The sequence below is a fragment of the Sinimarinibacterium flocculans genome, assembly GCF_003201205.1.
In the GTDB taxonomy this organism is placed as follows: Bacteria; Pseudomonadota; Gammaproteobacteria; order Nevskiales; family Nevskiaceae; genus Solimonas; species Solimonas flocculans.
Genome location: NZ_QICN01000008.1, coordinates 52,207 through 109,877, shown reverse-complemented (window position 1 = coordinate 109,877; position 57,671 = coordinate 52,207). Strand labels below are relative to the sequence as shown.

The following is a 57,671-nucleotide window of genomic DNA, read 5'->3' as shown; positions in this document are numbered from 1 at the left end:
AACGCTACCAGCCGGAGCATGTCCGCCGTTATCTCGGTGCTTTCCGGCCCCGCGAGATCTATCGCGCCGATTCCCTGCAGCAGGGATTGCGTGCCCTCAGCGCGCTCCCCGGACTCGAGGCCCGGGCCACGATACGACCCGGCGCGGCGCCGGGTGACAGCGACGTGCTGGTGAGCCTCGACGAACGCCCGATCGAGGGCGGCCTGACCCTCGACAACTTCGGCCGGGAAAGCGTCGGCGAGATCCGCCTGACTGCCTCGGCGACACTCAACAACCCGCTGCGGGTCGAGGATCAGCTGCAGCTCACCGGCCTCGTGTCCGAGGAGGCACTGACGCGCTACGGGTCCGTGCTGTACTCGGTACCTCTGAATTACCGCGGCACGCGCGTGCGCATCGGCTACAGCCACGCCGAGTTCGAAATCGACGGCTCGCCGGTGGGCGGTCGCAGCCGCAACGGCGAGCTCACCGTGGAACACCCGCTGCTGCTGGACGCCCGCCAGCGGCTGATGCTCTCGGTCGGTGCCACCCGCACGCTGTCCAATGCCGATTTCAGCGGCCTGATCTTCAACCAGACCTCGATCACACTGCTGCGCGCGGGGCTTGCCTACACTCGTACGCACGACAACGCCGCCGTGACGCAGGTAGGCAGCTCCGTGTCATCGAATTTCGACTCGCTGTCGATTGAAGACTTCGCCGACGGCGAAGTCGAGGGCAACCAGCGCCTGAAGTGGGATCTGGACGTGCAGCACCTGATGCCGCTCGCGCGCAGCCTGCAGCTCTATGTGCGGGCTGCGGGCACCTGGTCACCCGACCCGCTGGCTGACACCGAGAAGTTCTCGCTGGGCGGACCGGGCAGCGTGCGCGGCTTCCCGAGCGCCGAAGTGCGCGGTGACTACGGCTATTTCGGCAGCGTCAGCCTTCAGCACCTGAGTGCCGTGTCCGGCGTGGCCTTGCGCAGCCGGCTGTTCTTCGACGGCGGCGAGGCCTTCTCGGTCGACGCGCCAGATGCCGGCTCGCTGTCGAGTGCCGGACTCGGTTTCGACATCACGCGCAACCCCCTGTCGCTGCGCGTCGACTGGGCCTACCCGCTCGGCAGCCGCGAGGCCAGCGACGGCCGCGACTCCGGCCGCCTGTTCGGCTCGCTCGCCGCCAGCTTCTGAGGAGCCCGTCATGACCACGCCACGCCTGACGCCGATTGCCCTGGCCTTGCGCCGTGCCGCGCTGGCGAGCCTGCTGGCGCCGGCGGCCGCCAGCGGCGGACCGAGCGGCGCCGAGATCGTCCACGGCCAGGTCAACCTGACGAGCCCGGACCCGGGCGCGCTGGTCATCGACCAGCAGTCCGACGCCGCCATCATCAACTGGCAGAGCTTCTCGATCGGCGCCAACGAGTACGTCGTGTTCAATCAGCCGTCGGCGTCAGCGGCCGTGCTCAACCGCGTCATCGGTCAGCTGCCGTCGGAGATTCTAGGCGACCTGACGGCCAACGGGCGCGTGTTCCTGATCAACCCGCAGGGCATCCTGTTCGGCGCGGGGGCGCGCGTCGACGTCGGGGCGCTGATGACCAGCACGCAGGACATCAGCGACCGCGACTTTGCCGAGGGCCGCTACGTCTTCGCCGGCGACAGCACCGCCGGCATCCGCAACGAAGGCGAGATCCGCAGCGGCGACGGCGGCTTCGTCGTACTGTCGGCCGACCATATCCACAACAGCGGCACGATCGAGGCACCGGCGGGCGACGTCGTGCTCGCGGCCGGCAGTCGCCTGACGCTGCACACCGATGCCGAGGGCCTGGTGTCCTACACCGTCGATGCCGCGGCGGCGTCGGACGCAGCCGGCATCGAGAACCTCGGCGAGATCGTCGCGCGCGGCGGCGCCGTCGTGATGCATGCTCAGGTGGCGCGTGATCTGCTCGGCACCGTCGTCAACAACCGCGGCGTCGTCCGCGCCGACGCGGTCGAGGAACGCGGCGGCGAGATCTGGCTGGTAGCCAACGGCGGCAACCTCGAACAGCACGGCACGCTCGACGCCTCGAGCGCCGCATCCGACGGCGGCACGATCGGCCTGCGGTCGGATGCAAGCATCGAGATCGCAAGCGGATCACTCGCCGCGGCGCGCGGGCGCAATGGCGGCGAGGTCACCGCGGTTGCCGGCGATCGCCTGGTGTACGCGCAGGGCGCCGGCATCAGCGTCGCGGGCGACGGACCGGGCGGACTCGGCGGCTTCGCCGAGCTCTCGGGTCACGACGTGCTGATCCAGGACACGGTGGACCTCGGTCGCGGCGGTGCGCTGCTGATCGATCCCTACGACTTCGTCGTCAGCGAGGACTACGGCGGCGGCAATCTCACCTACAGCACGCTCGAGGCGATGCTGCAGAACGCCTTCGGCTCGACGATCACGATCCAGGGCGAGAACTCGGTCACCTTCGAAGACATCGCCGACAACGAGCTGAACGGCTTTGGCGCCAGTCCGGACTATGGCGGCAGCCTCCAGGTGATCGCCGGCTGCAATCCCGACTGCGTCGAGCCGGTTCCCGGCGAACCGAATGCGCCCGGCATCTACATCCTCGGTGCCGACGACGTCTTCAACATCGACGGCGACATCCGCCTGGACAACCGCACCAGCGGCGACGTCGACGTTGCGGCGACACTCAACGCCGGCGACAGCGGTACCGTGAGCGTGCTGTCGGGCGGCGACATCCGCGTGGGCGACGTGAGTGCGACGCAGATCGAGCTGATCGCGCACGACGGCGTCACCGCCGGACACCTGCAGGCCAGCGACACGGCGGAATTTGACGGCGACGCGCTCTACGCCAGCGTCTACGTGATGGCCAACAACGTGCCGGTCGACGAGTCGGCGCCGGACCCGGGCGCCTCGCGCGACATCACCATCGACCGCATCAGCGTCTCGACCGAGGCCGGCAGCTTCAACGGTGTGAGCGCCAACAGCCAGGCACGGATCGACAGCACGCCGACGGGCGGGCCCTACTCCGCGGACGGTCGCCGCAGTGGCGGCGCCGTGACCATCGTCAACGGCGTCACGGTCGAGGCGAATGCCCTGCCGGCCGTCGGCCTGCTCGAGGCCGGCGCATCCCCCGGCGGCAAGCTGAGCGGCACCGAGGACGCCATCGCCACCCTGCAGATCCAGGCCGACGGCGACGTCGAAGCCGCCGACGTGCGTGTCGTCGCCAGCGGTCTCGAGACCTACAGCGAGCTGGACGTCGGCACTTTCGCCGGGGGCGACATCCGGCTGCCCTCGATCACGATGGGGACAAACGCTGCGGTGACGCTGATGTCGACGGCGCTCACCGATGCCGGTACCGGACAGCCGCTACCGGGTTCGGCGGACGTCGAGATCGGCCTGCAGACCACCACGCTCGATTTCCTGCGCGTGGACGCCGGCGGCACCCTGAGCTTCGTCGATGGCGGCCTGCCGCTGTCGAGTGCCCCGTCCTTGACGGCACAGACCCTGCAGATCTACAGCGGCGCCGGCGATCTGGTCCTCTCCGACCTCACGAGCCTGGACGGCAGCATCGAGGTCGTTGCCTTTGGCGGACGCATCATCGGCGGCAACTTCAGCGCCACCCTGACCGGCGACTCAAGTCCCTACGGCGGCTGCTACTACTACTGCAACCAGGGCGTGCTGCTCTATGCCCGCGACGGCGTCCAGACGACTTCCGTCAACCTGCTGCTGCAGGCCGATGCGCCCGACCAGTTCCTGACCGCCGGGCTCGACGTCAACGGCAGCGCCTTCGCCTCCGGCTCGCCCATCGGCGCCGGTGGCGCCGTCGACCTCGGCGACGTGGACATCGTCTTCGCGGACAACGGCTTCTCGCCGGCCTACGTCGAACTCTATGCCTATCTGCAGAACTTGGCGGCATACGCCTACGACGCGGAGACCGGCAGCGACAGTTACAGCGGCGGCGGCGACATCCTGCTCTCCGGATACAGCACGCCGATGCTCGGCACGCTCGACATCGCCGCACAGGGCCAGGTCGGGCTGCCGGCTGCGACGCTGGCAGCCGACTACCTGTCGGTCAGCAGCGAGGTCGGAGACCTGAGCTTCTCGACCCTGGCCGCCACGCAGCAGCTCGACCTGTATGCCGGTGGCGGCGGCATCAGCATCGCCAACCTGCTGCCGGATCTCATGGGGCCGCTGGGCATCTATGCCGCCATGAGTCTCGACATTCCGCTGCAGGCCCTCATGGCCGGCAGCATCAAGATCTACAGCGGGCTTGGCGACCTGACGCTGCTCGACGTCACGGCGAGCAACGGCGCCGTGCTGCTGGAAGCACGCGGCGGCGCACTGAATGTGCAGAACGTCAGCGCCACCTGGACCTCCGACTACGGCGAGTACGAGAGTGCCGACAAGGGCAGCGAGTACTGCAACTTCTACTCCAGCGCCTGCATCGAGCTCTATGCCCGCGACGGCATCTCGGCGGGCGCGCTGACCTCCATCGCGATCGACACCGTCGGCATCGGCTATCTCAATGCAGGGGTCGCGGCCATCGGCAACGCCTACTACGACGCCAATGCCACCGGCGGCGACGTCACCATCGGCTCCATCGACGTGACGCTCGACGACGGCGGCTTCACCGGCAGCGGCGGCACCGCCAGTATCGAGATCGGCAACACCGCGAACTTCTTCGACGAGAGCGGAGAGCAGTTCTTCGCCGGTGGCGGCAACATCGCGGTCGGACCGGTGCGTGTCGGCGGAACCGGCCTGGGCTACCAGACCCTCCTGGCGCTCGCCGCGCAGAACGATATCCGCGGCGCCGGCGTCGGTCAGGGGCTGGACCTCGAGGTCAACGTCGACGCCGAGTCCGACCCGCCGTCGACGGCCTTGATCATCGACAGCTTCGAGGGTGATGTCCTGATCGACCGCGCACTGATCGGCCCGCCGGGGACCGATGCCACGACCATCGAGATCTTTGCCGGCGGCGCCGTCGTCGCCAATGCTGCCGATACGCAGATCCGCAGCGGCGCGATCGACGTCTTCGCCAACACCATCGACCTGTCCCGCGCGAACCTGGAGATCGGCAGCGGCAGCGCCATTCGGGGGCAGGACCCGGACTTCGTCGACGCGGCCAACAATTTCCCGGGTGATGCTCGCGCCAATCCGCTGCCCTCGCCGCTGCCCTCGATCGCCAACGCCAGCTTCGTCTCGCCGAATGCCGTACAACTCGGCAGCCTGACGATCGAGGGCGGATACCTGTTCATCCAGGCCCCTGCGGCATCGGCCGGCAGCATCGGCAGCCCGCTGCAGGCTTTCAACTTCCGCCCTTACGGCGACAGTGACCCGCTGTTGCTCGCGGCACTCGGCGGTGCCCTGACGACGGACGTGCTCACCTATCTTCTCGGCGGCACCGGTTTCGCCGGCACGATCGATCTGGCACCGGGACTCGACACGGTCGAGAAGGATCTGGGTTCGGCGAACTACGTGCTGCTCACCGGTGGCGACATCGCCAACCTCGACAACGTGAGCACGACCGGCGAAGTGATCGTGCTCGGCGGCAACGTCCTGGAGCCCACGCCGACACCTACGCCAACGCCAACGCCAACGCCAACGCCAACGCCAACGCCAACGCCAACGCCAACGCCAACGCCAACGGCGACCCCGACTCCGACGCCAACGGCCACACCGACGCCGTCGCCAACCGCGACACCGACCCCGGCGCCCACACCGACGCCGCTGCCGACCGCGACACCGACCCCGGCGCCCACGCCGACACCGCTGCCGACCGCAACCCCGACCCCGGCGCCCACGCCGACGCCGCTGCCGACCGCAACCCCGGCACCCACGCCGACGCCGCTGCCGACCGCGACACCAACCCCGGCGCCCACGCCGACGCCGCTGCCGACCGCGACACCGACCCCGGCTCCCACGCCGACACCGCTGCCGACCGCGACGCCGACCCCGGCTCCCACGCCGACGCCGCTGCCGACCGCAACGCCGACCCCGGCGCCTACACCGACACCGCTGCCGACAGCGACGCCGACCCCGGCTCCCACGCCGACACCGCTGCCGACGCCGTCGCAGGAGGAGGTCGACGAGATCGACACGGTCCTCAATCTCGCCACGCAACCGAAGGATCCACCGAAGAAGCCGGTGGACGAGAACGGCGAGACCGCCGATCGCATCGATATCCTGGAGACGTCGTATGAACTCGGCGAACTCTCCTGCAACCAGCTCTGAGGACCGCGCGATGGGACCGATCCTGCGTCGCGCAATGACCCTGGCACTGCTGGTGGCGGGACTCGCTCGCGCCGAGGCCGCGACGGTGCCGGCCGGCGAGGTCGCGCTGGTCACCGGCCAGGCCCAGGCCTCGAACCAGGCGACGCTGGACCTGCGGGCACTGGAAAAAGGCGACCCGGTCTACTCCGGCGACATCGTCTCCGCGGGGCCCAACACCTACGTCAATCTCAAGTTCACCGACGGCAGTTTCGTCCTGATTCGGCCGAATACACGCTTCGAGATCGAGGCCTACCGCGCCCCCGACGAACCTGCTGCGGCGGACGCGCCGAGCGCGACGACCGCCCCTGCGGCCAACGGCGAGGCGATTGCGGCGACGCCAGCGCCAGCCGGACGTGGGCAGGCCTTCTTCCGGCTGCTCAAGGGCGGCTTTCGTGCCGTCACCGGATTGATCGGACGCTCGGACCCGGCCGAGTACCGCATCAGCACGCCGGTCGCGACGATCGGCATCCGCGGCACCGACTATCTCGCCATCATCTGCGATGCGGCCTGCGCCAGCGACCCGGTCATTCTCGCCAGCCTGCTGCCCGGCTGCCCCGAGAACACCGCAACCCTGTGCGACATGCCGCTGCCCGAAGGCCTGTCGGCCCTCGGCGGTATCGTCGTCGGCGTCATCAGCGGTCGGGTCGTCACGGCCAACATCGACGGCCGCGAGGTCGAGGTCGGCCCCGGCCAGTTCCTGCTGACCCTGACCGACGGCACGCAGATCCTGCTGCCGCAACCCCCGGGCTTCCTCAAGCTCAATCCGATCCCCGACCCGACCGAACTCTGCGACGCCTGAGTCGCGACGGCGCGTCGACATGGCCTGCCTCGGCCTGAGCTGGGAACTCGGCGCCGCCAGCGGCTACGCCGCCGTGATGCGCCAGATCGTCCTCGCGGCGATGCGCCAGGGCCACCGCTGCGTCGCCATCGTCCGCGACCTGCACGCCAGCGCACCCCTGCTCGCGGATCTCCCGGCGCTGACCGTGGTGCAGGCGCCCGTCGCCACCGCCTCACGCATACCGCCGGTCCGCGTGCAGACCAGTTATGCCACGCTGCTGCACAACCGCGGGTTCGCCGATCCGCAATCCCTCGTCGCCCGACTGCAGGCCTGGCGCGCCCTGTTCCAGGCCTTCGGCATCGAGCGATTGCTGGCCCGGCACAGCCCCACGGCGGTGCTCGCCGCGCGCACCGCCGGCATCCCGGTGCTGCACTACGGCACCGGCTTCTCGATTCCGCCGGCGCGCACGCCATGGCCCGCGTTTCGCCCGGACATCGCCGAGGATGACCCCCGGCTCGCCGCGAACGAGCAGAGGGTCCTGGCGACGACCAACGCGGCGCTGCATCAGCTGGGCGCGCCGGCCTTGCCTGCGATGGCCGAGCTCTTCGCGCCGCTGCCGACCGCGCTGCTGACCTATCCCGAGCTCGACCCTTACCCGCGTCGCGAGCCGCTGCGTCGCCTCGGCCTGCCGCTCACAAGCTACGGCACGCCGCCGCGATGGCCTGCATCGCCGCGACGTCCACGCCTGTTCGCATCGCTGCCGGTGAACGACGGCACGCGCGGCTGGCTGGATATCCTGGCCCGGCTGCCGGTCTGTGCGCTGCTGCGATTCAGCGGCCCGGCCGTCAGCACCGGACCGCTGCCGCCGTCGCTCGCGGTCGCCGATGGGCCGGTCGACTTCGCGCAGGCCATCGCCGACTGCGACGCCGTGATCGGCTACGGCTCGCACAACCTCGTCTGCGAGGCGCTGCTGGCCGGCAAGCCGATGGCCTTGATCGCCCAGAACCCCGACCACCTGATGACCGGCGAACGCCTGCGCGCACTCGGCGCCGGCATCGTGCTGCCGGAGCGCCCGGCCGCTGACAGTGCGGACCGCCTGCTGGCGCTGCTCGAATCGTCCGGCCACGCCGACGCCGCCCGCGCCTTTGCCGCCCGTCACGCCGACGCTGCGCCGCGCGCGGGCATCGCCACGACGCTGCTCGATCTGGCGCTGGCGGCCGGCCGGGCCTGAGACCGCCTTGCCCGCTAGGAGTCTGGGCGGTAGGCACAGCGCAAGCGAGGCAAACCCATTTCGAGACAGGTTTCGCGTTGATGCGAGGCCAACAGCTGCGGACTATTGGCCGAGAGGCCGCGGAAGATGGCCGAAATGGCGAAGCCGGCGCCGCGCGCGTTTCTGCCGCCCCGGCTCCTAGGACAGATCGCAGGCGCGTCGCACCAGCGCCTGGCGCAACGGCGCGAGGGCGTTGACCGACTGCAGCCCGCGCTGCCGCAGCCAGCGCCAGCCGGGCAGCTGCAGGCGCCAGGCGCGATACAGGCCATCGGTGATCGCCATCATTTCGTGCGTCGCCGCCAGGCGCGCGCGCTGGTACCGGCCGAGCACACGCGCGCTGCCCGGATCGCGACGCGCCTCGCGCGCCGCCGTCAGGGTCTCGACCAGCACCCGGGCGTCGCCGAACCCGAGGTTCAGCCCCTGGCCGGCCAAAGGATGGACCACGTGCGCGGCATCCCCCGCGAGGGCGAAGCGTTCGCCGGCGTAGCGCTCTGCCTGCTGCAGTTGCAGCGGGAAACTGCGCCGCGGCGAACACGCCAGCACGCCACCCAGAACATGCTGCGACGCCGCGGCCAGCGTCGCGCAGAACGCCGTCTCGTCCATCGCCAGCAATGCGGCCGCCTCGGTCGTGGACCAGACCAGCGAGCTGCGTCCGTCGGCCAGCGGCAGCAGGGCCAGCGGGCCGGTGTCGAGGAAGCGCTGGTACGCCGCCTGCTGGTGTGGCCGCTCCGTGCTCACGTGACAGACCACCGCGGTCTGGTCGTAGTCGCTGCGCAACAGGTCCACGCCGAGCATCCCGCGCAGGGCCGATTGCGGGCCGTCGGCCGCAACCACCAGCCGCGCACGCAGACGACTGCCGTCGCCGAGTTCGAGCACCGCGGCGTCGGCATCGATGCGACATCCCGTCACCTCGGCAGGGACCTGCAACAGTGCCGGTGGCAGTGCCGCCAGCAGGGCCTGCACGAGCACGCCATGCTCGACGATGTGGCCGAGCAGCGGGCGCCGGGCGTCGGCGGCATCGAAGTGCAGGGACTGTGCCGGCTCGTTCTCCCAGACCTGCATGTGCGTGTAGGGACTCGCGCGCACGCCCGACACGGCCGGCCAGACACCGAGGACATCGAGCAGATCCACGCTGGCCGGCGAGAGCGCATAGACCCGGGCGTCATAGTCGCCTGGCAGCGGGCGCACGGGTTCGCGATCGAGCAGGCGGACGCGCAGGCCAGCGCGATGCAGGCCAACGGCAACGGCAGCGCCGGCAGGGCCGGCACCGACGATGGCAACGTCGCAGTCGACGGCGGGCGTCACGGTTCGCGCGCGGCCTGCGGGCTGTGGCCGGCGTATCCCAGGTTCTGCCACAGCACCGTCTCGTGGAGTCCCGGCACCAGATCGAGCGCCAGCAGCCCCAGATGGCGCAGGCCGCTCAGGCCCGGCACCCGGTTGGAGAACAGGCGTACCACGCCATCCGTGAAGCCGGCCATCCTCCTGCGATCGGCTTCGCGGCGCTGCCCGTAGGCGCGCAGCAGCGCGGCATCGCCGGGATCGTCGGCTGTGGCGAGCAGCTCCGTCAGCGTCGCGGCATCGCGCAGGCCGAGATTGAAGCCCTGGGCTGCCACCGGATGCAGCGCCTGCGCGGCGTTGCCGACAAACACGGTGCGCGCCGCGGTCAGGCTGCTGCCGACGACGCGCTGCAACGGATGCGCCTGTCGCCGGCCGAGCTGCTCGAAACGGCCCAGCCGTCCGCCGAACACCTCCTGCGCCTGCGACAGGAAGCGCGCGTCATCCGTTTGCATGCGATCGGCGACGAGCGGCGACGGTGTGGTCCAGATCAGCGAGCACAGCCGGTCCTCCTGCGCCCAGGGTTTGGGCAAGAGCGCGATCGGGCCCTCGGGGGTGAAGCGCTCGTAGGCGCAGCCGCGATGCGGGCGGCTGCAGCGGACGGCCGTGACGATCGCCGACTGGCGATAGTCGTGCGTTTGCGCACCGACGCCCATCCAGCCGCGGACCGGTGACTGCGCGCCGTCCGCGGCGACCAGCAGGCGTGCCGTCATGCGCCGGCCATCGGCGAGCGTCAGGCCGACGTGGTCGTCGCCGGGGCTCGCGCCGGTCAGGCGCATCGGCGCGACCACCTGCACCGGCGCCTGCGCGGCGCGCTGCCAGAGCACCTCGCCCAGCTGCCGCACCGGCAGGTTGTAGCCCAGCGCATCGAGCCCGGACTCTGCCGCCGAGAAGCGCGCCACACCGAAGCGCCCACGCTCGGAAACGTGCGTGGACAGGATCGGCGCCGCCTGCAGCGCAAGCTGCGGCCAGACACCGAGACCCTGCAGCACCCGCACGCTCGCATGGTTGATCGCGATGCAGCGTTCGTCCCACTGCGGCGGCCTGGCGTCCAGTGGCGCCGGTTCGATGAGCGCGACGCGCAGACGCGAACCCGCCAGGCCCAATGCGACGCTGGCGCCGACCAGGCCACCGCCAACGATCGCGACATCGACCATCGCGGTGTCAGCCACGCGCACTCCGGTCCAGCCCGCCGCCAGATCGTCGTGACACGTTTCTAGGCCCTGCCCGCCATCAGCGCCTCGATCTCGCGCACCGTTCGCGGCACACCGTCGGTGAGCACGCGCGGACCGTCCGCGGTGACGACGACATCGTCCTCGATGCGCACGCCGATGCCCCAGTACTTCTGCGGCACGCCGCGCGTTCCGGGTGGGATGTACAGCCCGGGCTCGACAGTCATGACCATGCCGGGCTCGAAGGGCCTCGGCTTGCCGTCCAGTCGGTAGCGTCCGACGTCATGCACGTCCATGCCCAGCCAGTGCCCGGTGCCGTGCATGTAGAACTGCCGGTGCCGGCCCTCGCGAATCAGGTCTGCCGGCTTGCCCTTGAGCAGTCCCAGTTCGACCATGCCCTCGGTCAGGACCCTCGTGGCGACCTCGTGCGGACGCGACGATGGCGTACCCGGCTTGAGCGTGCGGATCGCCTGGCGATTGGCCTCGAGCACGACCTCGTAGACGGCCTGCTGGGCGGCGCTGAACCGGCCGTTGACCGGGAAGGTGCGCGTGATGTCCGCCGTGTAGCCGCGCAGCTCGCCGCCGGCATCGATCAGCAGCAGATCGCCGTCGCGCAGCTCGGCATCGTTCTCGGTGTAGTGCAGGATGCAGGCGTTCTCGCCGCCGCCGACGATGCTGCCGTAGCCCGGCTCCATGTCGTGACGCGCGAGATGGTGATGCAGCTCGGCGCCGACCTGCCATTCATAGAGCCCGGGACGCGCGGTCCGCATCGCGATGCAGTGCGCCTCGGCACTGATCGCGCAGGCGCTCGCCATGACATCGAGTTCGGCCGCCGACTTGTGCAGCCGCATCTCGTGAAGCGTGGTCTCGAGCGCGGTCACGGCCACCGGCGCCGCGGCACCGCGGCGCGAAACCTCGCGGATCTCGCGCACGCAGGCATTGATCCGCGTATCGAGCTGCGGATGCTCGCCCAGGGTGTAGTGCAGGTGGGTGCGGCCGCCGAGCAGCGCCGGCAGCTGCGCCTCGAACTCCTCGATCGGATAGGCCTCGTGCGCGCCATGGTCGCGCACGGCGCCCTCGGGGCCGGCACGGCGCCCGTCCCAGATTTCGCGCTCCGGGTCGCGGCTGCGTACGAACAGCAGGTACTCGGCCTTGCGTCCGCCGTCCTTGCGTCCCGGTGCCAGCACGGCGATGGCGTCCGGCTCGGGAAAGCCGGTGAGGTAGGCGAAGTCGCTGTCCTGGCGGAAGCGGTAGTGCGTGTCGCGCGACCGCACGACCTCGTGCGCCGCCGGCACGATGGCGATGCCGTCGTTGCCGATCAGCCGCATCAGCTGCGTGCGCCGCGCGACGAATTCCTTCTGGGCGAATCCGGTCATGTCAATCAGTGCAGGTGTTGCGAGTCGGTGGGGTCGAGCGTCGGCCGCGGATGCATCTCCATGAAGACCAGCTGCGCGCCGACGCGCACGTACTCGACCAGTTCGGCGTAGGCGCCTTCCTCAATGTTCGCATCGGCCTCGTCGCCGACTGCGGCACGGGTCAACTCGGTGAGATCGCCGACGATCTCGCGCGCCTCTTCCGAGCACCGCTCCAGATCCAGCCGCCGGCTCGCGAGCCCGAACAGGAACCCGCTGCACCAGGATGCGAGCGCCGTGGCACGCGGGACCAGCGCCACCGAGTCGTCGGGCAGCAGCGGCTGGAAGCTCATCGCCTCGTCGGTCAGCGCCGCGAGCGTGTCGGCGCGCAGGCGCTCCAGCGCCGGGCGGACGCTCGCCGGCAGCGCACGATCGGACTCGACCAGATGCAGCAGGTCGATCTTCTCGGGTTCCAGCACGCACAAGGCGCCGCACAGGGCGCCGTGGTACTCGGCCGCTGCCTCGGGTTCGCCGAGTGCGGCCAGCGTGTCGCTGAGGGCGTCGTAATCCATCGGGGTGCTCATCGGCGGATTATAAGTCCGCGACTGCCCGCGACCGACCGCCCCGGAAACGACGAGGGGGCCTGACCGGCCCCCTCGTGCGTGCTGCGCGCCGCCCGCTCAGGGGCTGGGCGTCCGCGGCAGGCCGCAATCCGGGCTGGCGCCGTGGTCGCAGCCGTCGATGTCGACGTAGTTCTGCGTGCTGTACTCGGCGTCGTCCGGCTTGGTCAGCGCGCCGCCGTTGCCGGTGAGCTGCTGCAGATAGTCGACGAAGCCCTGCGCGTACTCGGTCTGCGTGTCCTCGACCCGCCCTTCGTCGAACGCGAGCTTGAAGGTCTGGTAACCGTCGCCGCCGCTGGCCGCGAGGAAGTCGTTGGTGACGACCGTGTAGTCGGCATCGAGGTCGATCGGCTGCCAGGTCTCGCCGAGGCGACGGTTGATCTCCACGCTGGAGATGCGGCTGCCGGCCGCCTTCGACATGTCCACTTCGTAGCGCAGGCCGGACGCGTACGGATAGGCCCCGTCGGAGCCGCCGGCCTCGATCACGTTGGACAGGCCCTCTTCGAGCGAATCGACGATCTCCTGGCCGCTCAGCGTCAGCACTACCAGCGTGTTCGAGAACGGCAGCAGCGTGTACACGTCGGCGATGGTGACGTCGCCGGCGGGAACGTTGATGCGAACGCCGCCACCGTTCTGGAAGCCGATGTCCGCCGTCGGCGTCACCGACATGAAGGCCTCGGCGACCACGTTGGAGATGTCCGAGCCCTTCTCGTAGGTATCAGCCGGCGTGCACAGCGGCTGGCCGCGCGTGTCGCCCGGGAAGCGGGCCAGGCAGAGGTTCTCGGCGGCGGAGCCGATGACCTGCTGCGTCAGCACGTCCACCTGCGCACCGAAGCCGGCGAGAAGCTCGCGGGCAAACGGATCCTCGTCGACCAGCACGACTTCGCGGAAGGCGTCGAGCGCCTGCCCGATCAGGAAGCCGTCGGCATCGGCGACCGTCAGCGTGCGCGTCTGCTCGTCACCGTCCACCGCGGTGTCGGGATCGAACTCGTAGTTGAAGCGCGTGCCGGTCGGCAGATAGGGCACGCCGGCGCAGGACGTCACGACGCCGTCCTCGTCGAACTCGACATTGAGCTCGCCGAGCACATGCGCATACTCCCAGGCCTGCACGATGCAGACGTCGTCGCCGTCGGCGTTCTGCACGATGGTCGGATAGTCGCCCTCGGGCGCGAAGCCGAGCTGCTCCAGCCCCTCGCCACCGAGCAGGGTGTGCGAGTCGCCGCCGACGATGACGTCGACGCCGGTCAGCGCCTCGGCCAGCGCGATGTCCGCCAGGTAGCCCTGGTGCGTGACCAGGATGATCTTGTCGATGCCCTCGGCCGTGAGGAGATCGATGTTGGCCTGCGCGGTCTCGAGTTCGTCGAGCAGCACCGTGCCCGGGTCCGGGCGCGAGGACACCTGGGTCTTCTGCGCGATGTCGATGCCAATCAGGCCGACCTTCTGCCCGCCGACGTCCCTGATCACGTAGGGCTTGATGTAGTCCCTGGCGGCGAGCGGCGAGTTCTCGCCCGGCACGACGTTGGCGCCGAGTACGTCGGTTTCGCAGATCCCCGAGGCGAGTTCATCGAGGAAGAACGCGAGCCCGGCATCGCCGCTGTCGAACTCGTGGTTGCCGAGTTCGAACACGTCGAAGCAGACCAGGTTCATGAGCTGCGCGTCCGCCGTGCCTTCGTACAGCGTGTAGAACAGCGTGCCGGTGATCGCATCGCCGGCGTGGATCTTCAGGACGTTGTCGCGGTTGGCCTCGAGCCGGCCGAACAGCTCGACCAGCCGCGGCATGCCGCCGTACGACACCTCCACCTCGGTGATCGGATCACCGTCGCCGTTGGCCGCCTGACCGAGCTCCAGGGCACTGACGTCGAAGTCGAAGCTTTCCTCGAGCAGGTGCGAGTGGTGGTCGTTGATGTGCAGGATCGTCAGCTTCAGCGGCGTCGCGGGCGCCTCGCCGGCCGGACCTTCCGGGCCCTGCGGACCGGCGGGTCCCGGCGCACCGGCGGCGCCGTCGTCACCGTCGCAGCCGGCGAGCATCAGCGGAAGACAGACCAGGCCGGCAGCCAGCCAGCGGAACGGGTTGGACATCGCAGACACTCCGTGAGGACAGTCGGGAATTGCGACCGGACCTTATGGCGTGGCTGTTTCAGCGGCATGAAACGGGAGCGGCGCCTCTATAATCCGCCGATGAGCAGCACCGATTTCGTCTCCGTCCTCCGCAGTTGCGCGCCCTACGTCCACGCGCACAACGGGCGCGTGTTCGTGATCGCCTTCGGCGGCGAGGCCGCGGAACACCCGGGCTTCGACCAGCTCATCTACGACATCGCGCTGCTGCAGAGCCTGGGGACCAAGCTGGTGCTGGTACACGGCGTGCGCCCGCAGATCGACCAGCGTCTGCGCTCGCAGGGTCTCGAACCCCGCTTCGTGAACCGCCTGCGCGTCACCGACCGCCCCGCGCTGGACTGCGTCAAGTCCGCTGCCGGCAGCCTGCGCATGGACATCGAAGCGCGGCTGTCGACCTCGCTCGCATCGACGCCGATGGGCGGCGCGCGCATCCGCGTCGCCGCCGGCAACTGGATCACCGCGCGCCCGGTCGGCGTGCGCGACGGCGTGGACTTCCTGTTCACCGGCGAAGTCCGGCGCGTCGACGTCGACAGCATCCGCCAGGTGCTCGACCAGGAACGCATCGCCCTGCTCTCGCCCGTCGGCTACTCCCCCACCGGGGAGATCTTCAACGTGCGTGCCGAGGACGTGGCGACCGCAACGGCGACTGCGCTGGGCGCCGACAAGCTGGTGTTCGTGACGCCGAGCAGCCCGGACCGCTGGCGCAGTGCCGACAGCACCGGCGATGCCGGCCAGCTGTCGGCTCCCGAGGCCGAGCAACTGCTTGCCGACAGCACGCTCGACGGCGTCGACCGCGTCTACCTGGCTGCGGCGCTCGCGGCCACCCGCGGTGGCGTCAAGCGCGTGCACCTGGTCGGCCAGGACGCCGACGGTGCGCTGCTGCGCGAGCTGTACACGCGCGACGGCGTCGGCCTGATGATCTATTCCGACGCCGACTACGAGGCCACGCGCGACGCGACGATCGAGGATGTCGGCGGCGTGCTCGCGCTGATCGAGCCGTTGGAACAGCAGGGCGTGCTGGTGCCGCGTTCGCGCGAGCAGCTCGAACTCGACATCCAGCACTTCAACGTCATCGTCCGCGACGGCATGGCGATCGCGTGCTGCGCGCTGTTCCCGTTCCCCCAGAACCAGATGGGCGAGCTGGCCTGTGTCGCTGTACACCCCGACTACCAGAGGGCCGGCCGCGCCGGTGCACTGCTCAAGCGTGTCGAGGCCGAGGCGCGGGCGCTCGGCCTCAGACAGTTGTTCAGCCTGACGACGCACACGCCGCACTGGTTCATCGAGCACGGCTTCCGCAAAGGCAGCATCGACGAGCTGCCGATGCAGAAGCAGCGCCTCTACAACTACCAGCGCAACTCGCTGGTGCTGGTGAAGGATCTGTGAACAACGCAGATTGGGCGGCGCGCTCGCGCGCACACGTCTGGCATCCGTGCACGCAGATGAAGGACCACGACGGCGGCGATGCAGCGCCGCTGCCGCTGGTGCCGATCCGCTCGGCCGAAGGCGCCTGGCTCGAGGACTTCGAAGGCCGGCGCTACCTCGACGCGGTCGGCTCGTGGTGGACCAACATCTTCGGCCACCGCCACCCGTACATCGTCGAGCAGCTCAAGCAGCAGCTCGACACGCTCGACCACGTGATGCTCGCCGGCTTCACCCACGCGCCGGTCGTCGAGCTGTCGGAGCGCCTGGTGAAGCTGGCGCCGCCGGGACTCAGCCGCTGCACCTACGCCGACAACGGCTCGTCGGCGGTCGAGGTCGCGCTGAAGATGTCGTTCCACTACTGGCGCAACACCGGCAAGCCGGGCAAGACCCGCTTCATCGCGCTGGAGAATGGCTATCACGGCGAAACGCTCGGCGCGCTCGCGGTCGGCGGGCCGTCGATGTACCGCGATACCTACGCGCCGCTGCTGCTGTCGCCCATCCACGTTCCCTCGCCGGACTGCTACGAACGTGGCCCCGGCGAGAGCTGGGAGGACTATACGCGCCGCCAGTTCCAGCACATGGAGCTGGCGCTCGAACGACATGCGCACGAGGTCTGCGCGGTCATCGTCGAGCCGCTGGTGCAATGCGCCGGCGGCATGCGCATGTATCACCCGATCTACCTGAGCCTGCTGCGTGAGGCCTGCGACCGTCACGGCGTGCACCTGATCGCGGACGAGATCGCCGTCGGCTTCGGTCGCACCGGAACGATGTTCGCGTGCGAGCTGGCTCCGCCGCTCCAGTACGGGACGGGAGCGAAGCGAGGCATCACACCGGATTTCCTGTGCCTGTCGAAAGGCCTGACCGCGGGCACGCTGCCGCTGGCGGTGACGCTGACGCGCGAAACGATCTTCGAGGCCTTCTACGACGACTATGCCGCCGGCAAGGCCTTCCTGCATTCGCATTCCTACACCGGCAATCCGATCGGTTGCCGCGCCGCGCTGGCGACGCTGGACCTGTTCGAACGCGAGCAGCCGCTGGCCTCGAACCGCCTGCTGTCCAATCTGATGTGGACGCAGACCGCCGAGCTGCGTGCACACCCGCACGTCGCCGAGGTGCGCCAGCAGGGCATGATCCTGGCAATCGAGCTGGCGAAGAACGTGCACCGCAAGACGCCGTATCCGGCAGCGGAACGTCGCGGTCTGCGCGCCTACCGCCATGCACTCGGAGCGACGAAGGACCGCGGCGTGCTGCTGCGCCCGCTCGGCAACGTGCTTTATTTCATGCCGCCCTACGTGATCGCCCCCCGGGAGATCGAATGGCTCGCGCAGGTGACGCTCGAGGCCGTGCGTGCCGCCACCGCGGACTGAGGCAGCGGCCGTGACCCGCATCCATCTGCCGCCGCCGCTGGCCGAAGGTCTGGAACTGGCGCTGCCGGAGCCGGCGTTCCGCCATCTCGTCCAGGTCCTGCGTCAGCGGCCCGGCGACGACTTCGTCGCCTTCGACGGCTGCGGCGGCGAGTACCCGGCCACGCTGGTCGAGGTCGACAGGCGACAGGCCACCGCCCGCCTCGCCGCCCACGATCCCGTCGACCGCGAATCGCCGCTGGACCTGCGCCTGGCCCAGTGCGTGTCCAAGGGCGAGCGCATGGACTACACCCTGCAGAAGGCCGTGGAACTGGGCGTCACCCGGGTCACGCCGCTGATCTCCGAACGCAGTGTCGTGCGGCTCGATGCCGAGCGCTGGAACAGGAAGCTCGATCACTGGCTCGGCGTGATGATCTCGGCCTGCGAGCAGAGCGGGCGGACGCGGATTCCCGCACTCGATCCGGCGGTGCCACTGGCGACGTGGCTCGCCGCCGGCCTCGATGGCGACGGCGTGGTGCTCGATCCGCTCGCCGCGTCCGGCCTCGCCGGCCTGCAGACGCCTGCCGGACCGCTGACCGTGCTCGCCGGGCCGGAGGGCGGACTCAGCGAACGGGAGATCCGGGCTGCGCGCGATGCGGGCTTCGCCGGTCTGCGACTCGGCCCGCGCGTGCTGCGCACCGAAACCGCCGCGGTGGCGCTGCTCGCGGCCTTGCAGGGGCGCTGGGGCGACTGGCGCTGAGCTTTCGCCGCAGCGGCCGGCCCGGCGCCAGGCCAACCGCCGATCCGACCGGAACGGCCGCTCATGCCGGCCAGTCCCCAGTGGCGTCAGGGTCAGTGGGTTTGCACTGCAACATACGGTACAGTATGGGCCGTTTTGAACGGCGCCCCTAGTGACGCCGGTCCTTTCCCGATCCTCCGGAGACCTTTGATGCCTCAGTACACTCCGCCGCTGCGCGACATGCAGTTCGTCCTGCACGAGATGCTCAACGTCGAGGGCGCGCTCAAGAAACTGCCCCCGCACGCCGACATCGACGCCGCGACCATCGACTCGGTGCTCGAGGAAGGCGGCAAGTTCTGCGCCGAGGTGCTGTACCCGCTCAACCGCGTCGGCGACCGCGAAGGCTGCACCTACCACGGCGACGGCGTCGTCACCACGCCGACGGGCTTCAAGGAGGCCTACCAGCAGTTCGTCGAGGCCGGCTGGGGCGGTCTGGGCATGGATCCGGACTATGGCGGCCAGGGCCTGCCTCACGTCGTGCACAGCGCGTTCATGGAGATGATGAACTCCGCGAACCAGGCGTGGACGATGTATCCGGGTCTGTCGCATGGCGCCTACAACGCGCTGCATGCCTTCGGCACCGACGAACAGAAGAACCTGTACCTGCCCAAGCTCGTCTCCGGCGAGTGGACCGGCACGATGTGCCTCACCGAGCCGCATGCCGGCACGGACCTGGGCATCCTCAAGACCAAGGCCGAGCCCAACGCCGACGGCAGCTACAGCATCACCGGCACCAAGATCTTCATCTCGGCCGGCGAGCACGACATGGCGCAGAACATCGTGCACCTGGTGCTCGCGCGCCTGCCGGACGCGCCCGGCGGCACCAAGGGCATCTCGCTGTTCATCGTGCCCAAGTTCATCCCCGAGGCCGACGGCTCGCTGGGCGAGCGCAACACGTTCAAGTGCGGCGCCATCGAACACAAGATGGGCATCCACGGCAACGCCACCTGCGTGATGAACTTCGACGGCGCCACCGGCTGGATGGTCGGCGCGCCGAACAAGGGCCTGATGGCGATGTTCGTGATGATGAACAGCGCGCGCCTGGGCGTGGGCATGCAGTCGCTGGGCCTCGCCGAAGTCGCCTACCAGAACTCGCTCGCCTACGCGAAGGAGCGCCTGCAGTCGCGCTCGCTGACCGGTCCCAAGCTCAAGGACAAGCCGGCCGACCCGATCATCGTCCACCCGGACGTGCGTCGCATGCTGCTCACGCAGAAGGCCTATGTCGAAGCCGCCCGCGCCTTCACCTACTGGGCGGGACTGGCGATCGATGTCGAGCACAAGCATCCGGACGAGAAGGTGCGCAAGGACAACGCCGATCTGGTCGCCCTGCTCACGCCGGTGGTCAAGGGCTTCATCACCGACAACGGCTACGAGAGCACCACGCTGGCCATGCAGGTGCTCGGCGGCCACGGCTACATCTCCGAGTGGGGCCTGGAGCAGCATGTGCGCGATGCGCGCATCAACATGATCTACGAGGGCACCAACACCATCCAGGCGCTCGACCTGCTCGGCCGCAAGGTGCTCGGTGACATGGGCGCCAGACTGATGAAGTTCGGCAAGGCGATGCAGGCCGCGCTCGCGCCCTTCGGCGAGATGTCGGAGATGCAGGAGTTCCTGGCGCCGTTCAACGCGCTGCAGAGCGAGGTGCAGAAGCTGACGATGGAGATCGGCCAGCGCGCGATGAAGAATCCGGACGAGGTCGGCGCCGCCGCGGTGCCGTACCTGCGCCTGATCGGCCACCTGGTGTTCTCGTTCGCGTGGTGCTACGCCGCCGGCGTCGCGCTGCGCAAGCAGGACTCGGGCGATGCGTTCTACAAGACCAAGCTGGTCACCGCGCGCTTCTACTTCGCCAAGCTGTATCCGGAGACCGCGGCGCTGATCGCCCAGGCCCGCGCCGGCAGCCAGTCGCTGATGGAGCTCGAAGCCGCCAGCTTCTGATCGCGGCGGACCCACCGGGCAGCCCGGCGATGCGCCGCATCGCCGGGCTTTTTATACTCGCGCCCCCATGAACCTTCCCGCCCCGATCTGGCGTCGCTGCATCGCGGCGGTCTACGACGGCCTGCTGCTCGTCGGCCTGTGGATGGTGGCGCTGGTCATCGACACCGTGGTGCGCGACCTCTTCGCGCTGGACCGCAACTGGGCGGCGCTGCGCGCCTACCTGTTTCTTGTCGGTCTGTGCTTCTTCAGCTGGTCATGGACGCACGGCGGACAGACGCTGGGCATGCGCACCTGGCGGCTGCGCGTGCAGCGCAGCAACGGTCTGCCGCTGCGCTGGCTCGATGCGGCCCTGCGCTACGCGCTGATGCTGCTGTGCTGGGGCATCGTCCTGACCCCGGCCCTGCTGCAACTGCCGCAACTGGCCGGCCGGGCGAACGCCGCCACCATCGCGGCCGGCGCACTGCTGGCCGTCGCGGCAGGCCTGCTGTCGACGGCGCTCGACACCCGGCGACGCGCGCCGCAGGACCGGCTGAGCCGGACCGAGCTCGTCGTGCTGCCGGCGGAAAGCAGGCGCTGAACGCTCAGGAGGCCTGCGGTCGGACGACCAGGGCTTCCAGGTTCGCCTTGAGTTCGCCGGCATTGAAGGCGCGCGTGTCCTCGCTGCGCTTCTCGCCCTTGAACATCACCACGTCTGCCTGTGCGGCATACCGCGTCTCGCTCTGCGTCGTCGACACGCCGGCACCGGCGTACGGATAGAAATAGTAGTAGCCGAAGCCCGGAAAGCCGCTGAACGTCTGCTGGTAGCGCACGTCTGCGTCGGTATCCTTGGCCGCCAGCACGAAGTAGTCATAGCCCTGCGCCAGCGTCAGCTCCGCTGCACGGTAGAGCAGGTAGTTCTCGACGATCTCGCGCGGCGTCGCGCTGTTGCCAGAGAAGCTCACGCGAAAGCGGTTGGATTCGAGCTTCTGTTCGGCATAGCCGAAACCGCGTTCGCGCGGCTGATACGGCGTGGCGGTGACGCAGGCGGCGAGCGCCGCACCGAGCGACAGGATGACGGCGTTCCGGATCAAGGGCTTGTTCATGACGCGACACCTCGACAATTGTTCGTGACGGGCTGAGCGGGCAGCGCTCCTGTATTACGAGACCGCGGCACGGGCGGTTGCGTTCACCGGGCCCGCCGCAATCGCAGCATCGCCAGCGCCGCCAGCGCCAGCGTCGGCGCCCCGGCGGCGAGCAGCGGCTGCCAGCCATAGAGCTGGCCCAAGCTCGCGGCGACCTCGTTGACCACGTAGAACGCGAGGCCGACGAGGATGCCGACCAGCAGCCGCTGCCCGGCACCGCCGCTGCGTTGCAGACCCAGCACGAACGGCACGGCGAACAGCATCATCGCCATCACCGTGAACGGCGCCACCAGCTTGCGCCACAGCGACAGCTCGTACTGGCGTGCGTCGAGCCCGTTCTCGCTCATGTAGTCGATCAGGCGCATCAGGCCGGGCGTCGTCAGGCTGCCGGCCTCGAGCACGAACAGGCGCAGCACCTCGGGCGACAGGCGGCCGTCCCAGTCGAGTTCGTCGTGGCGCTCGGCGATCACGCGCTCGTCCTCGAAGCGCGTCAGCCTGACGCCGCGCAGACGCCAGCCGCCGTCGCGGTACTCGGCCGTCTCGGCGTTGAGCACGCGCTCGATGTCCAGCGCTTCGCCGAGCGTGTAGATGTCGACGTTGGCCAGGCGGTTCTCGTCGCGCAGCGCGCGCACGTGCACCACGTGCCGCCCGTCGCGCAGCCAGACCGGTTGCTCGGTCACGCCGCCGGCAGCATCGTGCTGCGCCTGGGACTTGTACGCGCGCGCCGCCATCGTCCCCGCCGGGGCCAGCCAGTCGCCGATCACCAGCGCCAGCACGCCGAGAATGGCACCGGCCGCGAGCGTCCAGCCGCCAAGCCGGCCCAGCGTGACACCGGCGGCGCGCATCGCGGTGATCTCGTTCTGCGCCGCCAGCGCCCCCAGCCCCATCAGCGTGCCGAGCAGCGCGATGATGGGCATCAGCACGTAGAGCCCGGACGGCAGCATCATCAGCGTGTACCAGAGCAGCTGCAGCATGCCGAAGCTGCCCTCGCCGGCCTCGTCGATCTCCGCGACGAAGCTGATGAAGGTGTAGATCGCCACCAGGGCCAGTCCGACGATGGCGGTGAAGCCGAGGACGGTGCCGATCAGATAGCGCCCGAGACGGCTCACGCGCGCCACCGCAGCAGGTTCTGGCGCTTGGCGACGAGCAGCAGGGCCCAGACGAGCATGAGCGCGTGCACCCACCACAGGCCTACCGCGTCGCTGATGCGTCCCTTCGCGATCCAGGCCTGCCCCATGCCGATCAGCTGCGAATACAGCAGATAGGCCGCGATGCCGACGACGATCTTGCCGTAGCGTCCCTGCCGCGGGGCGATGTGCGCGAGCGGCACGGCGAGCAGGGTCAGGATCAGCACCGAGATCGGTGCCGCCACCCGCCAGGCCAGTTCGGCGCGGTCGTGAGGATCGTTCGAGCCGAGCAGCTGCGCCGTCGGCATCAGCTTGCGCTTGGCGCTGATGTAAATGAACTCCGGCGGCGAGACGCGCGTGCTGAACTCGCCGAAGCGCATCACGTCGTAGTCGGCGCGACCGGGTTCGCCGCGGTAGCGGAAGCCGTTGTCCAGGGTCACGGTACGCTCGCCGCTGATCGGATCGGTACGCTGCGCACCGCTGCGCGCCGTCACGAAGCTCACGCCGCCGTCATCCTCCTCCACCTGCGCAATCACGGTGCCGAGCTGGCTGCCGTCGGTGCTCATCTGCTCGGTGTAGAAGACCGCGCGCCCGCTCATCACCGACTTGAAGCGCCCCTCCTCGAACGGATTGAACTGGATCAGGCGCGCCGCATTCTTGACCAGGTAGTCCGCCGTGCGTCCCGCCCAGGGACCGACCTGGAAGGCCAGCGCCGCGGTGAGCAGCGCCAGCATGCCGCCGAGCAGCACGAACGGCCGGTACAGCGCCGCCAGGCCGACGCCACAGCCCATCATGGCCGACACTTCGCTGTCCCGGTACAGCCGCCCCAGCGACAGCATGATGGCCAGCAGCAGCGACACCGGGATGAGGATCACCAGGTACTGCAGGCTCGACAGCGCCGCGACCTGGAACAGCAGCTCGCGCGGCAGCTCGCCGGCGGCGGCCTGGGCGAGGAAGCGCGCGAAACGCGTGGACAGCATGATCGCAAGCAGCACGAAGGTCACGGCGAACCACGACACCCCGGCCTCGCGCAGCAGGTAGCGGTCGAGAATCGTGGTCTTCACGGCATCGCGATCGGGGACATGCGCGGATTATGCCTGCCATGTACGCAGACGGCCGGACGCGGGCGCGGTTCCGGGCGGGAAATTCTTTGCGACGAAGCCGTCGGCTTCTATAAACTGCAGGATTACGGTGCATCGGTCCCGATGCCGGCGGCGGAGACCCCCAAATCCCCGACAACTGGGATCGTCCGGCTTGAAATCAGACACGCGAGGTTGGCTCGGTCGCCCCCGCAGCGTGCAGAGAGGAAGCAATGGAATATTTCGTCAAGAGCGGTAATCCGGAGAAGCAGCGCGTAGCCTGCCTCATCGTCGGCATTTTCGACCGCCGCAGCCCCTCGCCCGCAGCCGACACGATCGACAAAGCCAGCGGCGGCGCGATCTCCGGCGTCATGCGCCGCGGCGACATGGACGGCAAGCTCGGCACGACGCTGATCCTCCACAACGTCAGCGGCACCTTTGCCGACCGCGTCATGCTGGTCGGCCTGGGCCGCGAGCGCAGCTTCGACGAGGCCGCCTTCCGCAAGGCGGTCACGGCGTCCTCCAGGGCGCTGCGCGCAACGGGGGCGATCGACGCCGCGTCCTACCTCACGCATCTGCCGGTGCGCAATCGCGACTTCCAGTGGAACGTCACCCAGGCGGTGCTGACGACCGAGGATCTGTTCTACCGCTTCGACGAATGCCGCGGGGCGAAGGCGCGGGCGGACATTCCCTCGCCGAGGCTGGAGCGCTACACCTTCGACGTGCCACGACGCTCCGACCTGCCGGGCGGCGAGCGCGGACTCGCCGAGGCCAGCGCAATCGCCACGGGCGTGCGCCTGGCCAAGGATCTCGGCAACCTGCCCGGCAACATCTGCACGCCGACCTACCTCGCCGAGCAGGCCCGCAAGATGGCAGGCGGCAGCGGCATCAAGACCCGCATCCTCGAGCAGGAAGACATGGAGCGCCTGGGCATGGGCGCGCTGCTGTCGGTCGCCCGCGGCTCGCGCCAGCCGCCGAAGCTGATCGTGATGGAGTACCTGAAGGGCCCCAAGGGCGACAAGCCGATCGTGCTGGTCGGCAAGGGACTGACCTTCGACGCCGGCGGCATCTCGATCAAGCCTGCAGCGGCCATGGACGAGATGAAATTCGACATGTGCGGCGGTGCCGGCGTCTTCGGCACGATGGCCGCGCTCGCCGAGCTCAAGCTGCCGCTCAACGTGGTCGGCATCGTACCGGCGTCGGAGAACCTGCCCGACGGTGCCGCCAACAAGCCCGGCGACATCGTCACCAGCATGGCCGGCATCACCATCGAGGTGCTCAATACCGACGCCGAGGGGCGTCTGATCCTCTGCGACGCGCTCACCTACGCCGAGCAGACCTACGAACCGGCGATCTGCATCGACATGGCGACGCTGACCGGCGCCTGCGTGGTCGCGCTCGGCAGCCACGCCAGCGGCCTGTTCAGCAACACCTCGTCGCTGGGTCGCGCCCTGCTGACCGCCGGCGAGCAGATCGGCGACCGCGCGTGGGAACTGCCGATGTGGCCGGAGTACGACGAGCAGATCCGCAGCGAGTTCGCCGACATCGCCAACATCGCCACCAAGGGTGCACGCGAGGCCGGCGCGACGATCGGTGCGGTGTTCCTGCAGCGCTTCGCCAGGAAGATGAAGTGGGCCCACCTCGACATCGCCGGCACCGCATGGGTCGGCAAGAAGGCCAGCGGGCGCCCGGTGCCGATGCTCGTGCAGTACCTGCTCAACGTCGCCGCCCGCCGCGGCGAGCCCTAGCGTCCACGCACGACGGCCGCCCATCGAGGCGGCCGTTGTTCATGCGGGCGTCAGCTTCGCCCGCAGAGTTCACCACCGATTCAGAACGCCGCCCCTCTAATGGTCCGCAGGCCGGAGCCCCATCCGGATCATCCGCAACCATGGAGGGAGCGACATGCTGTACTACGCAGTGGTGTTTCTGGTGATCGCACTGATCGCCGGCGTCCTCGGGTTCACCGGCATCGCCGGAACGGCCGCGAGCATCGCCAAGATCCTGTTCTTCGTGTTCCTGGTCCTGTTCGTGATCTCGCTGCTGCTCGGCAGACGGGCGCCGTCGCCATAGCGCGCAGCGCACTCCCCGACAGTCCATCAACGGAGATCGAACCATGACGCGAAACAAACCCCCGTTTCACAAGCTCGCCGCGGCAGCCGCTGCCGGCACCCTGCTGGCCGCCGCGCTCGGTGCCTGCAAGGACCGTCCCGACGCCCGCATGAGCGACGCGGACATTGACGACATGCCGCGACAGAGCGAGAACCTGGCCGCCGCACTCGACGACACCGGCATCACCGCCCAGGTGAAGGGCCGGCTCGAAAGCGATGCCCGCACCCAGGCGGCGGATATCGCGGTCGAGACCAACAACGGCGTGGTCACCCTCGAGGGCACCGCACCGAGTACTGCGGCCCGCGATGCCGCCGAGGAACTCGCCCGCATGGTCCCGGAGGTGCGCGGCGTCGACAATCGCATCGACGCACCGCATCCGGCCGACGGCATGGCCGACAGCGCCGAAGCGGCGGCGCGCGAGGCGGGGGAATCGATCGACGACGCCTGGATCACGACGAAGGTGAAGTCCGCGCTGCTCGCCGATCCGCAGACCCAGGGTCTGAAGATCGACGTCGACACGGAGCAGGGCGTGGTCTCGCTCAGCGGCGAGATCGACAGCGCCACCGAGCACCGGCAGGCCGTCGACGTCGCCCGTGGCATCGAGGGCGTGCGCAAGGTCGACGACACGGCGCTGGTCGTCGCGCGCCGCTAGTCGGCAGCAGTGAAGCGGCGACCCATGGCCGCGGCGCCCGGAACGGCGCCGCGGCCATTTTTTCTGGCGGCCTGTCATACACTGCCGGCGCCCTGTATTCCGTTTCCACCGATGACGCGCATCGACTTCTACATCCTGCCGGAAAGCGCCGGCCCCGCCGACAGTCCCGTGATCACCGCCTGCAGGCTGTGCGAAAAGGCCGTCGGCGCCGGACTGCGGATCTATGCCCACGTCGACGACCGCACCACCGCGGAGGGCTTCGACGGGGCCCTGTGGAGCTTCCGCCAGGGCGGTTTCATCGCCCACGAGCGCTACGACGGCCAGGCGATCGAAGCCCCGCTGCCGCCCGTGCTGATCGGCAGCGCCGAACCTCCGGACACGCACCATGATGTCCTGGTCAACCTGGGCACCGAAGTGCCGGACTTCTTCAGCCGCTTCGAACGGGTGCTGGAGATCGTGGCCGGTGACGCCGCCCAGCGCGCGGCATCGCGCACGCACTACAAGTTCTACCGCGACCGCGGCTACGAGCTGAACACCTTCGAGCAGAGCGCCGACGGCGGCTGGACCCGGCGCAGTACCCAATAGCCTCGCAGCGGCACCCACGGGCCTGTACCGCGGCCCAGCCGGTACAATTCGCCTCTTTTTCACCTCTGCGTGTCGGCACCGGCCGGCGCGCCGGACTTTTCGATCGCGCATGGACAAGACTTTCGACCCCAAGAGCATCGAGGCGCGCTGGTGCGCGGCCTGGGAGCAGAACGGCTGGTACACGCCGGAAACGGTCGCCTCCGTCCGCGGACTGGATCGCGAACAGGCCCCGCCGTACAGCATTGCCATTCCGCCGCCGAACGTCACCGGCACCCTGCACATGGGGCATGCGTTCCAGCATGCCGTGATGGACGCGCTGACGCGCTATCACCGCATGCGCGGCTGCGACACGCTGTGGCTGCCCGGCACCGACCACGCCGGCATCGCCACGCAGATGGTGGTCGAGCGCCAGCTCGCCGCGCAGGGCATCAAGCGCACCGACCTCGGCCGTGAGCAGTTCCTGGAGAAGGTCTGGGAGTGGAAGGAGTACTCGGGCAGCACCATCACCAACCAGATGCGCCGCATGGGCAACTCGGTGGACTGGACGCGCGAGCGCTTCACGATGGACGACGGGCTGTCGCGCGCGGTCACCGAGGAGTTCGTGCGTCTGTTCGAGCAGAAGCTGATCTACCGCGGCAAGCGCCTGGTCAACTGGGACCCCGTGCTGCTGACCGCGATCTCCGATCTCGAAGTCGAGAGCAAGGAGGAGAACGGCAAGCTCTGGCACTTCCGCTACCCCCTGGTCGACGGAAAGCTGACCGACGGCTCCGGCTACCTGGTCGTGGCGACGACCCGTCCGGAAACCATGCTCGGCGACACCGCGGTGGCGGTACACCCGGAGGACGAGCGCTACCGGCACCTGATCGGCAAGACCGTGACCCTACCGCTGTGCGACCGCGAGATTCCGGTGATCGGCGACGACTACGTCGAACGCGAGTTCGGCACCGGCGTGGTCAAGATCACGCCGGCCCACGACTTCAACGACTATGCGGTCGGCCAGCGACACGGCCTGCCGCTGATCAACGTGTTCACGCCGACCGCCCATATCAACGACGAGGCACCGGCGCCCTATCGCGGCCTCGATCGCTTCGATGCGCGCACGCGCGTCGTCGAGGACCTCGACAAGCTCGGCCTGGTCGAGAAAATCCAGGATCACAAGCTGATGGTGCCGCGCGGCGACCGCAGCGGTGTCGTGCTCGAACCCTTCCTCACCGACCAGTGGTTCGTCGACATGAAGGGCCTGGCCGAGCGCTCGCTGCAGTCGGTGCGCGACGGCCGCACGCGCTTCGTGCCCGAGAACTGGATCAACACCTACGAACAGTGGCTCGGCAACATCCAGGACTGGTGCATCTCGCGCAACCTGTGGTGGGGCCACCGCATCCCTGCCTGGTACGACGACGCCGGCCACTACTACGTCGGGCGCAGCGAGGCCGAGGTGCGAGAGAAGCACGGGCTCACCGCCGACACCGCCCTGCGTCAGGACGAGGACAGCTTCGACACCTGGTTCTCGTCGGCGCTGTGGCCGTTCTCGACGTTGGGCTGGCCGGAAGCGACCGACGATCTCAAGCGCTGGTACCCGACCAGCGTGCTCGTCACCGGCTTCGACATTATCTTCTTCTGGGTCGCGCGCATGTCGATGATGGGCCTGCACTTCATGGACGAGGTGCCGTTCCGCGAGGTCTACATCACCGGCCTCGTGCGCGATGCCGAAGGCAACAAGATGTCCAAGTCCAAGGGCAACATCCTCGACCCGCTGGACCTAGTCGACGGCATCGGCCTCGAAGACCTCGTCGCCAAGCGTACCACCGGCCTGATGCAGCCGCAGATGGCGGCGAAGATCGAGGCCGCGACGCGGCGCCAGTTCCCCGATGGCATCGAGCCGGTGGGCGTCGATGCCCTGCGCTTCACCTTCCTCGCGCTCGCCTCCACCGGGCGCGACATCCGCTTCGATGCCTCGCGCGCTTCGGGCTATCGCAACTTCTGCAACAAGATCTGGAACGCCGCACGCTTCGTGCTGATGCAGTGCGAGGGCAAGGACTGCGGGCAGCACGGCGAACCGGTTGAGTTGTCGGTTGCCGATCGCTGGATCATTTCGACCTTGCAGAAAGTCGAGGCCGAGGCGGCCGAGCACTTCCGCACCTACCGCTTCGACCTGCTGGCGCAAAGCCTCTACCAGTTCATCTGGAACGAGTACTGCGACTGGTATCTCGAGCTGAGCAAACCCGCGCTGCAGCAGGGCGGCGAAGCCGCCCAGCGCGGCACGCGGCGCACGCTGGTGCGCGTGCTGGAGGCGGCCATGCGCCTGCTGCATCCGCTGATGCCGTTCATCACCGAGGAGGTCTGGCAGCGCATCGCCCCGCTGGCCGGCCGCAAGGGCCCCAGCGTCATGCTGCAGGACTATCCGCAGTCGCAGGCCGGGAAGATCGATGAAGCCGCCGAGGCCGACATCGACTGGCTCAAGCGCTTCATCCTCGGCGTGCGCCAGATCCGCGGCGAGATGGACATCGCACCCGGCAAGCCGCTGCCGCTGCTGCTGCAGAACGCCGATGGGCAGGATCTGGAGCGCCTGAAGCGTCTGGGCGCGAGCATCGAATTCCTCGCTCGTGTCGAGCCGCCGCGTGTGCTCGCCGACGGCGAAACCGCGCCGCAATCCGCCAGCGCCCTGCTCGGTGCGATGACGCTGCTGGTGCCAATGGCCGGGCTGATCGACAAGGACGCGGAACTCGCGCGCCTGTCCCGGCAGATCGCCAAGCTCGAGGGGGATCTCGCCAAGACCCAGGCACGGGTCGCCAACCCGAATTTCGGCAAGGCACCGGAACACGTGCAACAGCAGGCGCGCGACCTCGCCGCGCGGCAGGCGCAGGATCTCGCCGCACTGCACGCACAGCACGACCGCATCCAGAGCCTCTAGCCCGCCGCCGACTGCGCGGGCGACGCTGGTCGCACCGTCGCGCCTCTGCGACACTCGCCCCGGGGACCTCCCCGGGGGAGACAACAATGAGACGGGCTGTGATCGGCGCCGCCGTACTGCTGGCCAGCGCAGCGGCGCAGGCGATTCCGGAAGGGCCGGACTATCCGTCGGCCGAATGGACCGAACGCGAGCTGGCGAACTACGCGAGAACCTTGGAGGCACCGGCCGAGCAGGCCACCAACCCGGCGTTCCTGTTGCGATGGCAGACACAGGGTCTCGCCAACCTCGCCGAGTGGAACCAGCGGGCACTGGACGATCCGAGCTGGCTGCTGCTGCCGGCACTCGATACACCGCTGACGCCGCTGTGTGCGACCTGGGGCGAGCAATGCACCGGCGATCCGTTCCGCTACCCTGGTGTCGACGGCCCCGACGGGGCGCCGTTCTACGACAGCGAAGCCGAGGTCGTTCCGGTCGTGTTCTACGACCGCGCCTGCGCACGCCTGTCGGGCCGCGTCTGGGCGCCGCGGGACACGCGCAACGGCTTGCCGGCGGTGATCATCGAGAACGGTTCGATCCAGGCACCGGAAACCCTGTACTGGTGGGCCGCGCAGGCGCTGCTGCGCGCCGGCTACGTCGTCATGACCTTCGATCCGCGCGGCCAGGGGCGCTCGGACCAGCAGACGCCGGGCGGCGACCAGGGCAGCAACCTGAACTCGACGGTGTTCTGGGACGGCCTGGTCGACGCGATCGACTTCTTCCGTTCGGGCGGCGCGCGCCCGTATCCGCACAATCTGGCCTGCGCCGGCACGTATCCGACCGACGTCACGGCGTTCAACCCGCATGCCGGGCGCATCGACCCGGCGCGGCTCGGGCTGGCCGGCCACTCGCTGGGCGCCACCGGTGTCAGCGTCGTGCAGAGCTACGGCGCCGACGGCGCGCAGCCGTGGCCGGGGCTGCTCGACGCCGACAATCCGGTCGACGTCATCGTCGCCTGGGACAGCCTGTCGTCGCCGCGTCCCGCCGACGGCGAACGGCCGGCGGTCGTGCCGCGTGTGCCGGCGATGGGGCACACCAGCGAGTACGGCATCGGCGGACTCGCGTTCACCTCACCTCCCGATCCGGAATCGCACAAGAACGCCTTTGCCGCCTGGCGGGACGCCGACGTGCCGGTGTTCCAGCTGACGATCCAGGGCAGCACGCATTTCGAGTGGTCGCTGATTCCGAGCTTTCCGTCGACGTCCTGGTGCGCGGACACGGCCGGCAACCGCTGCAGCGGCGGCTGGGGTCAGCCGCTGGCCGAGCACTACACCGTGGCCTGGTTCGATCGCTGGCTCAAGCAGCCGGGCGAACCCGGATACGACGACGCCGACGCGCGCCTGCTCGCGGATGCCGACTGGGTCGAGCGCTTCAGCTTCTACTCCCGCTCGGCACGCGCCTTCGCCGATCGCAGCGGCGGCCGGCACTCCTGCGAAGACATCCGCGCGGGATGCGACGGTGCGGACGCCGGTGCTTCCGGTGGCGGGGCCGGTTCGGGCGGGTTCGTGCTTGCCGCGCTGGCGCTGCTGCGCCGCCGCGCGCTGCGCTGAGGCGTCGCGTCAGTTCGTCGCGCCGCGCGCGCGCACAATGCGCAGGTCGGGCCGACCGCTGCCCGTCGGCGCCGCGGGACGGGCCGCCGGCCCGCGCTCGACACGCTCAAGGCAGTCGTTGAGCGTCTGGCTGATCAGGGTCTGGTTGCGGATCATCTCGATCCGTGGCCAGGTCGCGCGCTCGCCCTCGAGCATGAAGCGCTTGATCGCCTCCATGGACGGATTGGCGGTGACGTTGGCGTACCGCCACAGGCTCACGTCCGGCAGGATGTTGATGTTGCCGCGATAGTCCTGATCGAGGATCGAGGAGCCCAGATCCAGCGTGCGACGGACGCCTCCGACCGGCAGGCGATGCCGCACGAGATCGATCACGCTCTTGGCCTGACCGCGCACGCTCGAGTAGGCGAAGTCGCGCGCACCGTGCAGCACGTTGCCGTCGCCCGGTTCGCGCCGCGACACGAACGGCAGCACGTGCGGGTTGGTCTGGCTGACGATGAAGTGATTGACGTTGTGCAGGCGACGCATGCGCAGGATCGGCAGATCGGACTTGAGCGACCCGTCGTTCCAGCGCAGCAGCGGCATGTAGGGCACGCGTTGTGCGCGCTCGTCCTGCGTCATCAGCATCACCGGCGGAAACAGCACCGGCACCGCGCACGAGGCGAGCACCGCTTCCTGCAGGTACAGATACGGGAACGTCAGGTAGTTCAGCAGCCGCGGCGGCTGGTTCGAGCCGGCCGGCGACACGGTGATGTTGATGACGCGTCCCGAGCGCTGGTACGCCTCTTCGAAGGTCCAGTCACGGACGTTCGCGGCGATCGCCTTGCGCAGCTGGTTCTGGTCCATCAGTGCGCGATTTCGCAGCACGTCGCGCCACGGCAGGATGCGCCAGAAGTGATAGTACGCGGCCTCCGGATCGAGCAGCTCCTCGACTTCGTGCGGTTCGCGCGTGCCGACGGTCGCGCAGACCACCGAGCCGGCACTGGAGCCGGACATGATCGACGGCACCAGCCCTTCTCGGTACAGCGCCTTGACGACGCCGACATGGAACAGGCCCAGCGTCGCGCCACCCGACAGCATCAGGGCCGAAGTGCCGTAGCTGTGCGCGACCTCGCCGAAGAACTTGAGCTTTGCCGCGTGATCGAATGCCGGCGAATCGAGGTCGGCGAGATACTTCAGCGTCTCGGAGATCTCGGCGACGTACTCGCCGATCAGGCGCTTGGTGCCGACCAGCGTGTGTTCGTACAGCCTCGGATTGCCGGTATTGCCCAGGTTCCAGTGCAGCCCCTGCCGCAGGTGATGCACCAGCTTGGCAATCTGCCCTTCCTCGCGGAACTGGCGTACCTGCCGCAGGCGTGCACGGATCAGACGCCAGTCGAAGTCCGCGCTGGTGTCGTCGTCGCGCCAGTCGTCGCGACCGTCGAGACGGTCCAGCTCCTCGGCCGCGCCGCGCCAGGATGCGTAGTCGGTTGCGTTCTGCAGATCTCGGGTGAGCTGTCGCTTGTTGCGATTCACCGGCGTCTCGGAAGAATTGAATAACTGGTATGGTGCGGTCGCATCGCCGCTGCCGCAACCACCCGCCGGGTAGGTCGGCGACTGCCGGTCCGGTGCAATGCCGCCGCTCGTCAGACGCCGCAGCTACCGGCGCGCCGCGCGATCGGCCGGGTGGTCGGACTTTTTCCGAAGCGCTTCAATACACTGCCGCTGATTCGATGGGTTCCGGGGGACTCGACTCATGACCGCGCCGCTGCATCAGGCTCTGCAGAAGCTCGACACGATCATTCTCGGCAAGCCGGCGCAGCTTCGGCTGGCGATGACCTGCCTGCTGGCACGCGGCCACCTGCTGATCGAGGATATCCCGGGCGTCGGCAAGACCACGCTGGCACTCGCGCTGGCGAGGGTTCTCGGGCTCGACTTCCAGCGTGTGCAGTTCACGTCGGACCTGCTGCCGGCCGACATCCTCGGCGTCTCCGTCTACGAATCGCGCGAAGCGACGTTTCGCTTCCATCCGGGGCCGATCTTCTCCCAGCTCGTGCTCGCCGACGAGGTGAACCGCGCAAGTCCGAAGACGCAGTCGGCCCTGCTCGAGGCGATGGAGGAGCGCCAGGTCACCGTCGAGGGGACGACGCGACGCCTGCCCGAACCGTTCTTCGTGATCGCGACACAGAACCCCGCGCAGCAGATCGGGACCTTCCCGCTGCCGGAGTCGCAGCTCGACCGCTTCCTGATGCGCGTGTCGCTCGGCTATCCGCCACCGGAAGCCGAACGCGCGCTGCTGCAGGAGCGCGAGCGCCGCGACCTGCTCGCCGAAACACCGTCGGTATTGGCGCCCGCCGAACTGCTCGCGCTGCAGCAGCAGGTGCAGCAGGTGCGCACCGCACCGGCGCTGATCGATTATCTGATGGCCCTGATCCAGCGCACGCGCGAGCTTCCCGGCCTGCGTCAGGGCCTGTCACCGCGCGCCGGTCTTGCGCTGCGGCGCGCCGCCCAGGCCTGGGCGCTGATCGAGGGGCGCGGCGGCGTGATTCCCGAGGACGTGCAGGCCGTGTTCGTCGCCGTCGTCAATCACCGCCTCGTCGCCGCCGCCGAACGCGAGGGCGCGGCGATCAGCGCCGAAGAGGTGCTCGCGGAGGTCGCGATTCCGTAGTCGCGCACGGTGCCGACATGCGCTTCTGGCTCATCTTCAAGATTCTGCTGCACCCGCTGCGCTGGGCACAGGACCGCATCGACGCCTGGGTGATGGCGCGGGTCAAGCGACAGCCGGGACCGATCGCGATCACGCGCAACCGCGTCTACATCCTGCCGACGCGGTTCGGCTACTTCTTCGCCCTGATGCTGCTGGTGATGCTGCTCGGCGCGATGAACTACTCGAACAGCATGGCGTTCCTGCTGACCTTCCTGCTCGCCGGGATCGCGCTGGTGTGCATGCACCACACGCACGCCAATCTCGTCAGCGTGCAACTGCGCGCCGGCAACTGCGAGCCGGTGTTTGCCGGCGAGACGGCGCACTTCGAACTGCGCATCGACAATCCGTCGCCGACGCCGCGCTATTCGCTGGCCGCGAGCTGGCCCAAGCTCGAGGAACACGCCGTGCCGGGCGACGTGGCCGCACGCGGTTCGGGCCTGTTCATGCTGTCGCTGCCCGCCGGGCACCGCGGCTGGCTGGAAGGCCGCGTGTTCAGCGTCTCGACCGAGTATCCGCTGGGCCTGTTCCACGCCTGGACCTGGGCCGAACTCGACATGCGCTGCCTCGTGTTTCCGAAGCCGGCGGCGCACGGCGGCGAGCCGCCGGCGGCAGGCGGCCACGGCGGCCTGGCCAGCAGTGATCGCAGCGGTCAGGATGAGTTCGCCGGCCTGCGCAGCTATCGCCGCGGCGACACGCCGCGTTCGATTCACTGGAAAAGCCTGCCGAAGCTGCAGCACCCGATGGTCAAGCAATTCGCGGAAACGCTGGAGCAGGACCTGTGGCTCGACTGGTCGGCGCTCGCGGCACTGGAGGTCGAGGCCCGCCTGTCGCAGCTCACGCGTTGGGTGCTCGACGCAGAAGCGGCTCGACGCAATTACGGCCTGCGGCTGCCCGGGACGCTGATTCCACCCGGCCGCGGCGACGCCCACCGCTTCGCCTGCCTCAAGGCACTGGCGCTGTACGACGCCGACGCGGGATGAACGAGTACCTGCCGCTGGTGTCGCTGTGGCGCCTGCTCGCCGTGCTCGCGCTCGTGATCTCGCCGCATGTGCTGCGCCTGCCCGTCTGGGAGACGGCACTGATCGCCGCGGTGATCGGCTGGCGCGCCCTCGCTGCCTACAAGCAATGGCGCCTGCCGCCGGTCTGGCTGAAGCTGGGCCTCACGGCGCTGGCCTTCATCGGCGTGCTGTGGTCCTACCAGGGACGCATCTCCGGACAGAACGCGGGCACCGCGCTGCTGTGCGTCATGGCCGCGCTCAAGCTGCTCGAGTTCCGCGACCGCCGGGACGTGATGGTCGTCGTATTTCTCATGTACTTCATGCTGATGACGCACTTCCTGTTCTCGCAGGAACTGTGGACCGTCGCCTATCTGATTGTCTGTGTCGTCGCCACGACAGCCGTGCTGGTCGAATGCCAGCACCGCGGCGCGCTGGCCCCGCGCTTCACCCTGCGCAAGGGCGGTGCCATCGCCTTGCAGGCGCTGCCGTTGATGCTGCTGCTGTTCATCCTGTTTCCACGCATCCCCGGTCCCTTGTGGGGACTGCCCGCCGACGCTGGCGCCGCACGCAGCGGCCTGTCCGACCGCATGGCGCCCGGCGACATCTCCAGCCTGATCGAATCCGACGAGACCGCGTTTCGCGTCACCTTCGACGGCGCGGTGCCGCCGCCGGCCGCGCGCTACTGGCGCGGCCCGGTCTTCGACAACTTCGATGGCCGCGCCTGGGAGGAAGGGTTCGCGACGCTGGTTCCGGGCTACGGACCGGAGGTCGATCTGCGTGGTCGTCCGGTGCGCTACGAGATCACGCTCGAACCGAACCGCGCGCGCTGGCTGTTCGCACTGGACATGCCCGACGAATCGTCGATCCCGGAGGATGCGATCCTCGGGCGCGAAGGCCAGCTGCTCGCACGCAAGCTCGTACGCGAGCGCCGGCGCTACACGCTGACCTCGTTCACCGACTACCGGATGGCGCAGACGCCCCAGCATCCGCGCCGCTACCTGCGCCTTCCCGACGGCTTCAATCCGCGCACGCTCGACTTCGCGCAGCGGCTGCGCGACCAGTACCCGCAGGATCTCGACTACGCCCGTGCGATCCTGCGCATATTCCGCGAGCAGCCCTACGTGTATACGCTGCAGCCGCCAGCGCTCGGCCGGCACAGCGTCGACGAGTTCCTGTTCGATACCCGGCGCGGCTTCTGCGAGCACTACTCGAGCGCCTTCGCCGTGCTGATGCGTGCCGCCGGTGTGCCGTCGCGCGTCGTCACCGGCTATCAGGGCGGTCAGCTCAACGAATTCGGCGGCTACTACGTCGTACGCCAGTCCGATGCCCACGCCTGGGTGGAGATCTGGGTCGCCCCGGACGGCTGGATCCGCATCGACCCGACGGCCGCCGTCGCACCCGAGCGCATCGAACAGAGTATCGAGGCCGCCCTGAGCGAACTCGAAGGCCTTCCCGGTCACCTGTCGGCCCGCACGCGGCTGCGTTACTACCTCGAGGCGCGCTGGGACCTGATCAACGCCCAGTGGAACGGACTGGTGCTGGCCTACGGTCCCGAGCTGCAGCAGCAGTTCCTCAGCCGGTTCGGGCTCGATGACATGAGGCGGATGATTCTGACGCTGACGATCGCCATCACGGGAACACTGGCGCTCCTCGGCCTGATGCTGCTGCGCAAGGCCGCACCCGCACGCACCGAGGACGCGGCCCTGCGCGAGTGGCACCGGCTCGCCCGCAAGCTGACACGCGCCGGCCTGCCGCCACGACCCGCCGAAGGACCTCAGGACTACGTGGAGCGCGTTGCCGCGGCGCGGCCGTCGTGGGCGGCGGCGTTACGACATATCGCCGGCCTGTACCTGCACAGCCGCTATCAGCTGGATCCCGAGACCGCACCGCTGCGCGAACTGGCGCATGCGGTACGCAGCTTCCGCACGAGCTGAGGCCGCGGCCTCAGAGCTGCGCGCGGATTGCCCAGAGGTCCGGAAACAGGGGCCGGAACAGGGTGCTGCGCAGGTAACCGGCCCCAGTCGACCCGCCGGTGCCCGGCAGCGTGCCGATCGTGCGCTCGACCATCTTCACATGCCGGTAGCGCCACTCCTGCAGCCCTTCGTCGAGGTCCACCAGCCGCTCGCACAGCTGTGCCGCCAGTCCGCCCTGCCGGTAGATGCCGACCAGCATCGACTGCACGGCGCCGTCCCCGTCGTATGCGGCGGTGACGTCGCGCCGCAGCACATGCTCCGGCACGGCGTGCCCTTGCGCGGACAGGCTGCGCAGCACGTGGTCGAACAGCGGCGGGGCATCCCAGGCCTGCTGCAGCAAGGCCCGGCCGGCCGAGCCGGCGGGATGCTGCGCCAGTACCTCGCCGCGCTTGTGGCCGAGACGGAATTCGAGTGCGCGGAACTGGGCCGACTGGAACCCGCTCGCCGCCTCCAGCCGCGTGCGGAAGGCGCTGAACGACAGCGGGGTCATCGTCTCGAGAATGTCGACCTGCGACACCAGCGTCTTCAGGATCGTCAGCATGCGTCGCAAGGACGACAGGGCACGATCGAGCGCCGATGCACCCAACGCCTGCTCCAGGGCATCGAGTTCGTGCAGCAGCTGCTTGAACCAGAGTTCGTAGACCTGGTGGATCACGATGAACAGCATCTCGTCGTGCTCCGGGCCGTCCGAGCGCGGCGACTGCAGCGCGAGCAGTTCGTCGATGCGCAGGTAGTGGCTGTATGTCAGCGGTTTGGACGCCATGGCGGCTAGCGCTTGAAGGTTGCCGCGCATTACAGCACGGCAGCCTCCCCGTCCGTTTCGGGAGCACGCACGCGCCCCAGCAGCCAGCCGCCGGCGACGAAGAACAGCAGCAGCGTGAGGATCGCCAGGCGCGGACTGCCGCTCAGCTGTGCGGTGACGCCGACGACGGCCGGACCGAGCACGGCTGCGAACTTGCCGAGCATGTTGTAGAAGCCGAAAAACTCGCCCGCGCGGTCCGCCGGAATCAGCCGCGCATAGTAGGAACGCGACAGCGACTGGATGCCGCCCTGCACGCAGCCGATCGCGGCGGCCATCAGATAGAACTGCATGACGGTCTGCAGGAAGTACGCCCACAGCGTCACGCCGGCGTAGACGCCGAGCGCCACGAAGATTGCGTGCTTGGTGCCGATCCGGTCGCCGAGCCAGCCGAAGAACAGCGCTGCCGGAAAGCCGATGAACTGCACCATCAGCAGCGCGGCGATCAGATTGCCCGACTCGAAGCCAAGCTTCATGCCGAAATCGACCGCCATGACGATGATGGTGTCGACGCCGTCGATGTACAGCCAGTAGGCGATCAGGAACATCCACACCGCACGGTGCCGGCGGATCTGCCGCAGCGTCGACAGCAGTTCCCGCCAACCGCTCTGCCCCGCGCGCGGCGATCCCTCGGGCACGTTGCGGAACAGCGGCACGGAGAAGACCAGCCACCAGACCGCCACCATCAGGAAGGCGACACGGGTCGCGAACGCGGCATCGGGCAGCCCGAACCACGCCGGCTTGAGCGCCATTGCGACGTTGACGGCGAACAGCAGGCCGCCGCCGAGATAACCGAGGCCGTAGCCCAGCGCGGAGACGCGGTCCATCTCGCGCGGCGATGCGACATGCACGAGCAGCGAGTCGTAGAACGAGACGCTGCCGAAGAAGCCAATGCGCCCGACGATCGACAGGCCGATGGCCCAGCCCCACTGCCCCTGAGCGACGAGGTACAGCGCTGCGGTCGACAGCACGCCCATCGCCGTGAACGCGCCGAGGAAACGCTTCTTCGCGGCGCGGCGATCGGCGATGGCCCCCAGCCACGGCACCAGCAGCATGACGACGATGCTCGCGACCGTCGCCGTCAGACCCTGATACAGCGTCTGCGTCTGCGGCGCGACATCCGCCGCCCAGTACTCGTTGAAGAAGATCGGGAAGAAGCCGGCGAGCACGGTGGTCGCGAAGGCGGAGTTGCCCCAGTCGTACAGCGCCCAGGACCACCGGCGTTTACGCGCACTCACCTACAGCTCGAGTCCGAGCACGAGCGCGTCCTCGCGACCGTCATGCGCAGGGTAGTAGCCGCGGCGCTCGCCGAGCGGACGGAAGCCGAAGCCGGTATAGAGCGCCTGCCCGGCCGCGTTGGACTTGCGCACCTCGAGCAGCACGAGACCGACGGCGGCCGCACGCGCGACCATCGCCAGATGCTTGAGCAGGAACTGCGCAAGGCCGCGTCGACGCTGCGACGGCGCGACGCAGAGGTTGAGGATGTGCGCCTCGCCGGCGGCCATGCTCATCATGGCGTAGGCCAGCACTGCGTCCTCGGGATCGGTCACCACCCAGGCGCTGTAACCGACGCGCAGGCAGTCACTGAAGATGCCGTCGGTCCACGGGAAGTCGTAGGCGGTGCGCTCGATCGACATCACCTGCGGCAGGTGCTCGGCGCGCATCGGGTGCAGCCGCCACGACGGTTCGAGCTGCGCGCTCAAGCCGGCTCCGCGAGATGCCGGTGGATGCGCTTGAGGTCTTCCCAGCTCTTGGCCTTCTCGCGCGGACTGCGCAGCAGGTAGGCCGGGTGGTAGGTCACGAACACCGGCGTCTGCGTCGGGCCATAGCGATGCAGGGGGCCGCGCAAGCGCGACAGCGGCGCGTCGGTCGCCAGCAGGCGCTGCGCGGCGACGCGGCCCAGCGCGACGATCAGCTTCGGCTTCACCAGTTCGATCTGGCGGTCGAGATAGGGCCGGCAGGCTTCGACCTCGTCAGCTTCCGGGTCGCGATTGCCCGGCGGACGGCACTTGACGACGTTGGCGATGAACACCGCCTGCTCGGGCGCGGCCTGTTTGCGCGAGCGGCCGATGGCCTTGAGCATCTCGTCGAGCAGCTTGCCGGCGCGACCGACGAAGGGTTCGCCCTGGGCGTCCTCGTCGGCGCCCGGCCCCTCGCCGACCACCATCAGCGGCGAAGTCTCGCTGCCGACGCCGAACACCGTCTGCGTGCGCGTCGCGCACAGCTTGCAGGCCTGGCAGTCCTTGACCGTCGCGCGCAGTCCGGACCAGTCCGCAGGCACCTCGCGCGGGGCCGCGGCAGCCGGTGCGGCCGCGATCATTGCCGTCGGGGTGGCAGCGGCCGGCGGCGGGACAGCGGGTCGGGGTTTGCGTGGCATCGGTTCGCGAATCGCGGCTGGCGGTTCCGGTTCTTCGACGGATGGCGCCGCCGTCACCCCGCCCGTCCCGCGCAAGGCCCATGTCTCGATGCCCAGCAGGTGCAGGTAGCGTTGGCGGCGCGCCGTGTCCATGGCGCGATTGTATCCGCTGCCCGCCGGGTGGCGGACAGCGGATCTGCGACCGACAGCGTCAGGCGGCGCGACGCTGCTCGCGCTGCTGCGCCAGCGCGCGGTTGGCGCCGGACAGGATCGCCTTGAGCGAGGCCGTGACGATGTTGGCATCGCGACCGACGCCGAACAGCGGCTTGCCGTCACCGACCTTCATCTCGATGTAGGTCACCGCGGCAGCACCGGCGCCGGCGCCGATCGAATGCTCGTGATAGTCGAGCACCGCAATCGGCTCGCCGACGACCTGCGACAGCGCCGTGATGAAGGCGTCGATCGGGCCGTTGCCCTTGCCCTTGAGCTTCTGCGCACGCCCGTCGACGCTGATCTCGGTCGCCAGCTCCACCTCGTCGCGTGTCGAGTCCTCGACCAGATGGTGCGAAACGTAGCCGTAGGGCGCGACCGCCTCGAGATACTCGCGCGTGAAGATGCCGCCGATATCCTCGGCCGTCATCTCCTTGCCGCTCTCGTCCATCGCCGCCTGCACCACCTGGCTGAACTCGATCTGCAGGCGCCGCGGCAGACTCAGGCCGTACTCGGCCTCGAGCAGGTAGGTGATGCCGCCCTTGCCCGACTGCGAGTTCACGCGGATCACCGCCTCGTAGCTGCGGCCCAGGTCCTTCGGGTCGATCGGCAGGTATGGCATCTCCCAGATGTCGCCATCCTTGCGCGCGCCGAAGGCTTTCTTGATCGCGTCCTGGTGCGAGCCCGAGAACGAGGTGAAGACCAGGTCGCCGACGTAGGGATGGCGCGGATGCACCGGCAGCTGGTTGCAGAACTCCACCGTGCGGCGCACCGCATCGATATCGGAGAAATCCAGGCCCGGATGCACGCCCTGCGTGTACATGTTCAGCGCCAGGTTGACGACATCGACGTTGCCGGTGCGTTCACCATTGCCGAACAGGCAGCCTTCGATGCGGTCGGCGCCGGCCATCAGCGCGAACTCGCCGGCGGCAGTGCCGGTACCGCGATCGTTGTGCGGGTGGATCGACAGCAGGATCGCCTCGCGACGCTCGAGGTTGCGGTGCATCCATTCGACCATGTCGGCGAAGATGTTCGGCGTCGAATGCTCGACCGTCGACGGCAGGTTGATGATCAGTGGCTTCTCGGGCGTCGGCTCGAACACCGCCGAGACCGCGTCGACGATGCGCTTGGAGAACTCCAGCTCGGTGCCGGAGAACATCTCCGGCGAGTACTCGAAGCGCCAGTCGGTGCCCGGATTCTCGGCCGCGAGCTGTTTGATCAGCTTCGCGTGCTGCACGGCCAGCTCGTCGATGACCTGCTGCTGGCTCATGTTGAACACGACGCGCCGCATCACCGGCGCCGTCGCGTTGTAGAAATGCACGATCGCCCGCTTCGCGCCCCTGAGCGACTCGAAGGTGCGGCGGATCAGCGGCTCGCGCGACTGCGTCAGCACCTGGATCGTCACGTCATCCGGAATCAGGTCCTTCTCGATCAGATGCCGGATGAAGTCGAACTCGGTCTGCGAGGCGCTGGGAAAGCCGACCTCGATCTCCTTGAAGCCGATCTTCACCAGTTCCTCGAACATGCGCAGCTTGCGCGTGCGGTCCATCGGCTCGATCAGCGACTGGTTGCCGTCGCGAAGATCGACGCTGCACCAGACCGGCGCCTTGGAAATCACCGCATCGGGCCAGCTGCGATCACGCAGATGCACCGGCTCGAAACGGCGGTACTTGTCGGAAGGGGTGTTCAACATCGTCATGGCGGAGTCCTCGCCTGGGTGACTACGCACGCACGCGTCGTGCGGAGCCTTGTCGGTTGCAGCGGGTTCGGGTTTGCACGGTTTTGGCCCCGTGCGCGGCGCGGCGCGTATGGTCTGCCTTACGGCAGAAGCAGCAGTAGGCCAAGACCGCGGGCGGACGCCGCAGTGCGAAGGAACATCTGGCCGTTGAAAACGCGCATGGCCCCGGACTATAGACCATGCCCTGCGCGGATGCCAATACCGCTCATGCCGTTCGTCACACCGTTTCGGGCGTCCGCCGGTAGCGCCGCCACAACGTCAGCGCCGGACCCGACAGCGTGTAGCCGAAGAATCCCCAGAACAGCACATTGGGCGGGTTGATCAGGATCAGCGTGAAGATGCCGATGAATAGCACCATGTAGAGAAACGGGCCGCGCCGGGACAGCTTGATCTGCTTGAAGCTGGCGTAGCGGATGTTGCTGACCATCAGCAGCGCGCAGCCGATCGTGATCAGCGACGCCGGAATGAGCGCGTCGTTGCCGTCGAGCCCCCAGCTGTGCGCGGCCCAGACGAAGAACACGACCGTGGCGGCGGCCGACGGACTCGGCAGGCCGAAGAAGTCCTTGCTGCTGCCGGCGATCGCGGTCAGCACGTTGAAGCGCGCCAGACGCAGCGCCGCGCAGGCGCAGTACAGGAAGGCCATCGCCCAGCCGAGCTTGCCGCCCAGCCACTTGTAATCGGAAAAGTGATGCAGGCTGAAGGCGTAGACGACGATGGCCGACGCGACACCGAAGGCCACCATGTCGCACAGCGAGTCGTACTCCTTGCCGAAATCGCTTTGCGTGTTGGTCAGCCGCGCGATGCGACCGTCGAGGCCATCGGCCACCATCGCCGCGAGAATACCGGCGGCCGCCGCTTCGAACCGCCCGCCCATCGCCTGCACGATCGCGTAGAAGCCGCCGAACAGCGTGCCGGTGGTGAACAGGTTCGGCAGCAGGTAGATGCCCTTGCGGCGGGACTTTGCGGGAGTCGTCGGGTCCATCGGCGGCACTTCGAGGGTTTTGCGCATCTTACGGGCGGGTCCCGCAAAACATAAGGGCGCCCGAAGGCGCCCTCATGTCACGGCATGGAAACGCGAGGATCAGTTCTTTTCCTTGTCGACCAGCTTGTTCTTGCCGATCCACGGCATCATCGCGCGCAGCTTGGCACCGGTCTGCTCGATCGGATGCGCGGCGTTGAGGCGGCGCATCGCCGTCATTTCCGGGTAGCCGAGCTTGCCTTCGGACACGAAGGCCTTGGCATACTTGCCGGTCTGGATGTCAAGCAGCGCCTGCTTCATCGCCTTGCGCGATTCGTCGTTGATGACCTTGGGCCCGGTCACGTACTCGCCGTACTCGGCGTTGTTCGAGATCGAGTAGTTCATCGTCGCGATGCCGCCCTCGTACATCAGGTCGACGATCAGCTTGAGCTCGTGCAGGCACTCGAAATAGGCCATCTCCGGCGCGTAGCCGGCGTCGACCAGCGTCTCGAAACCGGCCTTGACCAGCTCCACGGCGCCGCCGCAGAGCACGGCCTGCTCGCCGAACAGGTCGGTCTCGCACTCGTCCTTGAACGTCGTCTCGATGATGCCCGAGCGACCGCCGCCGATCGCGGAGGCATACGACAGCGCCACTTTCTTCGCGGCGCCGCTGGCGTCCTGGAACACGGCGATGAGGTCGGGGATGCCACCGCCCTTGGTGTACTCGTTGCGCACCGTGTGACCCGGCGCCTTCGGAGCGACCATGATCACGTCGAGGTCGGCGCGCGGCACGACCTGGTTGTAGTGGATCGCGAAGCCGTGCGCGAAGGCCAGCGTCGCCCCCTTCCTGATGTTCGGCTCGATCTCGTTCTTGTACAGCTCGGACTGGAACTCGTCCGGCGTCAGCACCATCACCAGGTCCGCCCAGGCGCAGGCCTCGGCGACGTTCATGACCTTGAGACCGCCGGCCTCGACCTTCTTGGCGGTGGCCGAACCGGAACGCAGCGCCACGACGACATCGACGCCGCTGTCCTTGAGATTCAGCGCGTGGGCATGGCCCTGCGAGCCGTAGCCGACGATGGCGACCTTCTTCGACTGGATGATCGAGAGGTCGGCGTCCTTGTCGTAGTAGACGTTGATGGTCATATCTTCGCTCCGCGAACTTGCTGTCAACCGGGACTCCGGAGAGTCCCGAACGTGGGAAATCAGACCGGGACTTCGAGCGCCGCATGGCCGCGCTGCATCGCTGCCACACCTGAACGCACCAGCTCCAGCACGCGGGCGATGCGCTCGACTTCGGCGACGAAGGCATCGACCTCCTGCCCGGTCCCGGCGAGCTGGATCATGCGCGTGCTCTCGGACTCGTCGAGGATGGCGGCGCGATGGCGGCGCACGCATTCGACGATGCTGCGCGCGGACTCGGCGTCGTTCACCTCGATCTTGAGCATCAGCAGCTCGCACTCCAGATGGTCCGTGCTCGACAGGTCGACGATCTCGACGACGTCGATCACCTTGCGCGCCTGCTTGATGATCTGCTCGATCACCGCATCCGATCCGCTGGTCACCAGCGTGAGTCGCGACACCGCCGGATCGTGCGTCGGCGCCACCGACAGCGAGTCGATGTTGTAGCCACGCGACGAGAACATCGCCGCGACACGCGCCAGCGCGCCGGCCTCGTTCTGCAGCAGGATGGAGATGATGTGACGCATCGCGAATCGGTGCAGTGAACCCCCGGGGGCGCGCAACATAGCTTTGCTGCACTGCGAAATCAAGCTAACATCACCTGCTTTTTTCCCCGCCGCCCACGGAGCCCCCGCGCCGATGAACGCCGCCGCACCCGCCGCCCAGCACCCTCTCGCCGGTACCACCATGACCGGTGCCGACATCGTCGTGCAGATCCTGGCCGACGAGGGTGCGGACGTCGTATTCGGCTACTCCGGCGGCGCGATCCTGCCGACCTACGATGCCGTCTTCCGCTACAACGCGGAACACCGCAAGGCCGACGGCAACGATCCGATGCCGCTGATCGTGCCGGCCAACGAGCAGGCCGCCGGCTTCATGGCCGCCGGCTACGCCCGCGCCTCGGGCAAGGTCGGTGTCTGCCTGGTGACGAGCGGCCCCGGCGCGACCAACACGGTCACGCCGGTGCGCGACTGCATGGCGGACTCGATCCCGATCGTCGTCGTCTGCGGCCAGGTGCCGACCGCCGCGGTCGGCAGCGACGCCTTCCAGGAAGCGCCGATCAGCTCGATCATGGGCGCGGCAGCCAAGCATGTGTTCCTGGTCACCGATGCCCGGCAGCTCGAGGCGACGATGCGCACGGCCTTCGAGATCGCACGGACCGGCCGCCCGGGCCCGGTCGTCGTCGACATCCCCAAGGACGTGCAGAACTGGTCCGGCCCGTTTCGCGGCGAGGGCCTGCTGCCGATTCCCGGTTACCGCGCACGGCTCAAGGCCGTCCAGGACAACCGCATCTCCGGCGAGTCGGCCGCGCGTTTCTACGAGATGCTGCGCCAGTCGCGGCGCCCGCTGATCTACGCCGGTGGCGGCGTGATCCATGGCGAGGCCAGCACGGCGCTGCGCGAGTTCGCCGGCGCCTTCGGCATTCCGGTGACGACGACGCTGATGGGCATCGGCGCCGCCGATACCACCGACGCCCTGTGCCTGCAGATGCTCGGCATGCACGGGACCGCGTTCGCCAACTACGCGACCGACGACTGCGACTTCCTGATCGCGGTGGGTGCGCGCTTCGACGATCGCGTGGCCGGCGTGCCCGGCAAGTTCGCGCGCAGCGCGAAGTGGATCGCGCACCTGGACATCGACCCGTCGGAGATCAACAAGGTCAAGCGCGTGCACTGGCATCACGTCGGCGAGCTGGTGCCGGCGCTCGACGCCCTGCGCGAACACGCGAGCGCGCAGGGCTTCAAGCCGGACTACGCGCCCTGGCACGCGCACATCGCCGAGCTGAAGAAGACCTACGCGATGAACTACGAGCGCGGCGGCACGCATATCCAGCCGCATGCGGTCATCGAGGAGATCAACCGGCTGACCCGCGGCGAGGCGATCGTCGCCACCGGCGTCGGCCAGCACCAGATGTGGGCGGCGCAGTACTTCGACTTCCGGCAGCCGCGACTGTGGCTGACCTCGGGCTCGATGGGCACGATGGGCTTCGGCCTGCCGGCCGCGATCGGTGCCCAGTTCGCACAGCCGGGCAAGATCGTCATCGACATCGACGGCGACGCCAGCATCCGCATGAACCTCGGCGAGCTGGAGACGGTGACGACCTACAACCTGCCGGTGAAGATCGTCGTGCTCAACAACTTCGGCGACGGCATGGTCAAGCAGTGGCAGCGCCTGTTCTTCGACAGCCGCTACGCAGGCTCCGACAAGAGCCTGCACCGCAAGGACTTCATCAAGGCGGCCGAGGCGGACGGCTATCGCTTCGCGCGCCGGGTCGAGAAGAAGGAAGACCTCGCGCAGGCGGTCGCCGACTTCATCGCCTTCGACGGTCCGGCCTTCCTCGAGGTGGTGATCGACCCGATGGCCTCGGTCTACCCGATGGTCGGCCCGGGCATGTCCTACGAGCAGATGATCACCGGCGACTGGATTCCCTCGCGCAGCCCCGCCGCGCCGACCAAGGTCGACGTGAGCTCGACCCAGATGTTCTGACCCGCGACCTGCGGCGGCAATCGCGCGAGACACCGGCCGGCCGAATCGAATGAACCGCGCTCTGGCCTGTCTCGCGCTGGCCGCCTGCTCGTTGTGCTTGGCATGCGCGGCACCTGCGTCGAAGCCTGCGCCAGCCCTCGAAGAGGCGCCGCCCTGGGAGCCGACCCGGGATGTTCCCGAGCAGTTGCTTGCGGCCTACCCGCCGGGAAGCCAGCAACGATCGCTGGCTGACGTGGAGTCGGTGTTCGCGCTGCACAAGCAAGCCATCACGCGAGAGTTCGAGCGCAGGCTGCGCCGGCCCGCCTCCGGCATCCTCGTGTTGTCGCTCGTGCTGAGCAACACGGGCGCCGTCGAGTTCGTTCAGGTCACCGCGGCCACGAGCGATCTCCTGGCCCTCAGCAAGCCCGTCGAGGCGCTGGTGCGATCCTTCGATTTCGGTCCTGCTCCCGGATCGGGACATTTCGTCTTCAGCTATCCGATCATCTTCCTGCCGCACTAGCAGATCATGAAGTTCCGCCGCCTGCCGCCGCTGCACACGCTGGAGGCCTTCGAGGCCGCGGCACGGCGCCTGTCGTTCAAGCTCGCCGCGCAGGAACTGCACCTGACGCCGTCGGCGATCAGCCATCAGATCAAGGCGCTGGAGGCCTTCCTCGGCTTCACGCTGTTTCGCCGCGGCAATCGCTCGCTGGAACTGACCGATGGCGGTCGCGCCTATCTCGCCGTCGTCCACGACACGCTGGCGAAACTGCGCAGCGGCAGCGCCCGCGTCGTCCAGCGCTACGCGCGTGCCAACCTGAAGATCAGCGCCGGCCCCTTCATCGCCAGCGAGATCATCGTGCCGGCGCTGCCGGCGTTCCAGGAAGCGCACCCCGACATCGACGTGCGCATCGACACCGACCTGCGACCGATCGACCTGCTGCACGAGGACATGGACGTGGCCCTGCGCTTCGGCAGCGGCGACTGGAAGGGGCTCGCCGCCGAGCAACTGCTGCAGGTCAGCGCGGTGCCGGTCTGCGCGCCCGCACTCGCGCCGGCCCTGCGCCGCAGCGGACCGTCGCGACTCGACGCGGTCACGCTGATCCATTCCTCGCCGATGCCAGACGGCTGGACGCAGTGGGCCTCTGCCGCCGGCGTCGTCCTCGGCACGCCGAAGCGCGACGTCTGGCTCGACAGCTATCTGGCGATCCTGCGCGCCGCCGAACAGGGCCTCGGGCTCGCGCTCGGCCTGCTGCCGCTGGTGCAGCCGTCGATCACGCGTCGCCGGCTGGTCATGCCGTGGCCGCGGCTGCGGCTGGACATCCCGCAGGGCTACTACCTGCTGTACCGGCCGCAGGATCGCGAGCGTCCCGAAGTTCTCGCGTTCCGGACTTGGCTGCTGGACCTGCTGCGCAGCGAACGCATTATCGGATGAACTTCATTCATCCGACACGCGCCCCGAATTCGTTTGTCGCGGGTCTCGCGCGACCCTAGTCTGCGGCGGTCCTCATTCCTCGGGAGCGCAGCATGCGCGACATCCACCTGACCTTCGCGGCCGCGGACGGGCATCCGCTCGCCGGCACCCGCTACGAGCCGCTCGCGCCGCCGACCGCGGCGGTGCTGATCAACGGCGCCACCGGCGTGCCGCGCCGCTACTACGCGGCCTACGCGCGCTTTCTCGCCCGGCAGGGCTTTGCCGTGCTGACCTACGACTACCGCGGCATCGGCAACAGCCGCTTCCATGCGGCCCGTCCCGGCCAGCTGACGATGCGCAACTGGGGCGAACTCGACGCCGCCGCCGCACTCGACCACCTGCAGCTGCGCTTCCCGCACCTGCCACTGCTGGCCGTGGGCCACTCGGTCGGCGGGCAGCTGTTCGGGCTGATGCCGAACAACGGCAAGCTCGCCGGCGGGATCGGCATCGCGGCGCAGTGCGGCTACTGGCGCCTGTGGCCACGCGCGCTGCAGCCGCGCATGGTCGCACTCTGGTACCTGCTGATCCCTGCGCTCGTCGCGCTGCGCGGCGAGCTGCCGCGCGGCCTGATGGGCGAAGCCCTGCCGGCCGGCGTCGCACGCCAGTGGGCTCGCTGGTGTCGTCACCCGGACTTCATCGTCGACGAACGCGGCCATCCGCTGCGCCGCCACTTCGACGGCTGGCGCGCACCGCTGCGCCTGTACGCCATCGGCGACGACGCGCTGTACGCGCCGGAGGCGGCGGTGGCGCGTCTGGCCTCGTACTTCCGCGGCACGACGCCGGAGCTGCACACCCTGCAACCGCGCGATCTGGGCATCGCCGCGATCGGGCACTTCGGTTTCTTCCGCGAGGCGATGCCGCGGCAGCTCTGGCAGCAGACCGCGGACTGTCTGCGCGCCTGGGCGGTCCCCGCCGCACGGCGGGCCGCCTGATGGCCACGCCCGCCCAGCTGTTCGCGAAGTTCCGCGGCTACCCCCTGGGAGCACGCCTGTTCAGCGCCGCCGTCTGTCGCCGCGCACCCTACTTCGCGTCGGTCTCGCCGCTGTTCCTCGACCTGCGCCCGGGCCTGGCCGAGGTTCTCGTGCGCAATCGCCGCAAGGTCCACAACCATCTGGGAACCGTCAACGCGATCGCGATGTGCGCGATGTGCGAGCTCGCGGCCGGCACGATGATCGACTCCACGCTGCCGAAATCGCTGCGCTGGATCCCGCGCGGCATGACCGTGCGCTACGTGAAGAAGGCCGATACCGACCTCGTCGCCCGCACGGAACTGGATACACCGATCGCCGCGGACTTCCAGGGCGACGTGGTCGTGCCCGCGCGCGTGCGCAACACGGGCGGCGAGATCGTCATGGAAGCAGACATCACGATGTACGTCTCGGCCCGGCCCGCGGCGCGCTGACGCGCGACCCTCACCCGAACGACGCAGCCGGCGCCCACCCGCACCGGGCTAGAATCCGGCCCCCTGTCCATCTTTCCAGTTGCCGATGAGCACCGACCACATTCTCACGTCCGTCGACGATCGCGTCCTGACCATCCGCCTCAACCGCCCGGAGAAGAAGAACGCCCTGACGCAGGCGATGTACACCCGCCTCGCCGAAATCCTCGGAACGGTCGACGCCGACAAGGACGTGCGCGCGGTGCTGATCGCCGGCACCGACGACTGCTTCTGCAGCGGCAACGACCTGCAGGACTTCCTGAACCTGCCGGCCGCCGGTCCGGATGCGCCGGTCCTGCGCTTCATGCGAGCGCTCGCCGCGGTCGGCAAGCCGGTGGTCGCGGCCATCAACGGTCCGGCCGTCGGCGTCGGCACCACGCTGCTGTTTCACTGCGACCTGGCCTACGCCGGCGAGAACACGCGCTTCCACCTGCCCTTCGTCAACATCGGCATCTGCCCGGAATACGCATCGAGCCTGCTGCTGCCGCGCATGATCGGTCACGTGCAGGCCGCCGAGCTGGTGATGCTGGCGGAGCCGTTCACCGCCGCGCGCGCGCTCGATGCGCGCCTGATCAATGCGGTGCTGCCCGATGCCGAGGTGTTCGCGCACGCGCGCGCCAAGGCGGTGAAGCTCGCGCAACAGGCGCCGGGTGCGCTGCGGACCACGAAGATGCTGCTCAAGCGCTGGACCGATCCGAAGGTCGACGAGGCCATCGGCTTCGAGGCGGAGCACTTCATGGCGATGCTGCAGGGTGCCGAAGCGCGCGAGGCGCTGACCGCCTTCACCCACAAGCGCAAGCCGGATTTCTCAAGCTTTTCCTGAGCTTCCGGGCCCCGGTGAGCCCGGGGCTTTTGTTGACGCCGGCGTCACCTTTCTGCAGCATGCGCGCAATGGCCCGCCGTGCGCCGCCGCGAGGCGGCGCACGAGGGCGCGGCGAGACGACGATGGCAACTCCCCCGGACGGCAAGCGCGCACGCAACAAGCGGGCGAATCGCGCCGCGATCCTCGAAGCGGCGCGCCGCTGCTTTCTCGAGCACGGCTACGACGCGGTCACCATCCGCGACGTCATCCGGTTGTCGGGGTTGGCGGCCGGCACGTTCTACAACTACTTCCCGGACAAGGAGTCGCTGTTCCGTGCGCTGGTCGAGGCGCGGCTCGGCGACCTGCAGGACCGCATCCACGCCGCGCGCGAGCGTGCCCGCGACATCGAGTCGTTCTTCTACGAGTCCTATCTGGCGACGCTGCAGATCGTGCGCACCGATCCGGACTTCTTCGAGCTGATGTTCCGCAACGAGCCGATCGTTCGCTCGTTCTACAACGACAACTTCTTCGGCCTGATCATGCAGTCGCTCAAGCTCGACCTGCAGGACGCCATCGTGCGCGGCGTCGTTCCGGAACTCGACGTCGACGCCCTGACCGCGATCTCCTTCGGCGCCGGCTACGAACTCGCACGCCTGATCGCACAGGACAGCCGGCGCCGGCCGGAGGACGTGGCGCGAACCGTCACCGACCTCTTCCTGCACGGCCTGACCAAGGTGGCGGACCGGCCGAAGCTGATCCGGCTCGGCTCGCGCCTGCTCGGCGGCGCCGCGCGCTAGAACAGCTCGACCGCTCCGGCCTGCAGCGACTCCTGCGCCACCGGCTTGTGCTGCGGCTGGCGCCAGTCGACGCGCGACGCCGGCGGTGTCCCGGCGCCGAACATCTGCTGCACCTCCGCACCGATGCTGCCGGCGCGTTCGACGTGCCGCAGCGCGCTGCCCAGCGCCTGCGTCGAGATGTCCTCGAACTGCAGGCTGCGCACCGCGCGCGCCACCGCGTCGCTGATGTGCTCGCGGGCCGCGGAGACCTCGCTGATGCCGGAAGCCAGACCCTGGTTGATGCGTTCGACCTGGGCGAGCAGGCGGCCGGCCTCGTCGCGCGCGTTCTCGCTGAGGCTGAGGTCACGCGAGGCCATCGCGCCGACGGTGTCGCGCACGCGGGCCACGGCGTCCTTGGAGTTGCCGACCAGCTTGCGGATCTGTTCGTTGAAGCTGGTGGACCGCTCGGACAGGTTGCGCACCTCCTCGGCCACGACCGCGAAGCCGCGTCCGGCCTCGCCGGCGCGCGCCGCCTCGATGGCGGCGTTGAGTGCGAGCAGATTGGTCTGGTCGGCGATCGACTTGACGTCGCCGAGCAGATCGAAGATCGCATCGAGCTGCCGCACCATCTCGTCGATCTGCCCGACGGTGGCGGAACTCTGGCGACACACCTGCGCGAGCGAATCGACGAGTCCGTTCATCAGTCCGGCGGCGGTCTCCGCGAACCGGCGCACGTCGACGCCGCCGTCGCCGTGGCTGGTCTGGCTGAGGATGCGCGACACCGCGCCCTGCTGGGCCTGCGACTGCCGGCTCATCTCCGAGAAGCTCGCACCCAGGTCGCGCACCGCTTCGGCGATCAGCGTCTGCACCCGGGACACTTCGTGCTCCACCCCGTCCAGCTCGCCGCTCAGGCTGCCGCCGAGCGCCGCGACCTCCGAACGCCGCGTCGCGCGCTCGTCCTGCTGCCGGGCCAGCGCCTCGCGCGCCCGACCCAGTTCGCGCATCTGCAGCCACGCCGACCACGCCCAGGCGGCGAGCGTGAGCGCGCCGGCCGCCCACGCGGTGGCGCCGCCGAAGCCGGCGAGCAGCAGGGTGACGAGGAGGGCCGTCATGATCGCGGGCACGGCGATCGGCTTGAGCGACGACGCAGGCATGCGGGGCTCCGGGAAGGGGTTGACGTCTTTGGCTGATATCGGCCGTTCGGCCGCAGGCTTGAGCATGTTCACTGCGTCCACTCCAGAAGTTGTGAAGCGATCCGGTCGAGCGGCAGGGTCCGCTCGGCGGCATTGAGGCGCGCGGCGGCACCGGGCATCCCCCAGACGACGCTGCTCGCCTCGTCCTGGATCAGCGTGTGCGCGCCAGCCTGGCGCAGCGCCAGCAGCCCGCGCGCACCGTCTTCGCCCATCCCGGTCAGCAGCGCGGCGACGGCATTGGCGCCGACGTTGTCGACCACCGAGCGGAACATCGTGTCGACGCTCGGCCGGTGCCGGTTCTCCGGCGGTGCATCGGACAGCCGGCAGTGGTACCGCGCGCCGCTGCGCACGACCAGCAGATGCGCGTTTCCCGGCGCGATGTAGACGTGTCCGGGCACGATCTGCTGGCCATCGGCGGCCTCGCAGACCGACATCGCCGAACTGCGGTCCATGCGCGCCGCGAACGGCGCGCTGAACATCGCCGGGATGTGCTGCGAGATCACGATCGCCGGCGCATCGGCGGGCATCAGCGCCAGCACGTCCTTGATCGCCTCGGTGCCGCCGGTGGAGGCGCCGATCGCGATGATGCGCTCCGTGGTGCGCAGGCTGCGCGGCCGCTGCAACGGTTGCGGTGCCGTCGGCGCGCCGGTGCGACCGCGCGGCCGCGCCCGTGCCGCCGCACGCACCTTGTCGCGCAGCAGTTCGGCGTAGCCTTCGAGGCCGGCGCGCACGTCGAGCGCCGGCTTGGTCACGAAATCGATGGCACCCAGCTCGAGCGCCTGCAGCGTCACCTCGGCACCCTTCTCCGTCAGCGACGACACCATCAGCACCGGCATCGGCCGCAGCCGCATCAGGTTGTCGAGAAAGGTCAGTCCGTCCATTCGCGGCATCTCGACGTCGAGCGTCAGGACGTCCGGATTCAGCTGCTTGATGCGCTCGCGTGCAATCAGCGGATCGGAGGCCGTGCCGACGACCTCGATGTCGGGCGCGCCCGACAGCACCTCAGCGAGCACGCTGCGGACGAGCGCGGAGTCGTCGACGATGAGGACGCGGATGGTCATGGGCGGTATCTAGTCGAACAGCTCGACGTCACCGGCGAGCGGCTGCGTCGCCAGGGACTGCCCGTACATCTGTTCGAGCGCGAGATCGGCCGCCGTGGCCGCGACCGGCAGATGGCGCACCAGCACCCTGCCGCTGCCGACGAAGTAGGCGACCTTGCGTGCCACCTGACCCCCGAGATCGCGTGCGGCGACGGCAATCGATTCGCGCTGCAGGTAGTCGAGCGCGAACCGCAGGTTGCGCTCTCCGACCGGCTGGCTGGTCATGCCGGCGATGACATTGGCGCCGCCGAACAGCTTGGCTTCCAGCCGCTCGCGGCGCGCGCCGCGCTTGAGCAGCTCGTTGATCAGCACCTCCATCGCGTAGGCGCCGTAGCGGGCGTTGGCGACGACTTCCACGTCGCGCTGGTCCTGCGGCAGCATGAAATGGTTCATGCCGCCGATGGCGGCGACCGGGTCGCGCAGGCAGGCCGACACGCAGGAGCCGAGCAGGGTCACGAGCGCCAGATCGGCGCCGCCCACCTCGTACTCGCCGGGCATCACCTTCACCACCGCGCAGCCGAGCTGGCGGTCGAAATAGCGCGGCGCCAGACCCTGTCCGGTACGCGCTTCCCAGGCATGCCGCAGGGCGATGCTCACGCGGCCTGCCCGATCGCGGCACGCCGGTACGCGGTCCTGCCCTCCGAGACCAGTAGCTGTCCCGCCTCGAACAGGGATTCGGAATGGCCGAGGAACAGCAGGCCGTCGTCGGCCAGCAGCGGGATGAAGCGTTGCAGCAGTGCGCGCTGCGTCGGCTTGTCGAAATAGATCATGACGTTGCGGCAGAAGATCGCCGCGAACGGACCGCGCAGCGGCCAGCGCGCATCGAGCAGGTTCAGCGGACGGAAACTGATCAGGCTGCGTAGCTCGTCGATGACGCGGCACTGACCGCGGTTCGCGCCGATGCCCCGGCGGAAGTAGCGGCGCAGCTGCGACGATGGCAGCCCGGCGACGCGTTCCTCCGCGTACACGCCGCGTGCGGCCGTGGCGAGCACCGCGGTGTCGATGTCGGTTGCCAGGATCGACACCGGCGGCGACAGCGTGCCGAAAGCCTCAGCGGCCGCGATCGCGATGCTGTAGGCCTCCTCGCCGGTCGACGCGGCGCTCGACCACAGCAGGATGCGACGGCCGCGCGGCCAGCTCGCGAGCTGGTCGCGCAGACGATCGAAGTGATGCGGCTCGCGGAAGAACGAGGTCAGGTTGGTCGTCAGGGCGTTGACGAACTCCTGCCACTCGCCGGTATGCGGTGCGTCGTCGAGCGCGTCGAGGTACTCGGCGAAACGGCGATGTCCGGTGATCCGCAGGCGACGGGCGAGACGGCTGTAGACGAGGTCGCGCTTGCCCGGCGCCAGGGCGATGCCGGCACGCCGGTGGATCATCCCGCGCACCCGCTCGAAGTCGGCCGTGGTGAAGCCGAACTCGCGCTCCAGCGCACTGTCGCCGGTTGTCGTCACCCGATGCGCTCCGCACCCGTCGCGAGACCGCTCGCCGGCTCCGCCGGCAGGCAACCGAGTCCGGCCAGCGCCAGACCCCAGTTGCCGAGCCAGCGCAGCCAGCCGGTGATGCCCACGTTGCGGATGCGGTCGCGGATCATGTCCGGCTCCGTCTCAGAACTCGGTCCACTGGTCATCGGCACCCGCCGCCGCCGGACGTGTGCCGTTGCTCGCGGCCGGCCGTGGCGTGCGGCGTGGCGCCTCCGCCGGGCGTGCCGGCGCACGCGGTGCCGCCTTCGCGCGCGGCGTCGCTGCAGGTGCCGGCGCCGCCGTCATCTCGCGGCGCTCGCTCTCGGCGAGCCGGAACTGGCTGACCGACCGTGCCAGTTCGCCGGCCTGTTCCTCCAGCGAGCGTGCCGCGGCAGACGCCTCCTCGACCAGCGCCGCGTTCTGCTGCGTGACCTCGTCCATCGACGTGATCGCCTGGTTGACCTGTTCGATGCCCTGGCTCTGCTCCTGCGAGGCCGCGCTGATCTCCGCCATGATGTCGGTGACCCGCTTCACGCTGGTGACGATCTCTTCCATCGTGCGCCCGGCCTGCTCGACCAGCTTGGAGCCGTTGCCGACCTTCTCGACGGAGTCGCCGATCAGGCCCTTGATCTCCTTGGCCGCCGCAGCGGAGCGCTGCGCCAGCGAGCGCACCTCCGCGGCCACGACCGCGAAGCCGCGACCCTGTTCGCCGGCGCGTGCTGCCTCGACCGCCGCGTTGAGCGCGAGGATGTTGGTCTGGAAGGCGATGCCGTCGATGACGCTGATGATGTCGACGATCTTCTTGCTCGAATCGTTGATCGCGCTCATCGTCGACACCACTTCCGACACCACCTGACCGCCCTTGCGGGCGACATCGGACGCACCGACGGCGAGCTGGTTGGCCTGCTTGGCGTTCTCGGCGTTCTGCTTGACGGTGCTGGTCAGCTCCTCCATCGACGACGCCGTTTCCTCCAGCGAGGCCGCCTGCTGCTCGGTGCGCGCCGACAGGTCGGCGTTGCCGGAGGAGATCTCGCCTGACGCCGTGTTGATCGTGTCGGTGGCGCCCTTGATCTGCGTGATGATCTGCGTGAGCTGGCCGACCGTCTGGTTGGCATCGTCCTTGAGCTTGCCGAAGGTGCCCTGGAAATCGCCGGTCACGCGCTCGGTGAGATCGCCGCGCGCCAGTGCGCCCAGCACGCGCGCCACTTCCTCCAGGCCCACGCTGCTGGTCTCGAGCAACTGGTTGATGCTCTCCGCCAGGCCCTTGAAGAATCCGTCCTTGCCGTCCAGCGAGACGCGCCGCGTGAAGTCGCCGTGCGCGGCGGCGGAGACGATCTCGCCGACCTCCTGCTCCACGGCCACCTCGTCCGTGCGGTTCTTCCACTCGACGACCGTGCCGAGCCGCTCGCCCTTGTCGTTGACGATGGGACTGGCGATCAGGCCGAAGGTCAGGCCGCTGACCTTGATCTCGGTGCGATACGAGCTGCGCAGGTTGGCGAGCATCTGCATCTGGTGCGCCGGATTCTTGTGGAACACGTCGATGTTCGCGCCCATGAGCCTGCGAGCATCGAAGTGCGGCAGTGCCTGGCGCAAGGTGCTCTCGGCGCGCGTCAGCATGTCCGAGACGGCCGCGTTCATGTAGACGATCTCGCGGTCGTTGTTGGCGATCATCACGTTGCCGGAGACGTTGTCGAGCGCGTTGCGGATGCGCAGGTTCTCGTCGGCGAGCTTGCGTTCCGCCGCCAGGCGCTCGGCCTCGGCCTGCTGCGCCGCCAGCTCCGCGGTCATGTCCTTCCACTCGACGACGTAGCCGAGACGTTCACCCTGCTCGCCGTTGATCGGGTTGAGGATCAGCGAGAAGGTGCGCCCGCCGATAGTGAGCTTCGCGTTGTGCGTACCGGTCATCTTCGCCAGCAGCCCGCGCTGGTAGGCCGGGTTCTTGTGGAAGATGTCGATGTTGGTGCCGACCACCGTGGCCGCATTGAACGCCGGTACGTCCTTGCGGATGTCGGCCTCGGCGGCCATCAGCATCTGCTTGATCGAATCGTTGACGTAGACCACGTTGAGATCGGCGTCGGCGACCATGACGTTGGTCTGCACGACGTCGAGGCCCTGCTTGATCCGCGCCGTGTCCGCCGCGCGCTGCAGCTCCTTCGCCTTGGCCTCGGCCTCGGCCTGCTGCGCCGCGAGTTCCGCGGTCATGTCCTTCCACTCGACGACATAGCCGAGACGCTCGCCCTGCTCGCCGTTGATCGGGTTGAGGATCAGCGAGAAGGTGCGCCCGCCGATCGTCAGCTTCGCGTTGTGCGTGCCGGTCATCTTCGCCAGCAGCCCGCGCTGGTAGGCCGGGTTCTTGTGGAAGATGTCGATGTTGGTGCCGACCACCGTGGCCGCATTGAACGCCGGCACGTCCTTGCGGATGTCGGCCTCGGCGGCCATCAGCATCTGCTTGATCGAATCGTTGACGTAGACCACGTTGAGATCGGCGTCGGCGACCATGACGTTGGTCTGCACGACGTCGAG

General features: G+C 68.8%; 48 protein-coding genes (1 of these 48 running past the window's edge). 25 read left to right on the top strand and 23 right to left on the bottom strand.

Features of this window, described 5'->3' with window-relative positions; translation table 11 throughout:
• The 4 genes in view from C8D93_RS14320 to C8D93_RS14305 are tightly spaced (at most 19 nt apart) and all read left to right on the top strand, a layout consistent with a single transcriptional unit that may run on beyond the window.
• On the top strand, positions 1 to 1,160 hold the 3' portion of the coding sequence (locus C8D93_RS14320) for a ShlB/FhaC/HecB family hemolysin secretion/activation protein (protein WP_110265895.1). It extends 475 nt beyond the left edge of the window; only the last 1,160 of its 1,635 coding nucleotides appear in the window; its start codon lies beyond the left edge, outside the window; the stop codon is at positions 1,158 to 1,160.
• 10 nt (positions 1,161 to 1,170) lie between these two features.
• Positions 1,171 to 6,192 carry a two-partner secretion domain-containing protein gene (locus tag C8D93_RS14315; protein ID WP_170124040.1) on the top strand — a complete coding sequence of 1,674 codons (5,022 nt, stop codon included), beginning with the start codon at positions 1,171 to 1,173 and terminating at the stop codon, positions 6,190 to 6,192.
• A gap of 10 nt (positions 6,193 to 6,202) precedes the next feature.
• Complete coding sequence (locus tag C8D93_RS14310; RefSeq protein ID WP_170124039.1) at positions 6,203 to 7,030, top strand: FecR family protein; 828 nt, start codon at positions 6,203 to 6,205, stop codon at positions 7,028 to 7,030.
• Positions 7,031 to 7,049: 19 nt separating this feature from the next.
• Positions 7,050 to 8,240, top strand: coding sequence for a glycosyltransferase (locus C8D93_RS14305; RefSeq protein ID WP_110265892.1), 1,191 nt, complete (start codon positions 7,050 to 7,052; stop codon positions 8,238 to 8,240).
• 177 nt (positions 8,241 to 8,417) lie between these two features.
• Here the strand turns inward: C8D93_RS14305 and C8D93_RS14300 are convergent, their stop codons facing one another.
• The 5 genes from C8D93_RS14300 to C8D93_RS14280 form a co-directional block, all read right to left on the bottom strand.
• A complete protein-coding gene (locus C8D93_RS14300; protein ID WP_211307359.1) occupies positions 8,418 to 9,584 on the bottom strand; it encodes an FAD-dependent monooxygenase in 1,167 nt (388 codons plus the stop codon).
• A complete protein-coding gene (ubiH, locus tag C8D93_RS14295; protein ID WP_245903912.1) occupies positions 9,581 to 10,786 on the bottom strand; it encodes a 2-octaprenyl-6-methoxyphenyl hydroxylase in 1,206 nt (401 codons plus the stop codon). Before ubiH ends, C8D93_RS14300 begins: the two co-directional genes overlap by 4 nt.
• Positions 10,787 to 10,830: 44 nt before the next feature.
• A complete protein-coding gene (gene pepP, locus C8D93_RS14290; RefSeq protein WP_110265890.1) occupies positions 10,831 to 12,162 on the bottom strand; it encodes a Xaa-Pro aminopeptidase in 1,332 nt (443 codons plus the stop codon).
• A 5-nt stretch (positions 12,163 to 12,167) separates the two neighbouring features.
• Complete coding sequence (locus C8D93_RS14285) at positions 12,168 to 12,710, bottom strand: UPF0149 family protein (RefSeq protein WP_170124038.1); 543 nt, start codon at positions 12,708 to 12,710, stop codon at positions 12,168 to 12,170.
• A gap of 108 nt (positions 12,711 to 12,818) precedes the next feature.
• Positions 12,819 to 14,837: a bifunctional metallophosphatase/5'-nucleotidase gene (locus C8D93_RS14280; RefSeq protein ID WP_110265888.1), complete on the bottom strand. Its 2,019-nt coding sequence runs from the start codon at positions 14,835 to 14,837 to the stop codon at positions 12,819 to 12,821.
• Positions 14,838 to 14,936: 99 nt separating this feature from the next.
• Between C8D93_RS14280 and argA the strand changes: the two genes are divergently transcribed.
• The 5 genes from argA to C8D93_RS14255 all read left to right on the top strand — a co-directional run bounded on the left by argA (position 14,937) and on the right by C8D93_RS14255 (position 20,952).
• Positions 14,937 to 16,256: an amino-acid N-acetyltransferase gene (argA, locus tag C8D93_RS14275; protein ID WP_211307358.1), complete on the top strand. Its 1,320-nt coding sequence runs from the start codon at positions 14,937 to 14,939 to the stop codon at positions 16,254 to 16,256.
• On the top strand, positions 16,253 to 17,662 hold the full coding sequence (locus C8D93_RS14270) for an adenosylmethionine--8-amino-7-oxononanoate transaminase (protein WP_110265886.1): 1,410 nt from the start codon (positions 16,253 to 16,255) through the stop codon (positions 17,660 to 17,662). Before argA ends, C8D93_RS14270 begins: the two co-directional genes overlap by 4 nt.
• 10 nt (positions 17,663 to 17,672) lie before the next feature.
• Positions 17,673 to 18,398, top strand: coding sequence for a 16S rRNA (uracil(1498)-N(3))-methyltransferase (locus C8D93_RS14265; protein WP_110265885.1), 726 nt, complete (start codon positions 17,673 to 17,675; stop codon positions 18,396 to 18,398).
• A gap of 189 nt (positions 18,399 to 18,587) precedes the next feature.
• Positions 18,588 to 20,375 carry an acyl-CoA dehydrogenase C-terminal domain-containing protein gene (locus tag C8D93_RS14260; RefSeq protein ID WP_110265884.1) on the top strand — a complete coding sequence of 596 codons (1,788 nt, stop codon included), beginning with the start codon at positions 18,588 to 18,590 and terminating at the stop codon, positions 20,373 to 20,375.
• Between the two features lie 67 nt (positions 20,376 to 20,442).
• Positions 20,443 to 20,952 carry an RDD family protein gene (locus C8D93_RS14255; RefSeq protein WP_110265883.1) on the top strand — a complete coding sequence of 170 codons (510 nt, stop codon included), beginning with the start codon at positions 20,443 to 20,445 and terminating at the stop codon, positions 20,950 to 20,952.
• A gap of 4 nt (positions 20,953 to 20,956) precedes the next feature.
• Here the strand turns inward: C8D93_RS14255 and C8D93_RS14250 are convergent, their stop codons facing one another.
• The 3 genes from C8D93_RS14250 to lptF form a co-directional block, all read right to left on the bottom strand.
• Positions 20,957 to 21,457: a CC0125/CC1285 family lipoprotein gene (locus C8D93_RS14250; RefSeq protein ID WP_110265882.1), complete on the bottom strand. Its 501-nt coding sequence runs from the start codon at positions 21,455 to 21,457 to the stop codon at positions 20,957 to 20,959.
• A gap of 83 nt (positions 21,458 to 21,540) precedes the next feature.
• Positions 21,541 to 22,605: an LPS export ABC transporter permease LptG gene (gene lptG / locus C8D93_RS14245; RefSeq protein ID WP_110266015.1), complete on the bottom strand. Its 1,065-nt coding sequence runs from the start codon at positions 22,603 to 22,605 to the stop codon at positions 21,541 to 21,543.
• Positions 22,602 to 23,687, bottom strand: coding sequence for an LPS export ABC transporter permease LptF (gene lptF, locus C8D93_RS14240; protein ID WP_110265881.1), 1,086 nt, complete (start codon positions 23,685 to 23,687; stop codon positions 22,602 to 22,604). The genes lptG and lptF overlap by 4 nt, the downstream gene beginning before the upstream one ends.
• A 248-nt stretch (positions 23,688 to 23,935) precedes the next feature.
• Between lptF and C8D93_RS14235 the strand changes: the two genes are divergently transcribed.
• From C8D93_RS14235 to C8D93_RS14210, 6 genes are all read left to right on the top strand, one after another.
• Positions 23,936 to 25,450 carry a leucyl aminopeptidase gene (locus tag C8D93_RS14235; RefSeq protein ID WP_110265880.1) on the top strand — a complete coding sequence of 505 codons (1,515 nt, stop codon included), beginning with the start codon at positions 23,936 to 23,938 and terminating at the stop codon, positions 25,448 to 25,450.
• A 154-nt stretch (positions 25,451 to 25,604) separates the two neighbouring features.
• The gene (locus C8D93_RS14230) at positions 25,605 to 25,772 is read left to right on the top strand and encodes a DUF1328 domain-containing protein (RefSeq protein ID WP_110265879.1); all 168 of its coding nucleotides are present in this window, start codon (positions 25,605 to 25,607) and stop codon (positions 25,770 to 25,772) included.
• A gap of 43 nt (positions 25,773 to 25,815) precedes the next feature.
• The gene (locus tag C8D93_RS14225; RefSeq protein ID WP_110265878.1) at positions 25,816 to 26,463 is read left to right on the top strand and encodes a BON domain-containing protein; all 648 of its coding nucleotides are present in this window, start codon (positions 25,816 to 25,818) and stop codon (positions 26,461 to 26,463) included.
• 111 nt (positions 26,464 to 26,574) lie between these two features.
• Positions 26,575 to 27,048 (top strand): DNA polymerase III subunit chi, encoded by a 474-nt coding sequence (locus C8D93_RS14220; RefSeq protein WP_110265877.1) that lies wholly within the window; start codon positions 26,575 to 26,577, stop codon positions 27,046 to 27,048.
• A 109-nt stretch (positions 27,049 to 27,157) separates the two neighbouring features.
• Positions 27,158 to 29,959 carry a valine--tRNA ligase gene (locus C8D93_RS14215; RefSeq protein WP_110265876.1) on the top strand — a complete coding sequence of 934 codons (2,802 nt, stop codon included), beginning with the start codon at positions 27,158 to 27,160 and terminating at the stop codon, positions 29,957 to 29,959.
• An 86-nt stretch (positions 29,960 to 30,045) separates the two neighbouring features.
• Positions 30,046 to 31,545, top strand: coding sequence for an alpha/beta fold hydrolase (locus C8D93_RS14210; RefSeq protein ID WP_146216619.1), 1,500 nt, complete (start codon positions 30,046 to 30,048; stop codon positions 31,543 to 31,545).
• A gap of 9 nt (positions 31,546 to 31,554) precedes the next feature.
• On the opposite strand, the gene C8D93_RS14205 is transcribed toward C8D93_RS14210, so the two are convergent.
• Positions 31,555 to 33,057, bottom strand: coding sequence for a DUF3336 domain-containing protein (locus C8D93_RS14205; RefSeq protein WP_110265874.1), 1,503 nt, complete (start codon positions 33,055 to 33,057; stop codon positions 31,555 to 31,557).
• Between the two features lie 220 nt (positions 33,058 to 33,277).
• Between C8D93_RS14205 and C8D93_RS14200 the strand changes: the two genes are divergently transcribed.
• Genes C8D93_RS14200 through C8D93_RS14190 form a run of 3 tightly spaced genes read left to right on the top strand, consistent with a single transcriptional unit; the run spans position 33,278 to position 37,160 of the window.
• Positions 33,278 to 34,189, top strand: coding sequence for an AAA family ATPase (locus C8D93_RS14200; protein WP_110265873.1), 912 nt, complete (start codon positions 33,278 to 33,280; stop codon positions 34,187 to 34,189).
• Positions 34,190 to 34,206: 17 nt separating this feature from the next.
• Positions 34,207 to 35,208, top strand: coding sequence for a DUF58 domain-containing protein (locus C8D93_RS14195; RefSeq protein ID WP_110265872.1), 1,002 nt, complete (start codon positions 34,207 to 34,209; stop codon positions 35,206 to 35,208).
• Positions 35,205 to 37,160: a transglutaminase TgpA family protein gene (locus C8D93_RS14190; protein WP_110265871.1), complete on the top strand. Its 1,956-nt coding sequence runs from the start codon at positions 35,205 to 35,207 to the stop codon at positions 37,158 to 37,160. Before C8D93_RS14195 ends, C8D93_RS14190 begins: the two co-directional genes overlap by 4 nt.
• Before the next feature lie 10 nt (positions 37,161 to 37,170).
• Here C8D93_RS14190 and C8D93_RS14185 read toward each other — a convergent pair whose 3' ends face one another.
• The 8 genes from C8D93_RS14185 to ilvN form a co-directional block, all read right to left on the bottom strand.
• Positions 37,171 to 37,962 (bottom strand): tryptophan 2,3-dioxygenase, encoded by a 792-nt coding sequence (locus tag C8D93_RS14185; RefSeq protein ID WP_211307357.1) that lies wholly within the window; start codon positions 37,960 to 37,962, stop codon positions 37,171 to 37,173.
• Between the two features lie 29 nt (positions 37,963 to 37,991).
• On the bottom strand, positions 37,992 to 39,236 hold the full coding sequence (locus C8D93_RS14180; RefSeq protein ID WP_110265869.1) for an MFS transporter: 1,245 nt from the start codon (positions 39,234 to 39,236) through the stop codon (positions 37,992 to 37,994).
• Entirely contained in the window at positions 39,237 to 39,701 is a 465-nt protein-coding gene (rimI, locus tag C8D93_RS14175; protein ID WP_110265868.1) for a ribosomal protein S18-alanine N-acetyltransferase, read from the bottom strand.
• Complete coding sequence (locus tag C8D93_RS14170; RefSeq protein WP_110265867.1) at positions 39,698 to 40,507, bottom strand: uracil-DNA glycosylase; 810 nt, start codon at positions 40,505 to 40,507, stop codon at positions 39,698 to 39,700. The genes rimI and C8D93_RS14170 overlap by 4 nt, the downstream gene beginning before the upstream one ends.
• 58 nt (positions 40,508 to 40,565) lie before the next feature.
• Positions 40,566 to 42,257 (bottom strand): 2-isopropylmalate synthase, encoded by a 1,692-nt coding sequence (gene leuA, locus C8D93_RS14165; RefSeq protein ID WP_110266014.1) that lies wholly within the window; start codon positions 42,255 to 42,257, stop codon positions 40,566 to 40,568.
• A 262-nt stretch (positions 42,258 to 42,519) separates the two neighbouring features.
• Positions 42,520 to 43,311 (bottom strand): CDP-diacylglycerol--serine O-phosphatidyltransferase, encoded by a 792-nt coding sequence (pssA, locus tag C8D93_RS14160; RefSeq protein ID WP_245903911.1) that lies wholly within the window; start codon positions 43,309 to 43,311, stop codon positions 42,520 to 42,522.
• A 72-nt stretch (positions 43,312 to 43,383) separates the two neighbouring features.
• On the bottom strand, positions 43,384 to 44,400 hold the full coding sequence (ilvC, locus tag C8D93_RS14155) for a ketol-acid reductoisomerase (protein ID WP_110266012.1): 1,017 nt from the start codon (positions 44,398 to 44,400) through the stop codon (positions 43,384 to 43,386).
• A 65-nt stretch (positions 44,401 to 44,465) separates the two neighbouring features.
• Positions 44,466 to 44,969, bottom strand: a complete 504-nt coding sequence (ilvN, locus tag C8D93_RS14150; protein WP_110265866.1) for an acetolactate synthase small subunit — start codon at positions 44,967 to 44,969, stop codon at positions 44,466 to 44,468.
• Positions 44,970 to 45,081: 112 nt separating this feature from the next.
• Between ilvN and ilvB the strand changes: the two genes are divergently transcribed.
• From ilvB to C8D93_RS14115, 7 genes are all read left to right on the top strand, one after another.
• Positions 45,082 to 46,929: a biosynthetic-type acetolactate synthase large subunit gene (gene ilvB / locus C8D93_RS14145; protein ID WP_170124037.1), complete on the top strand. Its 1,848-nt coding sequence runs from the start codon at positions 45,082 to 45,084 to the stop codon at positions 46,927 to 46,929.
• A 49-nt stretch (positions 46,930 to 46,978) separates the two neighbouring features.
• Positions 46,979 to 47,428 (top strand): hypothetical protein, encoded by a 450-nt coding sequence (locus C8D93_RS20455; protein ID WP_146216618.1) that lies wholly within the window; start codon positions 46,979 to 46,981, stop codon positions 47,426 to 47,428.
• Between the two features lie 6 nt (positions 47,429 to 47,434).
• Positions 47,435 to 48,340: a LysR substrate-binding domain-containing protein gene (locus C8D93_RS14135; protein ID WP_110265864.1), complete on the top strand. Its 906-nt coding sequence runs from the start codon at positions 47,435 to 47,437 to the stop codon at positions 48,338 to 48,340.
• Positions 48,341 to 48,432: 92 nt separating this feature from the next.
• The gene (locus C8D93_RS14130; protein ID WP_110265863.1) at positions 48,433 to 49,311 is read left to right on the top strand and encodes an alpha/beta hydrolase family protein; all 879 of its coding nucleotides are present in this window, start codon (positions 48,433 to 48,435) and stop codon (positions 49,309 to 49,311) included.
• Positions 49,311 to 49,781: a hotdog fold domain-containing protein gene (locus C8D93_RS14125; protein WP_110265862.1), complete on the top strand. Its 471-nt coding sequence runs from the start codon at positions 49,311 to 49,313 to the stop codon at positions 49,779 to 49,781. The genes C8D93_RS14130 and C8D93_RS14125 overlap by 1 nt, the downstream gene beginning before the upstream one ends.
• An 85-nt stretch (positions 49,782 to 49,866) precedes the next feature.
• Entirely contained in the window at positions 49,867 to 50,640 is a 774-nt protein-coding gene (locus C8D93_RS14120; RefSeq protein WP_110265861.1) for an enoyl-CoA hydratase, read from the top strand.
• Between the two features lie 122 nt (positions 50,641 to 50,762).
• Positions 50,763 to 51,416, top strand: a complete 654-nt coding sequence (locus C8D93_RS14115; protein WP_211307355.1) for a TetR/AcrR family transcriptional regulator — start codon at positions 50,763 to 50,765, stop codon at positions 51,414 to 51,416.
• Here the strand turns inward: C8D93_RS14115 and C8D93_RS20740 are convergent.
• The 6 genes from C8D93_RS20740 to C8D93_RS14090 all read right to left on the bottom strand — a co-directional run bounded on the left by C8D93_RS20740 (position 51,413) and on the right by C8D93_RS14090 (position 57,662).
• Positions 51,413 to 52,549, bottom strand: a complete 1,137-nt coding sequence (locus C8D93_RS20740; RefSeq protein ID WP_170124036.1) for a methyl-accepting chemotaxis protein — start codon at positions 52,547 to 52,549, stop codon at positions 51,413 to 51,415. The genes C8D93_RS14115 and C8D93_RS20740 overlap by 4 nt on opposite strands.
• 68 nt (positions 52,550 to 52,617) lie before the next feature.
• The gene (locus C8D93_RS14105; RefSeq protein ID WP_110265858.1) at positions 52,618 to 53,649 is read right to left on the bottom strand and encodes a protein-glutamate methylesterase/protein-glutamine glutaminase; all 1,032 of its coding nucleotides are present in this window, start codon (positions 53,647 to 53,649) and stop codon (positions 52,618 to 52,620) included.
• A 9-nt stretch (positions 53,650 to 53,658) separates the two neighbouring features.
• Positions 53,659 to 54,285, bottom strand: coding sequence for a chemoreceptor glutamine deamidase CheD (cheD, locus tag C8D93_RS14100; protein WP_245903910.1), 627 nt, complete (start codon positions 54,283 to 54,285; stop codon positions 53,659 to 53,661).
• Positions 54,282 to 55,139 carry a CheR family methyltransferase gene (locus C8D93_RS14095; protein ID WP_110265857.1) on the bottom strand — a complete coding sequence of 286 codons (858 nt, stop codon included), beginning with the start codon at positions 55,137 to 55,139 and terminating at the stop codon, positions 54,282 to 54,284. The genes cheD and C8D93_RS14095 overlap by 4 nt, the downstream gene beginning before the upstream one ends.
• On the bottom strand, positions 55,136 to 55,279 hold the full coding sequence (locus tag C8D93_RS20735) for a hypothetical protein (RefSeq protein WP_170124035.1): 144 nt from the start codon (positions 55,277 to 55,279) through the stop codon (positions 55,136 to 55,138). Before C8D93_RS20735 ends, C8D93_RS14095 begins: the two co-directional genes overlap by 4 nt.
• Before the next feature lie 13 nt (positions 55,280 to 55,292).
• Positions 55,293 to 57,662, bottom strand: a complete 2,370-nt coding sequence (locus C8D93_RS14090; protein WP_245903923.1) for a methyl-accepting chemotaxis protein — start codon at positions 57,660 to 57,662, stop codon at positions 55,293 to 55,295.
• Positions 57,663 to 57,671: the final 9 nt, after the last annotated feature.

Bases quoted from the DNA above. Each gene is read 5' to 3' on its own strand.
- C8D93_RS14315 (WP_170124040.1), top strand. From the start codon at position 1,171: ATGACCACGCCACGCCTGACGCCGATTGCCCTGGCCTTGCGCCGTGCC.
- C8D93_RS14310 (WP_170124039.1), top strand. From the start codon at position 6,203: ATGGGACCGATCCTGCGTCGCGCAATGACCCTGGCACTGCTGGTGGCG.
- C8D93_RS14305 (WP_110265892.1), top strand. From the start codon at position 7,050: ATGGCCTGCCTCGGCCTGAGCTGGGAACTCGGCGCCGCCAGCGGCTAC.
- pepP (WP_110265890.1), bottom strand. From the start codon at position 12,162: ATGACCGGATTCGCCCAGAAGGAATTCGTCGCGCGGCGCACGCAGCTG.
- C8D93_RS14285 (WP_170124038.1), bottom strand. From the start codon at position 12,710: ATGGATTACGACGCCCTCAGCGACACGCTGGCCGCACTCGGCGAACCC.
- C8D93_RS14280 (WP_110265888.1), bottom strand. From the start codon at position 14,837: ATGTCCAACCCGTTCCGCTGGCTGGCTGCCGGCCTGGTCTGTCTTCCG.
- argA (WP_211307358.1), top strand. From the start codon at position 14,937: ATGAGCAGCACCGATTTCGTCTCCGTCCTCCGCAGTTGCGCGCCCTAC.
- C8D93_RS14260 (WP_110265884.1), top strand. From the start codon at position 18,588: ATGCCTCAGTACACTCCGCCGCTGCGCGACATGCAGTTCGTCCTGCAC.
- C8D93_RS14255 (WP_110265883.1), top strand. From the start codon at position 20,443: ATGAACCTTCCCGCCCCGATCTGGCGTCGCTGCATCGCGGCGGTCTAC.
- C8D93_RS14250 (WP_110265882.1), bottom strand. From the start codon at position 21,457: ATGAACAAGCCCTTGATCCGGAACGCCGTCATCCTGTCGCTCGGTGCG.
- C8D93_RS14235 (WP_110265880.1), top strand. From the start codon at position 23,936: ATGGAATATTTCGTCAAGAGCGGTAATCCGGAGAAGCAGCGCGTAGCC.
- C8D93_RS14230 (WP_110265879.1), top strand. From the start codon at position 25,605: ATGCTGTACTACGCAGTGGTGTTTCTGGTGATCGCACTGATCGCCGGC.
- C8D93_RS14225 (WP_110265878.1), top strand. From the start codon at position 25,816: ATGACGCGAAACAAACCCCCGTTTCACAAGCTCGCCGCGGCAGCCGCT.
- C8D93_RS14220 (WP_110265877.1), top strand. From the start codon at position 26,575: ATGACGCGCATCGACTTCTACATCCTGCCGGAAAGCGCCGGCCCCGCC.
- C8D93_RS14215 (WP_110265876.1), top strand. From the start codon at position 27,158: ATGGACAAGACTTTCGACCCCAAGAGCATCGAGGCGCGCTGGTGCGCG.
- C8D93_RS14210 (WP_146216619.1), top strand. From the start codon at position 30,046: ATGAGACGGGCTGTGATCGGCGCCGCCGTACTGCTGGCCAGCGCAGCG.
- C8D93_RS14200 (WP_110265873.1), top strand. From the start codon at position 33,278: ATGACCGCGCCGCTGCATCAGGCTCTGCAGAAGCTCGACACGATCATT.
- C8D93_RS14195 (WP_110265872.1), top strand. From the start codon at position 34,207: ATGCGCTTCTGGCTCATCTTCAAGATTCTGCTGCACCCGCTGCGCTGG.
- C8D93_RS14190 (WP_110265871.1), top strand. From the start codon at position 35,205: ATGAACGAGTACCTGCCGCTGGTGTCGCTGTGGCGCCTGCTCGCCGTG.
- C8D93_RS14185 (WP_211307357.1), bottom strand. From the start codon at position 37,962: ATGGCGTCCAAACCGCTGACATACAGCCACTACCTGCGCATCGACGAA.
- C8D93_RS14170 (WP_110265867.1), bottom strand. From the start codon at position 40,507: ATGGACACGGCGCGCCGCCAACGCTACCTGCACCTGCTGGGCATCGAG.
- leuA (WP_110266014.1), bottom strand. From the start codon at position 42,257: ATGTTGAACACCCCTTCCGACAAGTACCGCCGTTTCGAGCCGGTGCAT.
- pssA (WP_245903911.1), bottom strand. From the start codon at position 43,311: ATGCGCAAAACCCTCGAAGTGCCGCCGATGGACCCGACGACTCCCGCA.
- ilvN (WP_110265866.1), bottom strand. From the start codon at position 44,969: ATGCGTCACATCATCTCCATCCTGCTGCAGAACGAGGCCGGCGCGCTG.
- ilvB (WP_170124037.1), top strand. From the start codon at position 45,082: ATGAACGCCGCCGCACCCGCCGCCCAGCACCCTCTCGCCGGTACCACC.
- C8D93_RS20455 (WP_146216618.1), top strand. From the start codon at position 46,979: ATGAACCGCGCTCTGGCCTGTCTCGCGCTGGCCGCCTGCTCGTTGTGC.
- C8D93_RS14135 (WP_110265864.1), top strand. From the start codon at position 47,435: ATGAAGTTCCGCCGCCTGCCGCCGCTGCACACGCTGGAGGCCTTCGAG.
- C8D93_RS14130 (WP_110265863.1), top strand. From the start codon at position 48,433: ATGCGCGACATCCACCTGACCTTCGCGGCCGCGGACGGGCATCCGCTC.
- C8D93_RS14125 (WP_110265862.1), top strand. From the start codon at position 49,311: ATGGCCACGCCCGCCCAGCTGTTCGCGAAGTTCCGCGGCTACCCCCTG.
- C8D93_RS14120 (WP_110265861.1), top strand. From the start codon at position 49,867: ATGAGCACCGACCACATTCTCACGTCCGTCGACGATCGCGTCCTGACC.
- C8D93_RS14115 (WP_211307355.1), top strand. From the start codon at position 50,763: ATGGCAACTCCCCCGGACGGCAAGCGCGCACGCAACAAGCGGGCGAAT.
- C8D93_RS20740 (WP_170124036.1), bottom strand. From the start codon at position 52,549: ATGCCTGCGTCGTCGCTCAAGCCGATCGCCGTGCCCGCGATCATGACG.
- C8D93_RS14105 (WP_110265858.1), bottom strand. From the start codon at position 53,649: ATGACCATCCGCGTCCTCATCGTCGACGACTCCGCGCTCGTCCGCAGC.
- C8D93_RS20735 (WP_170124035.1), bottom strand. From the start codon at position 55,279: ATGATCCGCGACCGCATCCGCAACGTGGGCATCACCGGCTGGCTGCGC.